Raw genomic sequence first — 54,943 nt, 5'->3', positions numbered from 1 at the left:
TGCCGACCGCCATGGCGCCGACGGCGGGGCGCGAGGCCTCGAAGGTGGCCATCGCCGCGTTCTTCACCCGCTCGCCCGCCTTGGCCCGCTCGCGGGCGCGGGCAAGGCGCTCGTCCAGCTTCTCCTTGCCGCCGAGCAGGCAGGACCCGGGGACGCGCACGTCGTCGAGGACGACCTCGGCCGTGTGCGAGGCGCGGATGCCGTGCTTCTTGAACTTCTGGCCCTGGACGCAGCCCGGGGTGCCCGGCGGGATGATGAAGGAGGCGTGTCCCTTGGAACCCAGTTCCGGATCGACGGAGGCGACGACCACGTGGACGTTGGCGATGCCGCCGTTGGTGGCCCAGGTCTTGGTGCCGTTGATGACCCACTCGTCCTTGGCCTCGTCGTAGACCGCGCGGGTGCGCATCGAGGCCACGTCGGAGCCGGCGTCGGGTTCGGAGGAGCAGAAGGCGGCGACCTTGACGTCGGTGGCGTCGCCGTACATCTGGGGGATCCAGGTGCCGATCTGCTCCTCGGTGCCGTTGGCGAGGACGCCGACGGCGGCCAGGCCGGTGCCGACGATGGAGAGGGCTATGCCCGCGTCGCCCCAGAACAGCTCCTCCATGGCCATGGGGATGCCGAGGCCGGTGGCGTCGAAGTACTGCTGGGCGTAGAAGTCGAGGGAGTAGATGCCGACCTTCGCGGCCTCCTGGATGACCGGCCAGGGAGTCTCCTCACGCTCGTCCCATTCGGCGGCCGCGGGGCGGATCACGTCGGCCGCGAAGCCGTGCAGCCAGTCCCGGACCTCCTTCTGTTCGTCGTTGAGCTCCATGGTGAACTCGGCCATGTCCCCTCCAGCGGCACACATATGGTGTTACTTGCGGTAACCGTACTGTGTTACCCGCCGGTAGGAGAAGTCAAGTCCCCCTGTTCCCCAGACGTTCCCTCGGCAGCCCGTTCGAGGTACGGGGCCCGGTCAGTGTTAGTTTGCGCAAGCGTCACCGAATCAGCACGGGTGGGGAGAGATCATGGACACCACGCAGCGGACCGATCAGCAGCGGTCCGCCGACCGCAGACGGCGCGAGCTGCTGGAGGCCGCCGACCGGGTGGTGCTGCGCGACGGCCCGCACGCCTCGATGAACGCCATCGCAGCCGAGGCCGGCATCACCAAACCGATCCTCTACCGCCACTTCGGCGACAAGGGCGGCCTGTACGCCGCCCTCGCCAAGCGGCACACCGACGCCCTGCTCGACTCGCTGCGGGCCGCGCTCGACGCGCCCGCCGAGCGGCGCCGGCGGGTCGAGGCCACACTGGACACCTACCTCGCGGCCATAGAGGCCCGGCCGCAGGTGTACCGGTTCCTGATGCACCCGGCGGAGGGCGGCCAGGGCGGCGAGGCGGGGTTCGACGTCGGCAAGCACTCCGCTCCGCTGCTGCGCCGCATGGGCGAGGAGCTGGCCCAGGTCATCGAGGAGCGCCTCGACCTCGGGCCGGGCGGCCAGCAACTGGCCCGGGTCTGGGGCCACGGCATCGTCGGCATGATGCACGCGGCCGGCGACTGGTGGCTGGGCGAGCGCCCGTGCTCCCGCGCGGAACTGGTGCGCAGCCTGGCCGACCTCCTGTGGGGCCGCCTCGCGGCGGCCGGCGACAAGGCGGGCGGCCCGGGCTTCTAGGATCCACCAGAAGGGCCCTGGGGTGTGTTTCGAAAGACCCGCCTGCCCCGGCTCACCCCCGCCGCCCCCAAGGCGCCCTGGCCGCCTGCCGGAACACCCTGCGCCGACGCCACCCCGTGAGGTGATCCACGTACAGGCGGCCGTCCAGATGGTCGCACTCGTGCTGCAGGCACCGGGCGAAGAAACCCGTCCCCTCCACGGTGACCGGCTCCCCCGTCACTGTGAGACCCGCCACGACCGCGCGGTCGTGCCGCTCGGTGCCCGCCTCCAGTCCCGGCAGTGACAGACACCCCTCCGGGCCGCGCAATACCACACCGTCGGCCGTCACCAGCCGTGGGTTCACCACATGCCCCAGATGCCGTACGTCCTCGTCGTCCGGGCAGTCGTAGACGAACACCCGCAGCGCCTCGCCCACCTGGTTGGCGGCCAGTCCAACCCCCCGGGCGGCGTACATCGTGGCGAACAAGTCCTCCACGAGTGCGGCCAGTTCGGGGCCGAAGTCGGTGACCTCCCGGCAGGGCGTCCGCAGCGCCTCGTCGCCGAGCAGGGTGAGGGGCCGTACGCGCCCGCGGGCGCCCGGGATCGAGCCGTGTCGCATGGCGGCAAGGGTACGGTCCTCCTGCACGCGCGAACGGCGCGCGGGCGCCGTGACGGTGCCGGGATTCGGGAGCACGATCGGATCTCGATAGGCTGAGGTCCACACCACGTTGCCGGATGGCTCAGGCGCGGCGCGTACGCAAGGAGGATCGAGAACTGATGGCAGGCAACTCGGACCCGCTCACGCCGCGGGCCAAGCTGGCCGTGACCGCGGGCAAGGCGGTCGCGGCGGCATCGCGCGCCGCGGGGCGCGGCAGCGGTTCGGTGATCGGCGGCCGGGTGGCGCTCAAACTCGACCCCGACCTGCTGGCCCGGCTGGCCCAGAACCTGGACGTCGTCCTGGTGTCGGCGACCAACGGCAAGACGACCACCACCCGGCTCATCGCCGAGGCGCTGCGCGCCGCGGGACCGGTGGTCTCCAACGCGCTCGGCGCCAACATGCCCGCGGGCATCACCTCGGCGCTGGCGGGCGGCTCGGACTCGAAGTTCGCGGTGATCGAGGTCGACGAGAAGTACCTCGCGGGCGTGGCCCGGGACACCGACCCCAAGTGCATCGCGCTGCTCAACCTCTCCCGCGACCAGCTGGACCGGGCCGCCGAGACCCGGATGCTCGCGGAGAACTGGCGCGAGGGGCTCGCCGGGTCCAAGGCCGTGGTCGTCGCCAACTGCGACGACCCGCTGGTGGTGTGGGCCGCGTCGTCCTCGCCCAACGTGATCTGGGTGGCGGCCGGCCAGATGTGGAAGGACGACGCCTGGTCGTGCCCGTCCTGCGGCGGTGTGATGCAGCGTCCGGGCGACGACTGGTTCTGCGCCGAGTGCGGTTTCCGCCGGCCCACGCCCAGCTGGGCCCTGTCCGGCGACCACGTCCTCGACCCGCACGGCTCGGCCTGGCCGATCCACCTCCAGCTGCCGGGCCGCGCCAACAAGGCCAACGCCGCCTCGTCCGCGGCCGTCGCCGCCGTCTTCGGTGTGCCGCCGCAGGTCGCCCTGGAGCGCATGTACCAGGTGCAGGCGGTCGCCGGGCGCTACGACGTCGTGCAGTTCCAGGGCCGTGACCTGCGCCTGCTGCTGGCGAAGAACCCGGCCGGCTGGCTGGAGACCTTCTCCCTGATCGACCCGCCGCCCACCCCGGTCATCCTCTCGGTGAACGCGCGCGGCGCCGACGGCACCGACACGTCCTGGCTGTGGGACGTCGACTACACCCGGCTGACGGGCCACCCGCTGCTGGTGATCGGCGACCGCAAGCTGGACCTCGCGGTGCGCCTGGAGGTGGCGGGCCAGCACTTCCAGGTCTGCGAGAACCTCGACCAGGCCGTGCAGCAGGCCCCGCCCGGCCGGATCGAGGTCATCGCCAACTACACCGCGTTCCAGGACCTGCGCCGCCGCGTCGGCAACTGATCACGGAGGACGACCACTTCATGAGCGACAACCAACTGCGGCTGGTGTGGATCTACCCGGACCTGCTGAGCACCTACGGCGACCAGGGCAACGCGCTCGTCGTGGAGCGCCGGGCCCGGCAGCGCGGCCTGGACGTGGCCCGCCTGGACGTGCGCAGCGACCAGCCGATCCCGACCTCGGGCGACATCTACCTGATCGGCGGCGGCGAGGACCGCCCGCAGCGCCTCGCGGCGGAGCGGCTGCGCCGGGACGGCCACCTGTACCAGGCGGTGCAGAACGGCGCGATCGTCTTCTCGGTCTGCGCCGGCTACCAGATCCTCGGCCACGAGTTCGTCAACGACCTCGGCCAGCGCGAGCCGGGCCTCGGCCTGCTCGACGTGGTGTCGGTGCGCGGCGAGGGCGAGCGGTGCGTCGGCGACGTACTCGGTGACGTCGACCCGCGTCTCGGGCTGCCGCCGCTGACCGGTTTCGAGAACCACCAGGGCGTCACCCACCTCGGCCCGGCCGCCCGCCCCCTCGCCCAGGTCCGCGTGGGCCGGGGCAACGGCACGGGGGACGGCACCGAGGGCGCGTACAACGACACCGTCTTCGGCACCTACATGCACGGGCCGGTCCTCGCCCGCAACCCGCAGATCGCGGACCTGCTGCTGAAGCTGGCGCTCGACGTGAACGCGCTGCCGCCCATCGACGACCGCTGGTACGAGGCCCTGCGCACCGAGCGGATCGCGGCGGCCGAGCAGCCCGCCTGAGCGGACCCACGGTCGCGCGCGGCCGTGCGGACGCGCCCGGGGACGCCCCGGGCGCGTCCGCCTGTCACCGGCCGTACGCCGTCCGCGCTCCAGCCCGTCGCAAGCTCCCCGCAAGGCGGTTGCGCCAGGCTCGTCACCGGGCCCGCCTGACGACGCATCCGCTCACCTGTGCACCCGCGTCCACCAGCCGGACGGCCCGTACGGCACCACCCCCTGTCGCCGGTAGGGTGGCCGGGATCGAGCCGGACAGCGCGGTCCGGTCCCGGCCCACGTGGAGAAGGTTATTCGGGCTATGCGCATTGGTGTCCTCACGTCCGGCGGCGACTGTCCCGGCCTGAACGCCGTCATCCGGTCCGTCGTGCACCGCGCCGTCGCCGACCACGGCGACGAGGTCATCGGCTTCCGGGACGGCTGGAAGGGCCTCCTGGAGTGCGACTACCTCAAGCTCGACCTCGACGCCGTGGGCGGCATCCTGGCCCGTGGCGGCACCATCCTCGGCTCCTCCCGGGTCCGGCCCGAGCACCTGCGGGACGGGGTGGAGCGGGCCCGGGGCCACGTCGAGGAGCTGGGGCTCGACGCCATCATCCCGATCGGCGGCGAGGGCACCCTGAAGGCGGCCCGGCTGCTGTCCGACAACGGCCTGCCCATCGTCGGGGTGCCCAAGACCATCGACAACGACATCGCGGTCACCGACGTCACCTTCGGTTTCGACACCGCCGTGACCGTCGCCACCGAGGCCCTGGACCGGCTGAAGACCACCGCCGAGTCCCACCAGCGGGTGCTGATCGTGGAGGTCATGGGCCGCCACACCGGCTGGATCGCACTCCAGTCCGGGATGGCGGCCGGCGCCCACGCCGTGGTCGTCCCCGAACGGCCCTTCGACATCGAGGAGCTGACGAAGAAGGTCGGCGAGCGGTTCGAGGCGGGCAAGCGGTTCGCGATCGTCGTCGCCGCCGAGGGCGCCAAGCCGCTGCCCGGCACGATGGACTTCGACGAGGGCGGCAAGGACATCTACGGCCACGAGCGGTTCGCCGGGATCGCCCGGCAGCTCTCCGTGGAACTGGAGGAGCGCCTGGGCAAGGAGGCCCGGCCGGTCATCCTCGGACACGTCCAGCGCGGCGGCACCCCGACGGCGTACGACCGGGTGCTGGCCACGCGGTTCGGCTGGCACGCCGTGGAGGCCGTGCACCGCGGCGAGTTCGGCCGGATGACGGCGCTGCGCGGCACGGACATCGTGATGGTGTCGCTGGCCGAGGCCGTGGAGACGCTGAAGACGGTGCCCGCCGACCGGTACGCCGAGGCGGAGTGCGTGCTGTAACACGTCCGGCCCGAGCCGCCCCCGGTCGCGAGCGCGGCCGGGGGCGGCTCTAGTCTGGGTGCGGACAGACAGCTGGGGACAGACGGCCACGGACACCCACAGCTGTGGTCGGACAGCGCACACCCCCACGAATCAGGAGCCGGCGGATGGATCACAGCGGGCACGGCATGACCATGGATCTGCCGCCGTTCACGCTGGGACGCGGCCTCGAATGGTCCGCGGACCCGTTCTTCCTCACCGCCTGCCTGCTCGGTCTCGGCCTCTACGGGTGGGGTGTGGTGCGGCTGCGGCGGCGCGGCGACTCCTGGCCGGTGGGCCGCACGATCGCGTACGTCGTCGGGGTGCTGACCGTGGCGCTGGTGATGTGCACCAAGCTGAACGACTACGGCATGGTCATGTTCAGCGTGCACATGGTCCAGCACATGGTCATCAGCATGCTCTCGCCCATCCTGATCCTGCTGGGCGCGCCGATCACGCTGGCACTGCGGGCGCTGCCGGTGGCGGCGGTCCGGGGCCGCAAGGGGCCGCGCGAACTGCTGCTGGCCCTCCTGCACAGCCGCTACGTCCGGGTGATCACGCACCCCGCGTTCACCATCCCGCTGTTCGTCGCCAGCCTGTACGCGCTGTACTTCACGCCGATCTTCGACTTCCTGATGGGGTCCAGGGCGGGGCACATCGCGATGATGGTGCACTTCCTCGCGGTGGGTGTGGCGTTCTTCTGGCCGATCATGGGCATCGACCCGGGACCGCACCGGCCGGGCTACCTGATGCGGATGCTGGAGCTGTTCGCGGGGATGCCGTTCCACGCCTTCTTCGGCATCGCGCTGATGATGGGGTCGACCCCCATGGTGGACACCTTCCGCAACCCGCCCGCCTCGCTCGGCATCGACGCCCTCTCCGACCAGACCGCGGCGGGCGGCATCGCCTGGGCGTTCAGCGAGGTGCCTTCGGTGCTGGTGCTCCTCGCGCTGCTGTTCCAGTGGTACCGCTCCGAGCAGCGGCAGGCCAAGCGCAAGGACCGGGCCGCCGAGCGCGACGGCGACAAGGAACTGGCCGCCTACAACGCCTATCTGGCCTCGCTCGACGCACGCGGCAGCTGACCGCTCCCCCGTCGCGTCCGGCCTTTGCGCGCACCACCGCCTCCCTGGCGGCGGAACCGGGGCACCATGGAGGCAGGACGGACCTGGAGGAGGGTGCCGATGCCCGGCTCGACTGACGGTTCCACGAGAGCGATGGGGGTGCTCACCGTCGGCGCCCTGGTCGCGGTGACGGCGTACACGGTGGCGCTCGGCGGCAACGGCTGGCTGTGGTTCGGCTGGGTCGTGCTGGGCCTGGCCACCCTGGGCATGATCGCCTCCCACGGCACCTGAGCCCGCCCCCCCCCCCGCCGCTCACTCCCCGGTCAGGCTCCCGAGCCGCCCCGAGTGCACGCCCGGCCGGTACTTGGGCAGCCGGACGATGACCTTCATGCCGGCGCCCGGCGCGGTCTCGACGACCAGGCCGTGGTCGTCGCCGTAGACCTGGCGCAGCCGGTCGTCGACGTTGGACAGTCCGATGCCGCCGGAGGGGTTGTCCTCCCCGGCGAGGATGCGGCGCAGCAGGCCGGGGTCCATGCCGGCGCCGTCGTCCTCGATGACGACCACGGCCCCGGCGCCCGCGTCCTGGGCGGTGATGCGGATGCGGCAGGTGCCGGCCTTGCCCTCCAGGCCGTGCTTGACGGCGTTCTCCACGAGCGGTTGCAGGCACAGGAAGGGCAGCGCGACCGGCAGCACCTCGGGGGCGATCTGCAAGGTGACGGCGAGGCGGTCGCCGAAGCGGGCCCGTACCAGCGCGAGGTAGTGCTCGATGGCGTGGAGTTCGTCGGCGAGCGTGGTGAAGTCGCCGTGCCGGCGGAACGAGTAGCGGGTGAAGTCGGCGAACTCCAGCAGCAGCTCGCGGGCGCGCTCGGGGTCGGTGCGGACGAACGAGGCGATCACCGCGAGCGAGTTGAAGACGAAGTGCGGGGAGATCTGGGCACGCAGGGCCTTGATCTCGGCCTCGACGATCCGGGTGCGGGAGCGGTCGAGGTCGGCCAGTTCGAGCTGGACGGACACGAAGCGGGCGACCTCGGCGGCGGCGCGCACCAGGACGGCGGACTCGCGCGGCGCGCAGGCGACGAGGGTTCCGTGCACCCGGTCGTCTACGGTGAGCGGGGCGACGACCGCCCAGCGCACCGGGCAGTCGGGTGTCCGGCAGGTGAGCGGGAAAGCCGCGCCGCGGCCGGTGTCCAGGGCGCCGGTGAGGCGGTCCATGATCTCGTCGCGGTGGTGGGCGCCGGTCCCGTCCCAGGCCAGCACCCGCGTGTCGTCGGTGAGGCAGAGCGCGTCGGTGCCGAGCAGCGAGCGCAGCCGGCGGGCCGCCTTGCGGGCGGTCTCCTCGGTGAGGCCGGCCCGCAGCGGGGGTGCCGCGAGGGATGCGGTGTGCAGGGTCTGGAAGGTGGCGTGCTCGACGGGTGTGCCGAGGTCGCCGAGGTTCCGTGGGCGGGCGGTGCGCCGGCCCAGCCAGAACCCGGCGGCCAGCAGCGGCAGGACGGCGACGCACAGTCCGGCGAGGAAGCCGCTCATGTCTTCGCCTCCGCGTCCGGTTGCTCGGGCAGGTGGAAGCGGGCCAGCACGGCCGCCGTGCCGGCCGGTACCCGGGCCGGGGTGGCCAGGGACACCAGCACCATGGTGAGGAAGCCCAGCGGCACCGACCACAGGGCGGGCCAGGCCAGCAGCGCGTGCAGCGGGCCGGTGTCCGGGAAGCCGGCCATGGTGACGGCGACGGCGACGAGCGCGGCCCCGCCGCCGGCCACCATCCCGGCCGCCGCGCCGGGCGGGGTGAGCCGCCGCCACCAGATGCCGAGGACGAGCAGCGGGCAGAAGGAGGAGGCCGACACGGCGAAGGCGAGGCCGACGGCGTCGGCCACGGGCAGCCCGCCGGCCAGGACGCTCGCGGCCAGCGGCACGGCCATCGCGAGCACCGTGCCGAGCCGGAAGTGCCGTACGCCGCGGGCGGGCAGCGGGCCCCGTGAGGGCAGCACGTCCTGGGTGAGCACCCCGGCCACGGCCATGGTCAGTCCGGAGGCGGTGGACAGGAACGCGGCGAAGGCACCGCCCGCGACCAGCGCGCCGAGCAGGTCGCCGCCGAGGCCGCCGATCATGCGGTCGGGCAGCAGCAGCACGGCGGCGTCCGCGTTGCCGGTGAGTGTCAGCTCGGGGGCGTAGAGGCGGCCCAGGGCGCCGTAGAGCGGGGGCAGCAGGTAGAACGCGCCGATCAGGCCGAGCACGGCCACCGTGGTGCGGCGGGCGGCGACGCCGTGCGGGCTGGTGTAGAAGCGGACGACGACGTGCGGCAGGCCCATGGTGCCGAGGAAGGTGGCGAGGATGAGTCCGTACGTGGCGTACAGCGGGCGTTCCTCGCGGCTCGCGGCGAGCGTGGTGGACAGGGCGCCGGTGCCGGCCCGGTCGGCGGCGGGCACTCGCGTCCCCCGGGCGAAGGTGAGGCGGGTGCCGTGGGCGACGTGGTGGGTTCCGGCGGGCAGGGTCACTCTCTCACCGTGGTGGGGGCGGGCGTCGACGGTGCCGTGGACGGTGACGTCGAGCGGTCGTTCCAGCCGCAGGTCGAGGGTGGCGTCGACGCGGACTGTGCGCCGCTCGCGGAAGGCGGCGGGTTCGTCGAAGGCGTGGCGGGGTGCGCCGTCGCCCTGCCAGGCGAGGAGCAGGAAGAGCGCGGGGACGAGCAGGGCAGTCAGTTTCAGCCAGTACTGGAAGGCCTGGACAAAGGTGATGCTGCGCATGCCGCCCGCGGCGACGGTGGCCACCACGACGGCGGCCACGATGAGCGCGCCGAGGGCGTCGGGCGCCGCGGTGAGGACGGCGAGCGTGAGTCCCGCGCCCTGGAGCTGGGGCAGCAGGTACAGCCAGCCGACGCCGACGACGAAGGCGCCCGCCAGTCGCCGCACGCCCTGGGAGGCGAGCCGGGCCTCGGCGAAGTCGGGCAGCGTGTAGGCGCCGGAGCGGCGCAGTGGGGCGGCGACGAACAGGAGCAGGACGAGGTAGCCGGCGGTGTAGCCGACCGGGTACCACAGCATGTCGGGGCCCTGGACGAGGACGAGCCCGGCGATGCCGAGGAAGGAGGCGGCGGAGAGGTACTCGCCGCTGATGGCGGCGGCGTTCAGGCGGGGGCCGACGGTGCGGGAGGCGACGTAGAAGTCGGAGGTGGTCCGGGACATGCGCAGGCCGAAGGCGCCGACGAGGACGGTGGCCACGACGACGAGGGCGACGGCGGGGACGGTGTAGGCGGAGTTCACGGGGGTGTGGCCTCAGCGGTCCTCGATCAGGCGGACGAAGTCGCGTTCGTTGCGTTCGGCGCGGCGCACGTACCAGCGGGCGAGCAGGACGAGGGGGGCGTAGAGGCAGAAGCCGAGGACCGCCCAGCGCAGGCGGCGGGCGTCGGGGGCCGCGGCGAACACCAGGGGCAGCGGGCCGACGAGCAGGACGAGCACGCCGAGGACGGTGAGCGCGGTGCGCAGTTGGGTGCGCATGAGGGAGCGGACGTAGGTGTGGCCGAGGGTGGTCTGTTCGTCGATCTCGGTGCGCGGACGGTAGTGGCCGGTGGCGCGGCGGGTGCGGCGGGGCGGGCCGGTGACGGTGACGCGGCGTTCGGCGGGGTCCTGCGGCATGGTGGGCGTCCCCCTAGCGCGCGGTGCGGCGCATCAGCAGGTCCCGCAGTTCGCGGGCGTGGCGGCGGCTGACCTGGAGTTCCTCGGTGCCGATGAGGACACTCACCGAGCCCGCGTCCACGCGCAGTTCGCCGATGTGGCGCAGGGCGACGAGGTGGCGGCGGTGGATGCGGACGAAGCCGCGCGAGCGCCAGCGTTCCTCCAGCGCGGACAGCGGCATGCGGACGAGGTGGCTGCCCCTGGCGGTGTGCAGCCGGGCGTAGTCGCCCCGCGCCTCGACGTGGGTGATGTCGTCGACGGCGACGAAGCGGGTCACGCCGCCGAGTTCCACGGGCAGCTGGTCGGGGTCGGGCTCGCCGACGGGGATCCGTACGGCGGTGCGGCGCAGCTCGTCGGCGCGGCGGACGGCCTCGGCGAGGCGTTCGGCGCGGACGGGTTTGAGGACGTAGTCGACGGCCTTGAGGTCGAAGGCCTGCACGGCGAAGTCCTCGTGGGCGGTGACGAACACGATCAGCGGCGGCTCGGCGAACCCGGTGAGCAGCCGGGCCAGGTCGAGGCCGTCGAGGCCGGGCATCTGGATGTCGAGGAAGACGACGTCGATCGCGTCGGGGCCGTCGGGTCCGCACTGCAGGGCCCGGTTGATGCGGCGCAGGGCCTCGGTCGCGTCCCCGGCGCCCTCGACCCCCTCGATCCTGGGGTCGGCGCCGAGCAGGTAGAGCAGTTCCTCCAGGGAGGGGCGTTCGTCGTCGACGGCGAGGGCGCGCAGCATGAACGTGGAGTGTAGGGGCGAACGGCGGGCCTGGACATGTGGCGGGCGCGGGCGTTCGTGCCGGACGGCGTCGGTGGTGGGCGGCGTGGGCGTTCGCGCTGGATACAGTGCGGACATGAACAGCAGGCCCACGCCGTTCGACGAACTGGACCGCAAGATCCTCACCGCGCTGATGGCGAACGCCCGTACGAGTTTCGCGGAGGTCGGGGCGTCCGTCGGGCTGTCCGCGACGGCCGTCAAACGCCGGGTGGACCGGTTGCGCGACACCGGGGTGATCACCGGGTTCACGGCGACGGTGAAGCCCTCGGCGCTGGGCTGGCGCACGGAGGCGTACGTCGAGGTGTACTGCGAGGGCGCGGCGCCGCCCCGGCGGCTGGCGGAGGTGGTGCGCAACCATCCGGAGATCACGGCGGCGATGACGGTGACCGGCGGCGCGGACGCGCTGCTGCACGTGCGGGCGCGGGACGTGGAGCACTTCGAGGAGGTGCTGGAGCGGATCCGGGTCGAGCCGTTCATCCGCAAGACGATCAGTGTGATGGTGCTCTCCCACCTGCTGCCGGACAGCCCGGAGGCGGGGGCCAGCCAGCCCGCCCCACAGGACGCAGCAGACGTGCGCTGAGAGCCGGTAAGACGCAGCATCGCTGCTTCGACACGCAGGTTTCGTTCCTTGTCGGTCGTATCCCTCGCTTTCTACCGTGGTGTCAACCCTGAGTCGACGCCCCCAGGAAGCGGAGGAACCCCTCTGTGCCCGAATCCCGTGTGCCGCGCCGGCGGCGCTTCCTCGTCTGCGAACCCAGACACTTCGCCGTGCAGTACGCGATCAACCCCTGGATGCATCCGGACCGTCCCGTGGACACCGGACTCGCCCGGGCCCAGTGGCAGGCGCTGACCGACGCCTACCGCGCCCACGGTCACACCGTCGAGACGGTGCCGCCCGTCCCCGGCCTCCCGGACATGGTCTTCGCCGCCAACGCGGCGGTCGTCGTCGGCGGCCGTGTCTTCGGCTCCCTCTTCAAGGCGCCCGAACGGCGTCCGGAGTCCCTTCCCTACGACACCTGGTTCAAGTCGGCCGGTTTCGTCGTCCACCGGCCCGAGTCGGTGTGCGAGGGCGAGGGGGACTTCGTGCCGGCCGGCCGCTGGCTGCTCGCCGGCACCGGCTTTCGCACCACGCGTGAGGCCCATCGCGAGGCCCAGGAGTTCCTGGGCGTGCCGGTGATCGGCCTGACCCTGGTGGACCCGTACTTCTACCATCTGGACACGGCGCTGTTCGTCCTCGACGACGACAACATCGCCTACTACCCGCCGGCGTTCTCGCCCGGCAGCCGGGAGGTACTGGCCCGGCTGTACCCGGACGCGGTGCTCGCCACCGAGGAGGACGCGGCGGCCTTCGGGCTCAACTCCGTCTCCGACGGACTGCACGTGTTCCTCTCGCCCGGCGCGACCGCGCTCGCCGACCGGCTCGCGCACCTCGGTTACCTGCCCGTCCCCGTCGACCTGTCGGAGTTCCACAAGGCCGGCGGCGGGATCAAGTGCTGCACCCAGGAGATCCGCTCATGACCGCACCCGTACGCACCCGCACCTCCGACGAACTGATCCGGGCGGAGGAGCCGGTGCTCGCGCACAACTACCACCCGCTGCCCGTGGTCGTCGCCCGGGCCGAGGGCGCCTGGGTGGAGGACGTCGAAGGGCGCCGCTACCTCGACATGCTGGCGGGTTACTCGGCCCTGAACTTCGGCCACCGCCACCCGGCCCTGATCGGGGCGGCCCGCGACCAGCTCGACCGGCTGACCCTCACCTCCCGGGCCTTCCACAACGACCGGCTCGCCGAGTTCGCCGAGCGGCTGGCGGAGCTGACCGGGCAGGACATGGTGCTGCCCATGAACACCGGCGCCGAGGCGGTGGAGAGCGGCATCAAGGTGGCCCGCAAGTGGGCCTACGACGTCAAGGGCGTCCCCGCCGACCGGGCGACGATCGTGGTCGCCGCGGACAACTTCCACGGCCGGACGACGACCGTCGTCGGCTTCTCCACGGACGAGACGGCACGCGCGGGCTTCGGGCCGTTCACACCGGGCTTCCGGATCGTCCCCTACAACGACCTGGCGGCGATGGAGGCGGCGGTCGACGAGACCACGGCCGCCGTGCTGATCGAGCCCATCCAGGGCGAGGCCGGGGTGATCGTGCCCGACGACGGCTACCTCTCCGGGGTGCGCGAGCTGACCCGCCGGGCGGGCTGCCTCTTCGTCGCCGACGAGATCCAGTCGGGCCTGGGCCGCACCGGACGCACGCTCGCCGTGGAGCACGAGGGCGTGGTGCCGGACGTCGTACTGCTCGGCAAGGCGCTGGGCGGCGGCATCGTCCCCGTGTCGGCGGTGGTGGGCAGCCGGGAGGTGCTCGGTGTGCTGCGGCCCGGCGAGCACGGGTCGACGTTCGGCGGCAATCCGCTGGCCGCCGCGGTCGGCACGGCGGTGGTCGAGCTGCTGGAGACGGGCGAGTTCCAGCGCCGGGCCGCCGCGCTGGGCGTGGTCCTGCGCGACGGGCTGACCGACCTGGTCGGCAAGGGCGTGGTGGGCTTCCGCTCGCGGGGCCTGTGGGCGGGCGTCGACGTGGACCCGGCCATCGGCACCGGCCGGGAGATCAGCGAGCGGCTGATGCGGGAGGGGATCCTGGTCAAGGACACCCACGGGTCCACGGTCCGGCTGGCGCCGCCGCTGACGGTCACCGAGGACGAACTGCGCTCCGCGCTGGGCTCCCTGGCGAAGGTGCTGGCCTCCTGACGGGCCTCCTGACAGCCAAAGGGCCGGCCTCCTGACGGCCGTCCTGGCCTGCTCGCGCCGTTGCCTCCTCGCCCCCTCGCCCCCCTCGCCCTCCTGAGCCGGGGCACGGCCGGGGCGGGCGCGGCTGGGGGCGCCCCGGCCGGGGCGCCCCCAGGGGCCGTCGCGACCCTACTCGCCTACTCGTTGGGCGGTGCCGCGCTGATGTCCCCGAGCGCGGAGCCGGGGTCCCGCTCGATGGCCAGGTCACCGATGGACACGATCCCCACCGGGTGGCCGTGGTCGACGACCGGGACGCGGCGCACGGAGTGCTCCCGCATCAGCTCCACCGCGTGGTCGAGTTCCTCGTCGGGGCCCACGGTGAAGAGGTCGCCGCTGCACGCGGAGCCGACGGTCCGCTGCTCCTGGTCGCCGCCGTCCGCCAGCGAGCGCACCACGAGGTCGCGGTCGCTGACCAGGCCGCGCAGCTCCTCGCCCTCGGTGACCAGGACGATGCCGATGTCCTCGTCGCGCATCTTCTGGGCCACCGCCGTGACCGAGGTCTGCGGCTCCACCGTCACCAGTCGGCTGGTCATGATGTCGCGTACGTGCTGGACCATGACGCCTCCCTTCGTCGGATCCTGCGATGCCGTTCACCGCACTGCTCCGGTCGGGTACCCGGCCGGGGCGGCACCGCACCTGCCGCACACGTCTCCCGAGGGCACCGCGCCGGGCCTCGCGCGGGGGCACCTGCCGGGCATGTGCGGTCGTTGGCCCGCCGAGGATGCGGGTACCCGACCGGTGACGGCACTTCTTGAGGAGATGACTCCCATGCTGCTGATCGGCCTGCTCCTCCTCGCGGCCACAGGCGCCTTCACCGGTCTTGCGATCGCCGGCAACCTCGCGGGCGGACCCCACTACACGGTGTCCATACTGGGCAACAACATCGTCACGATGAACACCCTCGCGATCTTCAGCGCCGGACTCGCGCTCGCCCTGCTCTTCTGCCTCGGTCTGTCCCTGCTGGCCGGCGCCGCCACGCACCACCGGCACAACCAGCGCGTCGCGCGGTACGGCGGGACCGACACCGGGCCGGTGAGCGGGACGTCGCGTCCGGACGACCGCCGCTATCCGTGACCCGCGGCCGGGTCAGTGGTGGGCGTGCACCACCGCGTGGCCCTTGCCCCGGCCGATCATCCACCGGTTGACGGGAGTGGTCAGCAGGAAGGCGAGGACGAGGGAGAGGACCAGCGAGACCCAGAACAGGGCGTCGGCCAGACCTGCGTCCATGGCACCGGGCACGCCCACCATCACGGTGTTGTCGATCAGCTCCATGACCAGGATGGAGACGGTGTCGGCGGCCAGCGCGACCTTGACCGCCTGCCGCAGCGGAACGCCCGCGCGCAGAACGCCTCGCATGGTCAGCGCGTACCCGAAGACGAAGGCGAGCGCGACGGAGACGACGACCGTGGCGGCGTTGTGCAGCCCGGCCGCCGTGCCGATGACCATGCCCAGCACCTCGCCGATGGCGCAGCCGGTCAGGCAGTGCAGCGTGGCCTGCGCGGCCATGCGCCAGGAGGTGGGACCGGCCTGTCCGGCCGCGGAGTGGTGGTGTGCGTGGTGGTGCGCGTGCTCGTGGGCCGAGTGGTGTTCCATCGTCGCTCCCCTGTCGATGCGGCTGTGCACGTCACGAACACGATACCCCCCGGGGGTATTCCCCGTTCGCTGTGACGGTCTCCTTTTCCGCATGGGTGGCTCGGTTTTCCCGCGTGGGTGGCCCGGTCTCTCCCATGGGCGGCTCGGTCTCCCCGCTGGGTGGCACGGTCTCTCCCATGGGTGGCTCCGGGACGGCCGCGGGTGCGGCCGGCCGCCCCGGAGGAGTGCAGGCCTACCGGCCGCCGAGCGCCTTCCTCATCTCGCCGATCTCGGCGGACTGCGAGGTGATGACCGACTTCGCCAGTGCGGTGGCCGCGCTGTCGGCGCCCTTGTCCCGCTCCGTGCGCGCCATGGCGACGGCGCCCTCGTGATGGCCGACCATCATCCGCAGGAACGCCCGGTCGAAGGCCTTCCCGGAGAGCTTGCCCAACTCGTCCATGTCGGAGTCCGTCATCATGCCGGGCATCGGAGAAGCGGAGTGGCCGGAGCCCGAGTGGTCCATGCCGGGCATGCCGTCCATGCCCGTGGCGCCGGTGCCCGGGACGGTCGCGCCCCAGGACCTCAGCCAGCCTGCCATCGTCGCGATCTCCGGGTCCTGGGCCTTCCTGATCCTGGCGGCGAGATCCCTGACCTGCTGCGACCCGGCGCGTGACGGCGCGAGGGCGGCCATGGCCACCGCCTGCCGGTGGTGCGGGATCATCTCCTGCGCGAACGTCACGTCCTGCGCGTTGTGGGCGCCGGCCCGGCCCGTCGAGGGAGTGGCGGAGGGGTGGGCGGTGGACCCGCCGCCGTGGCCGGAGCCGGCGGACGGGGAGGAGTCGCTGCCGCCGCAGGCGGTCAGCACCAGGGCGGCGGTCACCGCCGCGGCCAGCGCGGCGCCACGCCGGACAGCGGGACGACCGAGAGGGATGGGGCGGACGGCGGCGGGGAGAAGACGGGTACGGCGAACTGCCATCGGAAATACAGCTCCTTGCAACGCCCGCGCGCGGGCGCGCGGGAACGGCGGATCATGTGCGGGACCGGAACACGCCAGCCCTCAGCGGGATGCCGTGCGGGTGCCTCTAGATCCGCAGGAGCTGCAACTCGGACAGGTCGGGCGGGGCCCGGCCGTCGACGGCACGTGCGCCCGGACCGGCGCGGAGCGCCGCCGGCGGTGCGGCGGCGGGGGCCGGCGTGGGCAGCGGGGCGGGCGGCGTGTACCCCGTGGAGGTGCCGGCCGCCGCGCAGGTCCCGTCCGCGTGCTGCGCGGCCGTACCGCCCGGGCCCCGGTCGGACAGATGCCGGCAGGCGTCCCCGGCGCGGGGCACGGGCACGGACCGCACCGACCGCACGGACGGCATGGACCGCACCGACCCCACGGACGGCATGGACCGCACGGACAGGGAGTGAGCGGACGCGGACGCCGACCTCGCGGGCGCTGCCGTCGCGCCCTGAGGGCCCCTCGCGCCCTGGTGGCTCATCGCGCTCTGGGGGGTCATCGCCCCGTGGTGTCCCGGTGCGGACATCCCGCCGGGCGCCAGTCCGTGCATCGCCAGCACCCCGGCCAGCACGGCCAGGACGAGCAGCATCCGACGGGCACGGCGCTGCGAGGAGCGGGTGCGGGCGCCGGACGTCATGGCCCCATCGTACGGAGGGGCCGGCCGCCCGAGGAGGCGCCCCCCGTCCCGCGGTGGGCCGAGGCGCCCCGGGCGCTCAGTCCTCCTGGTGCCGCCGGCGCCGCAGCAAGTGCCGGACGATCAGCGCGACGACGAGGACACCGACCGCCACCAGCACGTACACCTCGTACCGTTTGACGGTGTCGTACACGGCGTTGATGTGCGTGCCCGCGAAGTAGGACAGGGAGACCCACAGCCCCACCCACAGGGCCGCGCCGAGGGCGTTGAACGCGAGGAAGCGCAGCCAGTGCATGCCCGTGGTGCCCGCGATGATGCCGTTGGCCTGGCGCAGCCCCTCGATGAAGCGGGCCACCGTGACGATCTTGCCGCCGTGCCGGGTGAAGAACCGCTCGGCCGCCTCGAACCTCTTCGGCGTCAGGAAGATGTACTTGCCCCAGCGGTGGACGAAGGCACGTCCTCCGAAACGGCCGATCAGGTAGCCGATGTTGTCACCGATGACGGCGGCGGCGAACGCGATCAGGGCCACCGCCACGACGTTCAGCTCGCCCGCTCCGGCGTAGACGCCGGCCGCGATCAGGATCGTCTCGCCGGGTGCGGGGATGCCGAAGTCCTCCACGAGGACGACGCCACCGACGGCCAGGTAGCCGTAGTGGCTGAGCAGCGGTGCCAGGTGCTCCAGCGGACCGGGAAGCGGAGGAGCCATGCCCTCCACGGTACGACGCCGGGCAGGCGGCCCCCGGCAGGCACCGCGCCGCAGGAGCCGCCGTGCGCCGTCCGGTCAGCGGACAGACGTCCGCAAATGGGCCCGTCCGGCATGCCGAGCAGTGCCGCGATCCGCTCCTCACCGGGCTGCCCGCGAACTCCACGGCGATCGGTCCGTCCGTGTGGGACACCCGACTGACCGCGCGTCAGTAAAGTCGAAGGGCCGGGATGCGTCCCGCCGGACGCGGTCATGGACGGCCGCGGACGCGCGCGGGCCTGTGAGTGAGGGGCGAGCCGTGTTCTACCACCTGCTCAAGTACGTCCTGCTGGGTCCCCTGCTGAGGCTGTTCTTCCGGCCGCGCATCGAGGGGCTGGAGCACGTGCCGGAGACGGGTCCGGCCATCGTGGCGGGCAACCACCTGTCCTTCTCGGACCATTTCCTGATGCCCGCCATCCTCAAGCGGCGCATCACCTTCCTGGCGAAGGCCGAGTACTTCACCGGCCCCGGCCTCAAGGGCCGGCTCACCGCCGCGTTCTTCCGCAGCGCCGGCCAGATCCCGGTCGACCGGTCCGGCAAGGAGGCCGGCCGCGCCGCCGTCCGTGAGGGCCTCGGGGTGCTCGGCAGGGGCGAACTCCTCGGCATCTATCCCGAAGGCACCCGGTCGCACGACGGCCGCCTCTACAAGGGCAAGGTCGGTGTCGCGGTGCTGGCGCTCAAGGCCGGGGTGCCGGTGATCCCCTGCGCGATGATCGGCACGTTCGAGGCGCAGCCCCCGGGCCGGGTCGTCCCGAGGATCCACCCCGTGGTCATCCGTTTCGGCCGTCCCCTGGACTTCTCCCGCTACGCCGGGATGGAGGACGAGAAGGCGATCCTGCGCGCCGTCACCGACGAAATCATGTACGCCGTCCTGTCCCTGTCCGGGCAGGAGTACGTCGATCAGTACGCGGCCGTGGCCAAGGCCGAGCAGGCCGCCGTCGCCGAGAGCGGCCGGGAACGCAGGTTCCCGCGGCCCCGCTGACCCGCTCACCGGCGGGCCGGGGGCCCGGCCGGCGGCGTCGGCGGACGTGACGGAGGGACGGCCGGGCAGATCCGGCCGCCCCTTCGCGCGCGGTGCCCGGTGTTACGGCTTCGGCGTCGCGTGCGGTCCGCAGGTCACGTCCGCCCGGTCCACCTCACCGGTGAGCAGGTAGGCGTCCACCCGCGCGTTGATGCACGGGTTGACCAGACCGGTCACGCCGTGGGAGCCCGCGTCCTTCTCGGTGATCAGGCGGGAGCCCTTGAAGCGCTTGTGCAGCTCGACGGCGCCCGGGTACGGGGTGGCGGCGTCGCGTGTGGACTGCACGATCAGGACCGGCGGCAGACCCTTGCCGGTCTTGACGTCCAGCGGGGTCCGCTGCTTGACCGGCCAGGTGGCGCACGGCAGGTTCATCCATGCGTTGGACCAGGTCAGGAACGGGTACTGGGCGTTGAGCCGGGTGTTGTCCCGGTCCCACTTGTGCCAGCTGGTGGGCCACTTGGCGTCGGCGCACTCGACGGCGGTGTAGACCGCGTTGCTGTTCTCCGTGGCGATGTTGCCCGCGATGTCGCTCATGTCGGGGGCGGCGGCGTTGATCAGCGGCTGGGCGTCACCGGCGAAGTACTTGCTGAACGCCGTCGCCACCGGCACCCAGGAGGAGTCGTAGTACGGGGCGCTCTGGAAGAAGCCGAGCAGCTCGGCCGGGCCGACGACTCCGCCGATCGGGTGCTTCTTCGCGGTGGCGCGCAGCTGGAGCCACTTGGCCTGGACGGCGGCGCGGGTGGTGCCCAGGTGGAAGCTGGCGTCGTTCTTGGCGACCCAGTCCTGCCAGTCCTTCCAGCGGCCCTCGAAGGCGATGTCCTGGTTGAGGTTGGCCTCGTACCAGATGTTCTCCTGGGCCGGGTTGACGACGCTGTCGACGAGCATCCGGCGCACGTGGCCCGGGAACAGTGTGCCGTAGACGGCCCCGAGGTAGGTGCCGTAGGAGACACCCAGGTAGTTGATCTTCTTCTCGCCGAGCGCGGCGCGGATGACGTCCAGGTCGCGGGCGGTGTTCGGCGTCGTCATCTGCTCGAGCATCGCGCGGCCGGTGCGGTCGTAGCAGCCGTCGGCGTACTCGCGGGCCAGCTTGCGCTGGGCGCGCTTGTCGGCCTCGGAGTCGGGCACCGGGTCCGCCTTGGGCGCCTTCACGTACTCCTGCGGGTCCGCGCAGGAGATGGGCGTGGAGTGGCCGACACCGCGCGGGTCGAAGCCGACGAAGTCGTAGGCCTTGGCCACGTTGGCCCAGACGGGGTTCTTGGCGGTGACCCGGGCGGGGAACCGCAGACCGGAGCCGCCCGGTCCGCCCGGGTTGTAGACGAGGGCGCCCTGGCGCTCACCCTTGGTGCCGGTGTTGCCGATGCGGTCGACGGCGAGCTTGATCTGCTTGCCGTACGGGTGCGCGTAGTCGAGCGGCACCGAGACGTAGCCGCACTGGATGGGCTTGGCCAGCCCCCAGTCGGCGGGGCAGTCCTGCCAGTCGATGCCGGCCCCGGCGGCGCGGTCCGCGGCGATCGCCGCGCCCCGGGCCTCACGGTCCTGGCCGTGGCGGCTGTCCGCGCTGGCCGCGGGGGCCGCCACGGCGCCGGCTATCAGGGTCGCCGTCACCAGCGCGCCGGCCGAACCGAGCGCGACAGCCCGGTTCTTCGGTCTCATGACCCTCAAGTGGGACCTCCCCGTACATCGTTGCGAATCGAGTACGGCGGATCCTTCCGGCTGTGAGGTGTCTGAGAACAGGGGTCGTTGACCTTCTTTGCCAATCCGATAACCGGCGTACGGTGTTCCGCTCAGCGGAGCCGGGTCGGCGCGCGCCCTGCGGGGCGCCGTGCGCGCGGGCAGGGCGGGGCGCTGTGCGCGCGGGGAGGGCGCGGGGAGGGGGCGGCGCGCCGGGAGGGCTCGGAGGCTGTTCAGGGCGCGCAGCGGCGCGCGGACCCGCGTGCGGCCTGGCGGTCGAGCGCCCGCCTCAGCTCCTCCAGCTCGGTGTCCGAGAGCGCACCGCCCTGGGCGAACTTCAGGATGTGCTCGGCGACCGTGCGCACCTTCGTGTTGGTGCGCTGCGAGACCTCGCGCAGGACCCGCCAGGCACCGTCCGGCGGGACGCGTCCGACGGCCACCAGCGCCCCGATGGCCTGGTCGATGACGGCGTGCGACGTCAGGGCGCGCTGCAACTGGTCGATCTCCTCGTGCAGCCGCTCGTGCTCCGCCACCAGGTCGGTGACGGACAGCGGCTGGAGCGGGTGCCGCCTGGACATCGCGAAGAACGCCATGGAGATCCCCTGGGTCGTCGAACGGCCGGAGTTCCGCCTCCAGCTTGCTGCATGAGGGCCCCGCGCACGACCGGAGGCGGGCGGCGCCGACCCCCTCGTGCCGCAGTGCCCCGGCACCTGCGGCCGACGAGGGCCGAAACGGCCCAAATGGGGTACCCCCTTTCGGCGTAGGCAAACGTCCTTTTTCCGGGGCCGTTCGGGTTGCACGGCGCGCATGCCCGGATGGCGGAACGGCATCTTCCGCTGCTGGTCCTGCGCTTGCGGGGTGCACGGACAGTCGTTCGAGCGCACGACCGTCCACCCGAACGGGCGAGGGGTGAGTAACAGCACAAAGGACCCGTTCCGTTGGGATTTTCTGACATCCATAGGTGAAGATCCCTGTCTGACGACAAGCCCCCGCCACAACGGCGGGGCGGTCCGGGCGGACGCCGAGTCCTGCCGCCGCCCGGATGATCGGTCGACGGAAGTGGATCGGCAGGAGTGGAGGACCCGAGCACGACGGGTCGCCGGCACGGTCACGCCATGACCGGGCCGAGCAGCCCTTGGGGTGAAGCCGCCTGCGGGCGGCCGGGCTACTTCGCCAGCCCGAATCCGACAGGTCATCCTTCACAGGCGGCTGACGAAGGGTTGCGCATGACTGCGCTCAATCGTGTCCCGTCGCTCATGGCCCGGGCCGGCACGGCCTCGGCCCTGACCCTCGCCGCCGTCGGCGGCTCGATCGTGGTGCCCGGCGTCGCCTCCGACGCCTCGGCCGCCACCATGGCGACGAAGGCGCTGCAGATCGCGGCGTCCAAGAAGGGCTCCCCTTACCAGTGGGGCGCAACGGGCCCGCGCAGGTTCGACTGCTCCGGTCTGACGCTGTACTCCTTCAAGAGGGCGGGCAAGAAGCTGCCCCGCACGGCCGCGCAGCAGTACAACAAGTCGCGGCACATCTCCTCGAGGAGCCGCCGGGCCGGGGACCTGGTGTTCTTCCACTCCGGCTCGTACGTCTACCACGTCGGCATCTACGCCGGCTCGGGCAGGATCTGGCACGCGCCGAAGACCGGGGACGTGGTGAAACTGGAGAGGATCTGGAGCAGGAGCGTCTGGTACGGCCGGGTCAGCTGACCCACCCGGCAAGCGGCGGCGGTCCCGGCGACTGCCGCCACCGCCCCCGGGCAGCGGTCGGGGACACCGACGAAGCCGCCGGCAGGGCCGTACGCCTAGGGCTCCTGCCGTCCCGTCGCCGTGACCGGGTGGGTGCGCACCGGCCACGGGAGGTCCACGCTGACCGTCTTGCCGCCCTCACGGGTGGGCCGCACGGTCACCCTGCCGCCGCACTCCGCGGTGAGCCACCGGATGATCACCATGCCCCGGCCGTTGTCCTGCTGGACAGCGGCCGGCAGTCGTCTGGGGAACCGCGGGTGGCTGTCGGTGACCCCGATGCGCAGTTGTTCGTCGCGGTCGAGGACGAGGTCCACCCTGAAGGTGGGCGACTGGCCGAGGGTGTGCTGTACGGCGTTGGTGGCCAGTTCCGAGACGATGAGCCGCACGGTGTCCGCGGTGTCCGTCTCCGACGGCAGGCCCCACTCCGCCAGCGCGGCGACCGCGTAGCTTCGGGCGACCGCTACCGAGGCGGGATCGCTCGGCAGAGTGACGGATGCTTCCAGGTGGTCTGCCATGGCGACGTCGTCCCTTTCCCGCGGGACCGCGGTTGGACACGGAGCGGATGGTTTCGAGTACGGTCCCGGACTGGTGGTTCGCCGTCAGGTTGCCACCACCGGGCCGGTCCCGGGTGGCGATCCACCGAGATGTGCATATATCTGTCCCTCGAAGCGGTGAACTCTGCGACGGGAGACCATATTTGACGCCCTTCCGGGAAAGTAGTGAGGAGCCGGTTCCATGCAGCACGGTCCCGCGGTGCGCCGCCGCAAGCTCGGAGCCGAACTGCGCAGCCTGCGCACCGGCGCGGGTCTCACCAGCGGCGAGGCGGCCCGGCTCGTGGGCTGGCACCAGTCGAAGGTGAGCCGGATCGAGACCGGCGCCAGCGGGGTGAAACCGGCCGATGTGCGGTTACTGCTGGACGCCTACGCGGTCCGCGACTCCCAGCTGCGGGAACTGCTGCTGGTGCTGGCGGGCTCCGACGACGGCGACGGCCGGCACCACTGGTGGCACGCCTACCGCGGCGTACTGCCCCCGACGTACCGCGACTTCATCAGTCTGGAGTCACAGGCGAGCGCGATGCGCACGCTGGAGACCTCGGTCGTCCCCGGGCTGCTCCAGACACCGGAGTACGCCCGTGCGGTGACACGGGCCGCCGTGGACGGACTCGACGACGACCGGCTGGACGCGCTGGTGGAGGTGCGGCTGGCCCGTCAGGCCGTGCTGCGGTCCGACCGGCCGCTCACGCTGAACGCGGTGCTGGACGAGGCGGTGCTGCGCCGGGAGGTCGGCGGCCCCGAGATCATGGACCGCCAGCTGGAGCGGCTGAGCGAGGCGGCGCGGCTGCCCCAGGTGTCCTTGCAGGTGCTGCCGTTCGCCGCCGGGGCGCACATCGGCGTGACCGGCCCTTTCGTCATCTTCTCATTTTCGAACACTTCTGATCTGGATGTGGTCGTTCTTGACCACTTGACGCGTAGCTTCCATCTCGAACGGAAAGAAGACCTGGAGGCCTACACGGAGGCCTTCGACACCCTTCGGTTCCATGCCCTGTCGATCGAGGACTCGCTGGACTTCATCGCGGGGATGCGCCAGGACAGGTGACGGCGCGCGACCACGGCAAACGTCAAGGAGGCACCATGTCTGCTCTGCCTCGGACCGTACCTTCCACGACCGATCTGCACGCCGTGCGGTGGCTGCGCAGCAGCTACAGCACGGGAGCGAACAACTGCGTCGAGACAGCCAGGCCTGCCGCCGAGCCGTACGCCGGGCTGCTCGCCGTACGCGACTCCAAGGACCCGGACGGACCCGCGCTGCTCTTCTCCCCGGGGAGCTGGGCGGAGTTCACCGCCGCGGCCCGCCGGCTCTGAGCACCCTCACGGCAGCGTCCGGGCGCGTCCCGGGCCTCTCCCCTCCGGCGAATCGCGGCCGTGTCCGCCGGCTCATGGCCGCGTCTCGCCGATCACTCGTACAGCGCGTTCGATCTGCGCCGCGGACAGGTCCGCGCGGGCGGTCAGCCTGAGCCGTGAGATGCCGTCGGGCACGGAAGGAGGACGGAAGCAGCCCACGGCCAGGCCCGCCGCGCGGCAGTCCGCCGCCCAGCGCACGGCGTCCTCGGGGGACGGCGCGCGCACGGAGACGACCGCCGCGTCCGGGCGCACCGCCCGCAGTCCCGCGGCGGTCAGGCGCGTGTGGAACTCGGTCGCGACCGCCCGCGCCCGCGCCGCGCGCTCCGGCTCGCGGCTCAGCAGGCGCAGCGCCGCCAGGGCCGCGCCCGCCGCCGCCGGGGCGAGCCCCGTGTCGAAGATGAACGTCCGTGCCGTGTTGACCAGATGGTCGATCACCCGGGCGGGCCCGAGCACCGCTCCGCCCTGACTGCCCAGTGACTTGGAGAGCGTGACCGTCACGACCACGTCGTCCGCGCCCGCGAGGCCCGCCGCGTGCGGGGCGCCCCGGCCGCCGGTGCCGAGGACGCCGAGGCCGTGCGCGTCGTCGACGAGGAGCCCGGCGCCGTGCTCCCGGCAGACCTGGGCGAACCGGCCGAGCGGTGCCGCGTCGCCGTCGACGGAGAACACCGTGTCGCAGACGAGGACCGCCTGTCCCGCGTGCGTGCCGAGCGCCTTGCGCACGGCGTCCGGGTCCGCGTGGGCGACGACCTGCGTGGTGCCGCGGGCCAGCCGGCAGCCGTCGATGAGCGAGGCGTGGTTGCCCGCGTCCGAGACGATCAGCGAACCGTGCGGGGCGAGCGCGGTGACCGCGGCGAGGTTGGCCGCGTAGCCGGAGGAGAAGACCAGGGCCGCCTCGAAGCCGCAGAAGGCGGCGAGTTCGCGCTCCAGTTCGCAGTGCAGGGCGGTGGTGCCGGTGACCAGCCGGGAGCCGGTGGCGCCGCCGCCCCAGGCACGGGCCGCCGCCGCGGCTCTCTCGGTGACCTCCGGATGGCGGGACAGGCCCAGGTAGTCGTTGCTCGCCAGGTCCAGCAGCGGGGAGTCGGCCGGGCGGGGTCGCAGCGTCCGTACGAGCCCGGCGCGGCGGCGCGCGTCCGCCTGTTCGTCGATCCAGCCGAACGCCATGGGTCCTCCGGGGCTTTTGTAGGCAGTGGACAGACACTAGCCGGACGACACGCCCCGCATGGTGTGGCAATACCCACACGTCGAACCGTCTCTGTTGTGCAAACTCTCCTTGGCCCCGGGCGGCCCCGTAGGACAGGATCGGCTCTCATGGACCTGCTGAACACGCTGGTGGACAAGGGGCTTCGGCGCGAACTGCCGACCCGTCAGGAAGCTCTGGCCGTCCTGGCCACCTCCGACGACGATCTGCTCGATGTGGTGGCCGCGGCCGGGAAGGTGCGCCGCCGCTGGTTCGGCCGACGGGTGAAACTCAACTACCTCGTCAACCTCAAGTCCGGCCTGTGCCCCGAGGACTGCTCCTACTGCTCGCAGCGGCTCGGTTCGAAGGCCGACATCCTCAAGTACACCTGGCTCAAGCCCGACGACGCCTCCAGGGCCGCGGCGGCCGGGCTGGCCGGCGGGGCCAAGCGGGTGTGCCTGGTGGCCAGCGGGCGCGGGCCGACGGACCGGGACGTGGACCGGGTCTCGGAGACCATCAAGGCGATCAAGGGGCAGAACGAGGGCGTCGAGGTGTGCGCCTGTCTCGGGCTGCTCTCCGACGGCCAGGCCGAACGGCTGCGCGCCGCGGGCGCCGACGCGTACAACCACAACCTCAACACCTCCGAGTCGACGTACGGCGACATCACCACCACCCACACCTACGCCGATCGGGTGGACACGGTGAACAAGGCGCACGCGGCGGGGCTGTCCGCGTGCTCGGGGCTCATCGCCGGGATGGGCGAGAGCGACGAGGACCTGGTCGACGTCGTCCACTCGCTGCGCGCGCTGGACCCGGACTCGGTGCCGGTCAACTTCCTCATTCCGGTCGAGGGCACCCCGCTGGCCAAGGAGTGGAACCTCACCCCGCAGCGGTGCCTCAGGATCCTCGCGATGGTGCGGTTCGTCTGCCCCGACATCGAGGTGCGCATCGCCGGCGGCCGCGAGGTGCACCTGCGCACGATGCAGCCCCTCGCCCTGCACCTGGCCAACTCGATCTTCCTCGGCGACTACCTGACCACCGAGGGCCAGGCGGGCCGGGCCGACCTGGAGATGATCGCGGACGCGGGCTTCGAGGTGGAGGGTACCGACCAGGTGACCCTGCCGGAGCACCGGGCGAAGGCCGCGGCCGGCTGCGGTGCGCACGCGGGCGCGGGCAGCGACGGCCACGCGGGCGGCTGCGGGTCTGCCGAGGGCCCCGGCTGTGGTGCGCACGCGGGCGGCGGGTGCGGTTCCCACGAGAGCGGGGACGTCTGCGGTACGGCCGCACCGGCGGCGTCGGCCGCCCCCGCGTCCTGCGCCGAACCCCGCACCGACCTGGTGGCGCTGCGCCACCGCGGCGCCGGGACGGATCTCGCGCCCAATGCCTGACCGGTCCGACCGGCGCGTGTCCGAGCTGCTGGATCTCGACCGGCGGCACGTGTGGCACCCGTACGGCCCGATGCCCGGCCGTCAGGAACCGCTCGTCGTGGAGTCGGCGAGCGGGGTCCGGCTGAAGCTGCGGCTCGCCGACGGAACCGGTGACGAAGTCGTGGACGGGATGTCGTCGTGGTGGGCGGCGATCCACGGCTACGGTCACCCCGTGCTCGACGAGGCCGCCCGCGAGCAGTTGGGGCGGATGAGCCATGTGATGTTCGGCGGGCTCACCCACGAGCCCGCCGTCCGGCTCGCGAAGCTCCTTGTCGACATGTCGCCCGACGGTCTCGAACACGTCTTCCTGGCCGACTCCGGCTCGGTCTCGGTCGAGGTGGCCGTCAAGATGTGCCTGCAGTACTGGCGCTCCCTCGGCCGCCCGCAGAAGCGGCGGCTGCTGACCTGGCGGGGCGGCTACCACGGGGACACCTGGCAGCCGATGTCCGTGTGCGACCCCGAGGGCGGGATGCACGAGCTGTGGTCGGGCGTGCTGCCGCGCCAGGTCTTCGCGGACGCGCCGCCGGCCGGGTACGAGGAGGCGTACGCCGCCCGCCTGGGCGACCTGGTCGAACAGCACGCGGACGAACTGGCCGCCGTGATCGTCGAACCGGTGGTGCAGGGCGCGGGCGGGATGCGGTTCCACTCCCCCGCCTACCTGCGGGTGCTGCGCGAGGCGTGCGACGCGCACGACGTGCTGCTGGTGTTCGACGAGATCGCGACCGGGTTCGGCCGCACCGGCGCGCTGTTCGCGGCGGACCACGCGGCGGTGACCCCGGACGTGATGTGCGTGGGCAAGGCGCTCACCGGGGGGTACCTGACGATGGCCGCGACCCTGTGCACCGCGCGGGTGGCCGACGGGATCTCGCGCGGCGAGGTGCCGGTGCTGGCGCACGGCCCCACGTTCATGGGCAATCCGCTGGCCGCCGCCGTCGCCTGCGCCTCGATCGAACTGCTGCTCGGCCAGGACTGGCTCGGTGAGGTCGAACGGATCGAGACGGGCCTGCGGGACGGCCTGGCACCGGCGGCGGCTCTGCCGGGCGTGCGGGACGTGCGGGTGCTGGGCGCCATCGGGGTCGTGCAGCTCGACCACCCGGTGGACATGGCGGCGGCGACCCGGGCCGCCGTGCGCGAGGGCGTGTGGCTGCGGCCGTTCCGGGACCTGGTGTACACGATGCCGCCGTACGTCACGGACGACGCGGACCTGGCACGGATCGGCCGCGCGGTGTGCGCGGCGGCGCGAGAGGGATGAGATGCCGGTACTGGTGATCACGGGGACGGGCACGGAGGTCGGCAAGACGGTCACGACGGCGGCCGTCGCCGCCGCGGCACTGGCGGCCGGCCGGTCGGTGGCCGTGCTCAAGGCGGCGCAGACGGGCGTGGGCCCGGACGAGCGGGGGGACGCCGACGAGGTCGCGCGGCTCGCCGGTCCGGTGACGGCACGCGAGGTCGCCCGCTACCCGGAGCCGTTGGCGCCGGGTACGGCCGCGCTGCGCGCAGGGCGGCCGCCGGTGCGTCCGGAGGAGGTGGCCGAGGCCGCTGCGAAGCTGGCCACCGAGCACGACCTGGTGCTGGTGGAGGGCGCCGGCGGTCTCCTCGTACGGTTCGACGCGGCGGGCGGCACCCTCGCGGACGCCGCGAAGCTGCTGCGGGCCCCCGTGCTCCTGGTCGCCGCCGCCGGGCTCGGCACGCTGAACACGACCGAGCTGACCGCCCGTGAGCTGCGCGAGTGCGAGCTGGACCTGCTCGGCGTGGTGATCGGCAGCTGGCCCGCCCGCCCCGACCTGGCCGCCCGCTGCAACGTCGCCGACCTTCCGCAGGTGGCCGGCGCTCCGCTGCTCGGCGCCCTGCCCGAGGGCGCGGGGGCGCTCGCGCCGGCCGATTTCCGCACGGGCGCCGGCCGGTGGCTAGCGCCCCGCCTCAACGGGAGCTGGGACGCGGCGGCCTTCACGGTGCGCGAGGCACCGGCACCGTTCGGGTAGGGCAGGCCGACCGCGTCCTTTCACGCGCCTTCCCCTCGACGCGGCGGCCGGCGCGCACGTGTGTGCGTCCGGGCCGCCGTGCGTGCCCGGGTGCCGGGCGGGGGACACTCACCGTAGGCACGTACGGTCCGGGAGGTCGCCATGCCGCCAAGGTCCACCGCGGGCTCCGGCCGGGCCGCGCGGGACTGCGTCCACCATCCACTGTTCGCCCGCTGCTACACCCGCTTCAGTGTGGCCGCGGAGACCAGGCTGGGCATGGCGCGGCTGCGTGAGCGGCTGCTCGCCGGGCTCACCGGGCGGGTGATCGAGATCGGCGCGGGCAACGGGCTGAACTTCGCGCACTGTCCCGGTGGCGTCGCGGAGGTCGTGGCGGTCGAACCGGAGCGCCTGCTGCGGCAGGAGGCCGTCGCGGCGGCGCTGCGCGCCGACGTGCCGGTCGACGTGGTGCCGGGCCGCGCCGAGGCGCTGCCGGTCAAGAGTGAGGCCTTCGACGCGGTGGTGTTCTCGCTGGTGCTGTGCAGTGTGCACGACGTACCGCGGGCCCTGGCCGAGGCGCGGCGGGTGCTGCGGCCGGGCGGCGAGGTGCGGTTCTTCGAGCACGGCGTGGGCGGCGGCCGGGTGATGCGGTTCGCCCAGCGGGCCCTGGACCGCACGGTGTGGCCGCCGTTGAGCGGCGGCTGCCACGTGGCCCGCGATCCGGTCGCCGCGCTGCGGGCGGCCGGGTTCGAGCTGGGTCCCTACCGCCGGGTGATGCTGCCCGAGAGGGGGCCGGCCCTGCCGAGTTCGTACTGCTCGCTGGGCACGGCCTGGCGGCCGGTCGCGGACGGGCGGGACCCGGAGGGCGGGCCCGGCGCGCGGCGCGGAGCCGGCGGGGCACGCGGCCCCGGTGCACCACCCTGATCAGCCGGTCACCCGCTCCACCGGCGTCACACGCTCCACCGGCGCAGCTCGCGCGCGATCTCGTGCACCGAGGCGTCCCCGCTCTTGACCAGTCGCGCCAGGTCACGCACCTGTTCGGGTGAGGTGGAGACCTTCAGTCCGCTGGCGACCAGGTAGGCGTACGCCACCGCGGAGGCGAACAGCGCGTTGGAGCGTTCCAGCGCCGGGACGTGCACGAGCAGTTGGAGCAGTGCGGCGGCCCGCGCCTGCGGGGAGTCGTAGACGGGTACGTCGAAGATCTCGGCGCGGTGGCGTGCCACCGCGGCGACGAGGGCACCCCAGTCGGTGACCTGGGGGTCCCCGGGGGTCATGCGCTCGGCGAGCATCAGCAGCCAGGCGAGGTCGATGCGCAGGTCGCTCAAGGGCTCAGCGGCGCCCTTCGCGATCGTCCTCCGGGACGTGGTCCGCGCTCCGGCTCGCCCTGGCCGAGGGCGCCGCCCCGTCGAACTCCTCGGCGAAGACGGCCTCGTAGCTCTTCATGAAGTCGGCGGCGGCCTCCACGAAGGTGCGGCCGGCCTCTCCGGTGTCCTGGCGGACCAGTTCCTCGATGTAGCGGTTGACGCTCATCCCGCGGGCGAGGGCGCGTTCGCGGGCGGCGCGGGCCGTGCCCTCGTCCACCCGCACGTTCAGCTGGGTCTTCGCCATGGTTCGACGCTAGCGCCGAACCGCTAGCAGCGGCAAGGGGGGCAGGGAGGACATCGCCGGGGCGGGACCGGCTCGGCCCTCCGGGGGATACCGGCCGCGCGGTCGGTCACACTACGCTCGACCGGGGAGAGAAAAGGAATGAGTCAGGACATTCCGGACCGGCACATCACTGAGGAGGCCGCCGTGTCCCCACCCTCCGTGGTGCCGGACCTCGCACCGGCCGCGGGCTCCGCGGCCCGCGCCCGCGGACTGACCAAGGCGTACGGCGGGGGCGAGAGCGCCGTACTCGCCCTGGACTCGGTGGACGTCGACATCGCCCGCGGCCGGTTCACCGCGGTCATGGGCCCCTCCGGCTCCGGCAAGTCCACCCTGATGCACTGCCTGGCGGGGCTGGACACGGTGTCGGCCGGGCAGGTCTGGATCGGCGGCACCGAGATCACCGGGCTGAAGGACCGCGAGCTGACCCGGCTGCGGCGGGACCGGATCGGGTTCGTGTTCCAGTCGTTCAACCTCATCCCCACGCTCGACGCGCTGGAGAACATCACCCTGCCGATGGACATCGCGGGCCGCAGGCCCGACGGGCAGTGGCTCGACCAGGTCATCGACACCCTCGGGCTGAGGGACCGGCTCGGGCACCGGCCCGCGCAGCTCTCCGGCGGCCAGCAGCAGCGGGTGGCCTGCGCGCGGGCGCTCGCCTCCCGGCCCGAACTGATCTTCGCCGACGAGCCGACCGGCAATCTGGACTCGCGGGCGGGCCTGGAGGTGCTCGGCTTCCTGCGGGACGCCGTCGACGGCCTCGGGCAGACGGTCGTCATGGTCACCCACGATCCGGGTGCCGCCGCCCACTCCGACCTGGTGCTCTACCTCGCGGACGGCCGGATCGTGGACGAGCGCGAGCACCCGACGGCAGAGGCGGTGCTGGAGCGCATGCGCCTCCTCGCCGGGGCCGACCACCACACGCCCACCCCGGACCTCACCGCCGTCGAGGAGGCCTGAGCGGCGTGCTCAAGGCGACGCTGCGCAGCTTCCTCGCCCACAAGGGGCGGCTGCTGCTGTCCGCCCTGGCGGTCGTACTGTCCGTGGCCTTCGTCGCGGGCAGCATGATCTTCTCCGACACCGTCTCCCGCACCTTCGACCGGCTCTTCGCCTCGACCGCCGCCGATGTCACCGTGGCGCCCCGGCGGGAACTGAGGTCGCCCCTGCGGACCGGCGCCCTGCTGACCGTGCCGGCCTCGCTGGCCCGGCGGCTGTCCGGCGTGCCGGGGGTCGCGGCGGCCCACGTGGAGGCCTCGGTCGACACCGTGGTGATCCTCGACAGCAGGAACGAACCGGTCGGCCCGACCACCGGCGCCCCCACCATCGTCCGCAACTGGGAGGTCACCGACCACAGCCCGGTGGAACTGACCTCCGGGCACGCCCCGCACGGGGCCGGCGAGGCCCTGCTGGACGCGGACACGGCCGCGCACCAGCACGTGCGGATCGGCGACGTACTGACGGTCCAGGCGCAGCCGGGCACGTTCCGCGTGCGGGTGGTCGGCGTCGCCACCTTCACCACCACCAACCCCGGCGCGGCGCTGCTGTACCTCGACACGCCCACCGCGCAGGTCCGGCTGCTCGGCTCGACGGCCCGTGCGACCAGCGTCACCGTCGACGCCGCCGCGGGGGTCTCGGACCCCGAGCTGAAACGGCGCGTCGTGGCGGCGCTGGACGGCGGGACGTACGACGTGAGGACGGCGGGCGAGCAGGCCGAGTCGGCCGCCGCGAGCCTCGGCCCGTTCCTCGCGATCGTCAAGTTCGTGATGCTGGGCTTCGCCGGGATCGCGGTCCTCGCCGGCGTCTTCCTCATCGTCAACACCTTCGCGATGCTGATCGCCCAGCGCACCCGTGAACTGGGGCTGCTGCGCGTGCTGGGCGCCGACCGGCGGCAGGTGCGACGGTCGGTACTGACCGAGGCCGTACTGCTCGGCGTGGCCGGCTCCACGCTGGGCCTCGCGGCCGGCATCGGCCTCGCGGCCGGTCTCATCCGCCTCCTGGGCGCTTTCGGCATGCACCTGCGCGCGACCGAGATGGCGATCGGGTGGATCACCCCCGTCGCGGCGTACGTCATCGGTGTCGGCGTGACGTTCGTGGCGGCCTGCCTCCCGGCCCGCCGTGCCGCGGCCGTGTCCCCCATGGCGGCCCTCGCGGACGCCGAGGTCGCGGGGGTGGGGCGGCCGCTGAGGGTCCGCGCGGTCGCGGGTGCGGTCCTGGGCACCGCGGGTGCGGTCGCGCTCGGGGGCTGTGCGTCGGCGGGCAGGACCGCGACCGCGGTGACGCTCCTCGGGTTCGGCGTGGTCCTGACGCTGGTCGCGACCGTGATCGCCGGGCCGCTGCTGGTGCGTCCGCTGATCCGGGTGCTGGGCGGGGCGGTCCCCGCGTTCTTCGGCGCCGTGGGCCGGATGAGCCAGCGCAACGCCCTGCGCAATCCGCGCCGGACCGGCGCCACGGCGGCCGCCCTGATGGTGGGTCTGGCCCTGGTCGGCGGGATGTCCGTGGCCGGCGCCTCCATGACCCGTTCCATCGACCACCAGATCGAACGGACGCTCGGCGCCGACTACATCGTGCAGAACCGTGATTTCGTGCCCTTCCCGCAGCGGGTCACGGACACCGTCCGCGGCACGCCCGGCGCGGGTCTGGTGGTCCGGCAGCGGCTGGCGGCGATCGCGGTCCGGCTGCCGGACGGCAAGCGCGTCGAGACGGTCGTCTCGGGCTACGACCGGCGGCTGGACGACGTCGCCCACATGACGTACACGGCCGGGAACAGCGCGGCGGCGCTGGCCGACGGGCACCTGGCCATGGACGTGGGCTTCGCCAGGAGCCACGGCGTGCGGCTCGGCACCGTGCTGCCCGCCGAGTTCCAGGGCGGGCGCCGGGGCGGCCTGGCCGTCGCCGCCCTGACCGACCAGGACACGGCGGAGGGTTTCGGCATCCAGGGCGGGCTCTACACGGGCATCGGCACCCTCGACCGGTACGCCCCCGGCACGCCGGATGCCGCGCTGTACGTCGACGCCGCCGCGGGCACGAGCCCCGGGCTGTTGCGCGCCCGGCTGGAGAAGGCCCTCGTCCCGTTCCCGAACGTGCAGGTGCGCGACCAGGCCGACTACAAGAAGCTGGTGCACGACCAGATCGCGGTGCTGCTCTACCTGGTCTACGCGCTGCTCGCACTGGCCATCGTCATCGCCGTGCTCGGTGTGGTGAACACGCTGGCGCTGTCGGTGGTGGAGCGGACGCGCGAGATCGGGCTGTTGCGGGCCATCGGGCTGGCCCGGCGGCAGCTGCGGCTCATGATCCGCCTGGAGTCGGTGGTGATCGCGGTGTTCGGCGCCGTCCTCGGGCTGGCGCTGGGACTGGTGTGGGGCGTGTGCACCCAGCGGGTGCTGGCCCTGCAGGGCATGAAGTCACTGGCGATCCCCTGGAGCACGATCGTCGCGGTCGTGGTCGGCGCGGCCGTCGTGGGGATCGTAGCGGCCCTGCTGCCGGCCCTGCGCGCGTCCCGGATGAACGTGCTGGCGGCGATCGCGCACGAGTGATGGAATCGCCGGGGTACTCAAGTCACGTTCGCCTGAGGAGAGTTCATGCCGCGTCCGTTCCGTTTCGGAGTCAACCTGCTCGATGCGGCGCCGGCCGGTGAGTGGCGGGCCAAGTGCCGCCGGGCCGAGGAACTGGGCTACGACGTGATCCTCGTCCCCGACCACCTGGGCTGGGTCGCGCCGTTCCCGGCGCTGGTGGCGGCGGCCCAGGCGACCCGGCGGCCCCGGCTCGGCACGTTCGTCCTCAACGCGGGCTTCTCCAACCCGGCGCTGCTCGCCCGCGAGGTGGCGACGACGGACGCGCTGACGGACGGCCGGCTCGAACTGGGCCTCGGCACCGGCTACGTACGCGAGGAGCACGAGCGGGCCGGGCTGCCGTGGGGCTCCCCCGGCGAGCGCGTCGATGAGCTGCGGCACACGGTCGAGGAGCTGGAGCGGCTCCTCGCCTCCCCCGACCACCGGCCGCAGCCGGTGCAGCGGCCCCGGATCCCGCTGCTGATCGGCGCCAACGGCGACCGGATGCTGCGGCTGACCGCCGAGCACGCGGACATCGCCGCGTTCACGGGCGCGCGGCCCGCACCGGGGAGCGCCGGCGGCCTGATCCCGCTCACGGCGGCCGAACTGGACGAGCGGGTGGCGCTGTACCGCAAGTCGGCGGCGGGCCGCGCCGAGCCCGCGGAGCTGAACCTGCTGATCCAGCTCGTCGCCGTCACCGACGACCCGGAGCCGGTGCTGAGGCCGCTGCTGGAACGCCACCCGCGGCTGTCCCTGGAGGAGGCCCTGGCGCTGCCGATCGTGCTGGTGGGGAGCCTGGAGCAGATCGTCGGGCGGGTGCTGGCACAGCGTGAGCGGTTCGGGTTCTCGTACCTGACGGTGCTGGAGCCGTACATGGAGGCCTTCGCACCGGTGCTGGAGGCGCTTCGGGGGCGATGAGCGGCCGGGGCGGCGCCTTGCCCGGCGACGGCGGGGCCGTCGAAGGCGCGCCTGTGCGACGGGACCGGCGTGTCAGCGACGGGAGGGGGGCCGGGCGGCGAAGGTGCGCGTCCGCATGCTGGAATCCGGCTCCGCGTCCGGACGGGCGTGATGTGATCACGCCATGACCGACCCGCGTATCCGCCCCGCGACCCCCGCCGATGTCGACGCCGTGCTGGCCTTCTGGAGGACGGCAGCGGAGGGCACGAGCATCAGTGACGACCGGGACGGCGTGGCGCGCCTGGTCGAGCGCGACCCGCAGGCGCTGCTGCTGGCTCAGGACGCCGGTGAACTCGTCGGCACCGTGATCGCGGGTTTCGACGGCTGGCGCTGCCACCTGTACCGGCTGGCGGTGCATCCCGGCCGGCGGCGCCGGGGCATCGGCTCGGCGCTGCTCGCCGCCGCCGAGGAGCGGTTCGTACGGCTCGGCGGGCGGCGGGGCGACGCAATGGTGCTGACCCGCAACGAGGTCGCGCACCACGCCTGGCGGGCATCGGGTTACGCCCCCGAGGAGCACTGGCGGCGCTGGGTGAAGCCGCTCGCGGACCCGGCGGACTGACCGGGAGCCGGGCGCTCCGGAGGGGATTTTTGCCCGTCCTTTACCATGGAGGGACACCCGGTCCTCCATGAAAGGTTGTGAGCGTCCGTCCATGGGCGAGCCTCCCAGTAGCCGCACGCACCACCGCGCGATCCCCCGCGTCCTGTCCGACCATGGGAAGGGGGTGACCCGATGACCGAAGTGCTCCTCCTGCTCGTGGCGGTCCTGCTGTCGCTGGCCTGCGGCGCCTTCGTCGCGGCCGAGTTCTCGCTCACCACCGTCGACCGCGGCGCCCTGGAGCGTGCGGCCGGGCGCGGTGAGCGCGGCGCCGCCGGTGCCCTCAAGGCCGTACGGAACCTGACGTTCCAGCTGTCCGGCGCGCAACTCGGCATCACCGTCACCAACCTGGTCGTCGGCATGCTCGCGGAGCCCTCGATCGCCAAGCTCCTCGCCGGCCCGCTCCAGTCGCTCGGCTTCTCGCGGTCCATGGCGACCACCGTGGCGCTGATCGTGGGCACCGCCCTGTCCACCGTGTTCCTGATGGTCGTGGGCGAGCTGGTGCCCAAGAACTGGGCGATCTCCTCGCCGCTCGCCGTGGCCCGGCACGTCGCCACCCCGCAGCGCTGGTTCAGCGGCGCGTTCCGCCCGTTCATCACCCACCTCAACAACACGGCGAACCGCGTGGTGCGCCGGCTCGGAGTGGAGCCCGCCGAGGAACTGGCCTCCGCGCGCGGCCCCCAGGAACTGGCGGCACTGGCCCGGCACTCGGCCAAGGAGGGCGCCCTGGAGGCGGACACCGCCGAACTGTTCGTCCGCACCCTCAACCTCGCCGACCTCACCGCGGAGAACGTGATGACGCCGCGCGTCCAGGTCGTCGCCCTGGAGGCCCAGGCCACCTGCGAGGACGTGGCGAACGCCACCCGGGCGACCGGACTGTCCCGCTTCCCCGTCTACCGCGGCAGCCTGGACTCGGTGGTGGGTACGGCCCACGTCAAGGACGTGCTCGCGGTACCCGCCGAGCGCCGCACCCACCTGCGGGTCTTTGAGATCATGCGCGAACCGATGCTCGTCCCCGAGTCGCTGACCGTCGACCGGCTCCTGGACCGGCTCTCCGGAAGGCGGACGATGGCGGTCGTCATCGACGAGTACGGCGGCACCGCAGGGGTGGCGACCCTGGAGGACATCGTCGAGGAGGTCGTCGGCGAGGTGCGCGACGAGCACGACCCGCACGAGACGCCGGACCTGGCCCCGGCCGGGGCCGACGCGGAGGGCCGCGCCCTGTACTCGGCCGACGGCTCCGCCCGGGTGGACCAGCTGGCCCGCGTGGGCTGGCGCGTGCCCGACGGGCCCTACGAGACCCTGGCCGGTCTGGTCGCCGCGGAACTGGGCCGGATACCGCAGACGGGTGACGTGCTGGAGGTCGCCGGCTGGCGGCTGGACGTGGTCGACGCGAGCGGGCGCCGCGCGGCCCGCGTGCTGATGCACGCGCCGCTCGACGACACCGCCCACGACGCGTCCGCGCTGCGCGACAAGCACGCGGGCAAGCACCTGAGTGACGGGAAGAGGGCCGGCCGGTGACCGCCGTACAGATTCTGATCGGTCTCGCGACCCTGGTCGTCAACGCCTTCTTCGTGGGCGCCGAGTTCGCGCTGATCTCGGTGCGCCGCAGCCAGGTCGAGCAGTACGTCGAGGAAGGGGCCCAGGGCGACCGGCGCGCCCGGAGCGTGCTGTGGGGCCTGGAGCACGTGTCCGCGCTGCTCGCGGCGGCACAGCTCGGCATCACCCTGTGCACCCTGGTCCTCGGCGTCGTCGCCGAACCGGCGATCGCGCACCTGCTGGAGCCGGTCTTCCACGCGGTCGGGGTCCCGGCGGGGGCGGGCCACGCAGTGTCCTTCGTGATCGCGCTGGCGCTGGCGACGTACCTGCACATGCTGCTCGGCGAGATGGTGCCGAAGAACGTGGCGCTCGCTGAGCCGGTGCGCAGCGCCCTCCTGCTCGGCCCGCCGCTGGTCGCGCTCTCCCGCGCCCTGCGCCCGGTGATCTTCACGGTGAACACGTTCGCCAACGCCCTGCTCAAGCTGTTGCGGGTGGAGGCCAAGAACGAGGTCTCGGCCACGTTCACGGACACGGAACTGGCCGAGATCGTCAAGGACGCCAGCGAGGCCGGCCTCATCGACGACCGGGCGCAGGAACGGCTGCACGACGCGCTGGAGCTGGGCAGCCGCCCGGTGCGCGACGTGGTGCTGCCGCTGGAGCGGGTGGTCTACGCCCGTCTCGGGGTCACCCCGGAGCAGGTGGAGCGGCTGTCGGCCGAGTCCGGCTTCTCGCGCTTCCCCGTGGTCGACGAGCAGCGCCGGATCATCGGCTACCTGCACGTGAAGGACGCCCTGGACGCCTCGCCGCGCACCGAGCCGTTCCGGCTGCGTGACATGCGCCCCATCGCCCGGGTCAGGGAGAGCACCCCGCTGGACGACGTGCTCACGGCGATGCGAGGCAGCCGGACGCACCTCGCGGCGGTGCTGGGCGCGGACGGACGGCTGGCCGGTCTGGTGACGATGGAGGACGTGCTGCGGGAGCTCTTCGGGCAGCGGGTCTGAGCGAGGGTTCGGCCGACGGGTCTGAGGGAAGAGGCGCGGCTCGGGGCCGGGCCCCCGGAGCGGGACCGACCGCTTGGTATGCGTGCGTGGCGACGGGTTACCATCGCTCACGCCATGCAGACGAACCCTCCTTACTCCAGCCTGGTCGCGGTCGGCGACTCCTTCACCGAGGGCATGTCGGACCTGCTGCCCGACGGCTCCTACCGGGGCTGGGCCGACCTGCTGGCGGCCCGGATGGCGGCCCGCGCCCCCGGCTTCCGGTACGCCAACCTCGCCGTGCGCGGCAAGCTCATCGGGCAGATCGTCGACGAGCAGGTCGAGGTGGCGGCGGCCATGCGGGCCGACGTGGTCACGCTGGTGGGCGGGCTGAACGACACCCTGCGGCCCAAGTGCGACATGGGCCGGGTGCGGGGGCTGCTGACGCAGGCCGTGGAGCGGCTGGCGCCGTCGTGCCGGCAGCTCGTGCTGATGCGCAGTCCGGGCCGCAGCGGCCCCGTCCTGGAGCGGTTCCGGCCCCGCATGGAGGAGTTGTACGCCTGCGTGGACGAGCTGGCCGAGAAGCACGGGGCGGTCGTCGTCGACCTGTACGGCGCGCCCTCGCTGGCCGATCCGCGCCTGTGGGGCGTGGACCGGCTGCATCTGACGGACGAGGGCCACCGCCGGGTCGCGGAGGCGGTGTGGCAGGCGCTCGGGCACGAGGCCGAAGACCCCGAGTGGCGCACGCCGCTGCCCGCGACCCTGCCGCCGGGCTGGCTGACCCGCCGGGTCGCGGACGCGCGGTTCGCCCGGCAGCACCTGCTCCCCTGGATAGGCAGGCGGCTGACCGGCCGCTCCTCCGGTGACGGCCGCCCGGCCAAGCGCCCCGAGCTGCTGCCCTACCCGGACCCGGACCCGACCGACGCCTGACTCCTCCCGCGGCGGGTCCTCGCGGGGCCCACGCCTGGTCCTCGAAGGCGCCCCCGCCCGGGCCCTCGTAGGTTCGGACGAACACCCCTGTGGCGCTGGCCTGCACGATTCGCCAGTAGAATCCGTACACGTGACTTCCGCTCCCGCCAAGCCCCGCATCCCGAACGTCCTCGCCGGACGCTACGCCTCCGCCCAGCTCGCCACGCTGTGGTCGCCCGAGCAGAAGGTGAGGCTGGAGCGGCAGCTCTGGCTCGCCGTGCTGCGCGCCCAGAAGGACCTCGGGATCGAGGTCCCGGACGCGGCCATCGCCGACTACGAGCGGGTGCTGGACCAGGTCGACCTGGCCTCGATCGCCGAGCGCGAAAAGGTCACGCGGCACGACGTGAAGGCACGGATCGAGGAGTTCAACGACCTCGCCGGGCACGAGCACGTGCACAAGGGCATGACCTCCCGCGACCTCACGGAGAACGTGGAGCAGTTGCAGATCCGGCTCTCGCTGGAGCTGGTGCGCGACCGCACGGTGGCCGTGCTGGCCCGCCTGGGCAAGCTGGCCGCGGAGTACGGCGAGCTGGTCATGGCCGGCCGCTCGCACAACGTCGCCGCGCAGGCCACCACCCTGGGCAAGCGGTTCGCCACGGCCGCCGACGAGCTGCTGGTGGCGTACGGGCGCGTGGAGGAGCTGCTCGGCCGCTATCCGCTGCGCGGCATCAAGGGCCCGGTGGGCACCGCTCAGGACATGCTGGACCTGCTGGGCGGCGACGCTGCGAAGCTGGCGGAGCTGGAACGGCGGATCGCCGCCCACCTGGGCTTCGGCCAGGCCTTCACCTCCGTCGGCCAGGTCTACCCGCGCTCCTTGGACTACGAGGTCGTCACCGCCCTGGTGCAGCTCGCGGCGGCCCCGTCGTCGCTGGCGAAGACGATCCGGCTGATGGCCGGGCACGAACTGGTCACCGAGGGCTTCAAGCCGGGCCAGGTCGGCTCCTCGGCGATGCCGCACAAGATGAACACCCGTTCCTGCGAGCGTGTCAACGGGCTCATGGTCATCCTGCGCGGGTACGCCTCGATGACCGGCGAGCTGGCGGGCGACCAGTGGAACGAGGGCGACGTGTCCTGCTCGGTGGTGCGCCGCGTCGCGCTGCCGGACGCGTTCTTCGCGCTGGACGGGCTGCTGGAGACCTTCCTGACGGTGCTCGACGAGTTCGGCGCCTTCCCTGCGGTGATCGCCCGGGAGCTGGACCGCTACCTGCCGTTCCTCGCCACCACCAAGGTGCTGATGGGTGCGGTGCGGGCCGGGGTCGGCCGCGAGGTCGCCCACGAGGCCATCAAGGAGAACGCCGTGGCCACCGCGCTCGCCATGCGCGAGCAGGGCGCCGAACGCAACGACCTGCTCGACAAGCTGGCCGCCGACGAACGCCTCCCGCTCGACCGCGCGGGCCTGGCGGAGCTGATGGCCGACAAGCTGTCCTTCACCGGCGCCGCGGCCGACCAGGTCGGCACCGTCGTCGGCCGCGTCGAGGAGATCGTCAAGCAGCATCCGGAGGCCGCCGCCTACGCCCCGGGGGCGATCCTCTGACCCGCTTCACCCCGGCACAGCTCGAGGCCGCCCGCGACCGTTCCGTACCGGACGTGGTCGCGGACGGCCTGAGCGTGCTTTTCTGCGGCATCAACCCCGGTCTGACGAGCGCCGCGACGGGCCACCACTTCGCCCGCCCCGGCAACCGGTTCTGGCCGGTGCTGCACCGCTCCGGGTTCACCCCGAGGCTGTTGAAACCCGCGGAGCAGGCCGAACTGCTCTCGTACGGGCTCGGCATCACCAACGTGGTGGCCCGGCCCACGGCACGGGCCGACGAACTGACGGCCGAGGAGTACCGCGAGGGCGGACGGCTGCTGGCGCTCAAGGTGGCCCGGCTGCGGCCCCGGTGGCTGGCCGTGGTCGGCGTCACCGCGTACCGGGCGGCCTTCGCCGACCGCCGGGCACAAGTCGGACCGCAGGAGCGGACGATCGGTTCCGCACGGGTGTGGGTGCTGCCCAATCCGAGCGGTCTGAACGCGCACTGGACGGCGGAGACCATGGCCACGGAATACGCCCGGCTGCGGGCGGCGGCGGAGACCGCGTGACGAATCACGCCAGACGCACCGTTCATGGCGGGCGCACCGCTCATGGCGAGGGTGTCGGTCACGGCGGTCACGGCGGTCATGGCGGGTCCGTGTCGGTGACGACCGCGAGGAGCTGGAACGGCAGCTCCTCGTCCCACTGGGAGACGCCGAGGGCTATCCAGCGGCCGGTCCCGGGTGCCCGCCACAACTGGACGTCGGGCACATGGCCGCTGAGCGAGACCCACGGCTCCGCCGTCTCCTCCCCCCGCGTGGCCCGTTCGAAGACGCTGTACAGGCTGACCGCCTGGGGCCGGCCCCACCGCTCGGTCAGCCGCTCCGCCAGCCCGTCCTGGTCGCACACGAACTGATCCGCCGTCTCCTGCCACCGGGTCCCGTCGTCCTCCCAGAAGTCCTCGCTCGTCTCCAACTCGGCCATCAGGAAGCCGGGTCCCGCCGCGCCGACGTCCGTCCTGGCGGGCTCCGCGGGAAACCCCTCGGAGCACAGCCGGTCGATCACAGCGAGAGCCTTCGCGATGTCCATGTGTTCCAGTAAAGCGGCCCCCACTGACAATTGGCGGGGTGTCAGGAGGCCGCCCTGCCGGGGCTACCGTCCGGGCAGTGGGACCGGGGCGACGGCGGCGGTCCGAGCCGACGGGCGGCCGGGCTCCTCCCCCTCGCGGACCGCGGCGGCCGTCCCGGCACTCGCTGCCCCGGGCCGCGCCGAGTACGATCCGCCCAACACGCGCACGAGCAGGGAGGACGGACGTTGGGGCGGCTGACCGGCGGGGATCCCTCGCTGCTGCGAAGGATCAATTCCGCGGTGGTGCTGCACGCGCTGCGTGCCACGGACTGCGCGACGCTGACGGAGATCACCCGGCTGACCGGCCTGTCCCGGCCGACGGTCGAAGGCGTCGTCGAGGACCTCGTGGAAGCGGGGCTCGTCGCCGAGAAGGCCGCGGAGGAGGGCGCCGCCAGGCGGCAGGGACGGCCCGCGCGACGCTACCGGTTCCGGGCCGAGGCGGGGCACCTGCTCGGCCTGGAGATCGGTGCCCACCGCGTCGCGGCGCTCCTGTCCGACCTGGACGGCCGGGTGCTCGGCGCCCAGGCCAAGGAGGTGGGCGAGACGGCCGACGCGGACGAGCGCCTGGAGCGGCTGCGCACGGCGGTCGCGGAACTGCTGCGCCGGGCCGGCGTCCCGCGCAGTTCGCTGCGGGCCGTCGGGGTGGGCACCCCGGGCATCGTCGAGGCGGGCGGCATCGTACGGCTGGGCACGGCACTGCCCGGCTGGACGGGGCTCAACCTGGGCGAACGGCTCAGCCGTTCCTTCAGGTGCCCGGTGCTGGTCGAGAACGACGCCAACGCCGCGGCACTCGCCGAACACTGGAAGGGCGCCGCCACCGCCTCCGACGACGTGGTGTTCGTCCTGGCCGGGCTGAGCCCGGGCGCCGGTTCCCTGATCGGCGGCCGGCTGCACCGGGGGTTCGGCGGAGCCGCGGGCGAGATCGGCGCGCTGCACCTGCTGGGCCGCGACGTCACTCCCGAGACGCTGCTGTCGACCACGGACCAGCCGCTGCACCCCTTGGACGAGCAGGCGGTCACGGCGGTCTTCGCCCTGGCCCGGGAGGGTGACCAGCGGGCCCTCGCGGCCGTGGACCGCTTCATCCAGCGGCTCGTCCACGACGTGGCGGCGCTGGTGCTGGCCCTGGACCCGGAGCTGGTCGTCGTCGGCGGCTGGGCGGCGGGTCTGGACGATGTCCTGGAACCGCTGCGCAGCGCGCTGGCCCGCTACTGCCTGCGGGCGCCCCAGGTCACCCTGTCCCTCCTCGGCGAGGCCGCGGTGGCCACGGGCGCCCTCCGTCTGGCCCTGGACCACGTGGAGGAAGAGCTGTTCGCGGTGGAAAGCACGGTGACGGCCCGCCGCTGAGCCCACCGGCACCGCAGTCGCGGGCGGCACAGCGAGCGAGGGCGCGACGCCGGGTGCGGGCCGGGGGGCAGAGCGCCGGGTGGAGCTGGGAAATTCCACAGCGCGGGCCCTCTGGCCGACGCACCGCGCCCCGGCCTCCCCCGGCCGTCCCCCCGGCCCGGGCCCTCGTCAGTCCGCCGTCACGACGCCTGGCGTTCCGGACCGTGGTGGATCTCCACCCCGCCGGGGTCCCCGAAGGTCAGCCGGCACGTGTCGGCTCGGTAGGTGGCGACGGAGAGTGCGGCGGTGCGTCCGCCGACGACGAAGCGGGTCGTGACGACGAGGACGGGCGCGCCGGGCAGCCGGTCCAGTTCCTTGGCGTCGTCGGCGCGGGCGGAGCCGAGTTCGACGGCCCGCTCCTGGCCCTCCAGGTCGAGGTGCTGCAGCTCGCGCAGCACGGCACGCGCGCGTGCCGGTCCGGAGGGCGCGTCGATCGCGGTCAGGTCGGGCACGGACGAAGCCGGGATGTACAGGAGTTCGGCGGCGACCGGCTGACCGTGGCTCACCCGGGACCGGCGTACCGTGTGCACGGGTGTGTCACGGTCGCTCTCCAGGGCGTCGGCGACGGCCGCCGGCGGGACCGCCTGGACGCAGTCCGCGGGGTGCCAGGCGTCGTCCGCCGCGCCCGGCCAGGCGTGCTGTTCGGTGCCGACGGCCACACCCACGCGCGGGGGTGCCACGGTCGTTCCGACGCCGCGCCGGCGCTGGAGCCTGCCCTCCAGCTCCAGCTGTTCCAGGGCCTGGCGGAGAGTCGCCCGGGCCACACCGAAGCGGGCGGCCAGCTCCCGCTCGTTGGGCAGGATCTCGCCGACCGAGAACTCGGAGTCCAGTGCCTCACTGAGCACGGTCTTCAGGTGCCAGTACTTCGGCTCCGGCACCGATTCGAGCTGCGTGGTCCCCACCCTGTCCTCCGCAATCGCCGTGGTCCGGCCGCGTTTCAGCGCCTTGTTTATTAAAGGTTGTTGTACTTATCTGCGACCATAGGGCCGCCCTCGGCCTTGGTCAAGACCAATCATCGGCCGCTTGCGGAGGAGAGGACCGCCGCACGGCGCAGCGTTCACGCGGCGTTCGCACAAGGTGCCATTCGCGACATGACGGCGAAACCCCCGTCGCACGGACGGGGGCGCGGTCGATCTCCGAGCAGGTGAGGTCACCGGGTTTCCCGGACCACCCCGGTGGCCACCGAGCCGTCCCGGCCGGCCCGTCCGGCAGCGCCCAGGCGGCTGCCGCCCCGTGTCCCGTGGCGCACGGGCTCCGATACACGGACCCCGGGGGCTACCCGTCGGTAGCAATTGCTGACAAGCTGTCTAACCGGCGTCCCAGCGATCCCGACGAGGAGCAACCATGTCCGCCACCGTCTCCTTCCCGGTCCCCTCCGCGCACGGCCCCCGGACCGTGACCCTGTCCTACGCGCGCGTGGGCACCGGTGAGCCGCTGCTCCTGCTGCACGGCATAGGCCACCACCGCCAGGCCTGGGACCCGGTGGTCCACCTCCTCTCGGTGGAGCGGGACGTCATCTCCGTGGACCTGCCCGGCTTCGGCGACTCCCCCGCGCTGCCCGACGGACTGCGGCACGACCTGCCGACGATGAACGGCGCCCTCGGCGCCCTGTGCGAGGCCCTGGAGATCGAACGGCCCCACGTCGCCGGCAACTCCCTGGGCGGCCTGCTGGCCCTCGAACTGGGCCGCGAGAAGCGCGCACGGTCCGTCACGGCACTGTCCCCGGCCGGATTCTGGACCGAGACCGAACGCCGGTACGCGTTCGGCGTCCTCCAGGGCATGCGGGCCGTCGCGCGGCGCACGCCGCTGCCGCTGGTCGAGCGGCTCTCCCGCACGGCGGCCGGCCGCACCGTGCTGACCAGCACCATCTACGCCCGGCCCGGCCGCCGCTCACCCGAGGCGGTGGTCGCCGAGACGCTGGCCCTCGCGCGGGCCACCGCTTTCGAGGAGACCCTCCGGGCGGGCATCGACGTACGCTTCACGGACGACCTCCCGAACATCCCCGTCACCGTCGCCTGGGGCGCCAAGGACCGGCTGCTGATCCCCCGGCAGGGCGTGCGCGCCAAGCAGACCGTCCCGCGGGCCCGGCTGGTGCGGCTGCCCGGCTGCGGACACGTCCCGATGAACGACGATCCGGCGCTCGTCGCGCGCGTGATCCTCGACGGCAGCCGCTGAGCGCCGCCCGGCCCGCCGCACCGCCCCCGATCCCACGGCGACCCCGGCGCCCACCAGGGCGCTGCCGACCGCCTGGGCGGCGCCGTAGGAGCCGGTGCCGACGAGCGGCGCCGAGAAGGCGGCGGCCACCGGGATGAGGCCCGAGAAGAGCGTGGCACGCTCGGCGCCGATCCGCTGCATGCCCATGTACCAGCACACGAAGCCGACGACGGTCACGACCGCCGCCTGCCACAGCAGCGCGGCGGCCTCGCCCGCGTCCGGGCGGCGCAGCCAGGCGCCGCCGTCGAGCAGGACACCCGCGAGCGCCGACTCCGCGGCGGCGGTGCCGCACACCACCGCCGACAGCAGCCGGGGCCCGAGCGGGCGCAGCACGGGCACCGCGAGGACGGCGAAACCGGCCTCGCCCGCGAGCGCGCCCGCCGAGAAGGCGATCCCCGCGCCGTCGGTACGGCCCCAGCCCTGCACCGTCAGGGCCCCGACGGCGACCAGCGACGCCCCGTACAGCACGGCCCGCTGCGGGCGCCGCCCCTCCAGGAGCGGAACGAGGACCGCCACGACCACGGGGGCGCAGCCCACGAAGACGCCGGGCACCGCCGGTTCCGCGGTGCGCTCGGCGGCGATGACCGCGAGGTTGAAACCGACCATGCCCACCGCGGCGAGCAGCGCGAGCCGGGCCCACCGGCGCGGGGCCAGCCCTCGCAGGCGTGCCACCGCACCGCGTCCGGCGAACGGCAGCAACAGCAGGCAGGCCAGGGCGTAGCGCAGGAACTGGCCCCCCGCGTAGGGGTAGCTCCCGAGGACGCTGTTGGCGGTGAAGGATCCTCCGACGAGGAGGCAGGCGAACGCGGCGAGCAGGGCGCCGCGCGAGGTGGTGGCGTTCATGACGGCGACGCTAGGCAGCGCGGCGGACCGGTTTAAGGTCCACTTCCATGACGTCATCGGGGGCCAATCCGCTCGGACCGATCCGCTCCGCCGCCTGGGAACTGCTGCTGCCGGCCGCGTCGGCGCCCGCCCGCGCGCGTGGGCGCACGCTCCAGGCCGCGCTGCGTGAGGCGGTCCGCTCGGGGCGGCTCGCCCCGGGGACGCGGTTGCCCTCCAGTCGCGACCTCGCGGCGGACCTCGGGGTGTCGCGCGGGCTGATCACGGAGGCGTACGAGCAGTTGGCGGCGGAGGGCTACCTGCGCAGCGGGCGCGGCGCGGGCACCTGGGTGGGCGGGGCCGTCCGGGCGGCCCGCACGCGCGCGCGTGACCACGCTCCGCGCTCCCCGGGTACCCGCGCCGACTTCGTGCCCGGTACCCCGGACCTGTCGCTCTTCCCGCGTGCCGCCTGGACGGCCGCGCACCGCTCCGTACTGGCGGACCTCCCCCACCACGCCCTCGGCTACCCCGACCCGCGCGGGCTGCCGCGGCTGCGCACGGCCCTGGCCGGGCTGCTCACGCGCCGCCGGGGCGTCGTCGCCGACCCGGAGCGGATCGTGGTCGTCTCGGGCGTGGCCCAGGCCACCTGCCTGCTCGGCTCCGTCCTGTACGCGCGCGGCACGCGCCTGGTCGGCGTGGAGGACCCCGGCAGCCCGCAGCACAGCGCCCTGTACGCCTCCGTGGGCGTCGGCACCGTCCCGCTGCCCCTGGACGGGGACGGACCGGCCCTCGGTCCGCTGCGCCGCTCGGAGGTACGGGCCGTGGTGACCACGCCGTCCCACCAGTTCCCCACCGGCATGGCCTGTTCCGCCCGGCGCCGTGCCGAACTGCTGGACTGGGCGCGGTCGGTGGACGGCATCGTCTTCGAGGACGACTACGACGGCGACTTCCGCTACGACCGCGCCCCTGTCGGCGCGCTCCAGGGCCTCGACCCCGAGCACGTGGTCTATGCCGGCTCGGTCAGCAAGTCCCTGGCCCCCGGGCTGCGGCTGGGCTGGCTGCTCGTGCCCGACTCCCTGGCCGACGAGGTCGTCGAACGCAAGCGGACCATGGACCTCGGTCATCCCACCGTCGACCAGGCGCTGTTCGCCCACTTCGTCGAGCGGGGCGACTACGACCGTCAGCTGCGCCGCTGCCAGCGCGCCTACCGGGAACGCCGGGACGTGCTCGCCGCCGCCCTCGACGAGCACTTTCCCGGCGTACGGCTGTCGGGGATCGCGGCCGGCCTGCACCTGATCGCCGATCTGCCCGAACGGTACGGTCCCGAGGAGCGGTCCCTCGCGCGCGTGGGCGGCGCCGGTGTCGCGGTCCGCACGCTGGCGGCGTACACGCACGCGCGTGCCCGTGCGGTCACGGCCGGCGTCTCCGCCGCCGCCCCGCCCGCCCCTGCCGGTGGTGGCACGGGCGCCGGGACGACCCCGGGGCGCGGCGACACGGGCGCGGGAGCGGGCGTGCGCCTGGTGCTGGGCTACGCGCATGTGCCGCCGGCCCGGATCCGCGCCGGTGTGCGGTTGATGGCGGAGGCGGTCGGCGCGCGGGGCCCCTCCGCGGGGTGAGGGCCGCCGGGCGTACGGCCGGCTGTTCACCCGGGGTTTGCGCGTTCGCCGCACCGCCCCGGTAGGTGTGGCTGCGAACACTGGCCGGATCTCGTCCCCGGAGGCCCCTCCATGACCCCTCGGTCCCCTCGTCCCTTCCCCGGCCGCCGCGGCGTGCTGCGCGGCTCGCTGGCCGCGTCGGCGGCCCTGACCCTGCCCGGCGCGCTCGGCGCGGCACCGGCGCTGGCCCTGTCCGGCCGTCCCCGGGCGGACTGGGGTGTGCAGGCGGGCGACGTGACCGCCGACTCGGGCCTGGTGTGGGTGCGCGCGGACCGCCCGGCCCGCATGATGGTCGAGACCTCCGCCACCGAGTCGTTCCACAACGCCCGCAGCTGGCACGGCCCGCTGCTCGGTGCCGGCACGGACTTCACGGGGACGGCCCGCCTGCACGGGCTGCCCTCGGGCGAGCAGATCCACTACCGCGTGCTCCTCGCCGACCCGCACGACCCGCGCCGCACCGGTGAACCGGCGTACGGCACCTTCCGCACGGCTCCCGCGCGCCGCCGCCAGGGCGTCCGGTTCGTGTGGTCGGGCGACCTGGCCGGGCAGGGCTGGGGCATCAACGAGTCGATCGGCGGCTACCGCATCTTCGACGCCATGGCCCGGCTGGACCCGGACTTCTTCCTGTGCAGCGGCGACAACATCTACGCCGACGGCCCGATCCAGGCCACGGCCGCGCTCCCCGACGGCAGCCTCTACCGAAGCGTGACCACCGAGGAGAAGGCGCACGTCGCCATCTCCCTGGCCGACTACCGCGGCAATTTCCGCTACAACCTGCTGGACGGAGCGCTGCGCCGGTTCAACGCCCAGGTGCCCGGGATCATCCAGTGGGACGACCACGAGGTGCGCAACAACTGGTACCCCGGCGAGGTCATCGGCGGCGGTACCCCCTACCCGCCCGGCACCCGGCTCGACGACCTGGCGCTGCGGGCCCGGCGGGCCTTCTCCGAGTACTTCCCGGTCTCCACCGTCAGCGGCCGACCGGACGGCCGGATCTACCGCGTCCACCACCACGGGCCGCTGCTCGACGTGTTCGTGCTCGACATGCGCACCTACCGCGACGCCAACTCGCCCGACGACCAGAGGACCGACCCGCAGGGCATCCTCGGCAGCGAGCAACTGCGCTGGCTCAAGCGGGAGCTGGCCCGGTCCCGGGCGGTGTGGAAGGTGATCGCCGCGGACATGCCGCTCGGTCTCGTCGTACCCGACGGGGTGGAGGGCAGGCCGAACTTCGAGGCGGTCGCGCAGGGCGACCCGGGGGCCCCGCTCGGCCGTGAACTGCAGATCGCGGAACTGCTGCGGTTCGTCAAGCACCGGCGGATCACCGGCACGGTGTGGCTGACCGCGGACGTCCACCACACCTCGGCGCAGCACTACGACCCGTCGCGGGCGGCGTTCAAGGACTTCGCGCCGTTCTGGGAGTTCGTCTCCGGGCCCCTCAACGCGGGCGCCTTCCCGGCGAGTGCGCTCGACGGCACGTTCGGCCCGGACCGGGTGTTCGTCAAGGCGCCGGCCGTCGCCAACGTCTCGCCGGCCGAGGGCTACCAGTTCTTCGGCGAGGTCGACATCGACGGCGACAGCGGGGAACTGACGGTCCGGCTGCGGGAGCAGGACGGCAGCGTGCTGTTCACGAAGGTGCTGCAGCCGGGACGGGTCGGGCAGTGACCCCGGTTCCCGTTACGCTCTTCCCGTGCCGCGCACCGGCGTCATCCCCTGGTGCGCGGCCTCGCCGAGCGGTGTGGACCGTCCCGGGTGGCCGCGGCGTGTAGCGGCAGGGGGCCGCCGAACTCCGCATCATGCGAAGGGTGGCCGAACCCGACAGATCCGCGCTTTACCAGTACGTCACGGAGAGTTCGTGGTCACGCAACACGCTTCGTTCACAGTGACGGCATGAGTGGAGAAATGTCTGATGTGACGCGGACGACGAAACACGGGCGACCGGTGCACCACTGGCGACGGGACGTGGTCGAACTCGCCGCACTGTTCACGGCGGTGGCCGTGGCGGACGCGGTGGCGAACCTGGTCGGACACGGTCCGGACGGGCCCGTACTGCTGGTGGTCTCGGCGCTGGCGCTGCTCGCCACGGCGGCGTTCCACACCTGGTGGGCACGGCGCCACGGGCATGCGCCTCCGGCGGAGGATACCGGCGCCCGGCCGTTCGCCACCCTGCGGCGGACGGCCGGGCCGGACCCGGACCTGGCGCCGACGGGCCGTGACGAGGCAGCGGTGGCGAGCGCGCTGTGGCGGGTGCGCACGACGGTGCGGGACGAGCCGGGCTCGCTGGCGGCGATCTGCGCGGCCCTGGCCGGGCGGGGTGTCGACATCCTGAGCCTGCAGACGCATCCGCTGGCTCGGGGCACGGTGGACGAGTTCCTGCTGCGTGCCCCGGCGCACGTCGAGGCGGCCGGGCTGACCGGGGCGGTCGCCGCGGCCGGCGGCCGCGACACGTGGATCGAGCGGGCCGACGCGCACGACCTGGTGGACGCGCCGACCCGGGTCCTCGCGCTGGCCGCCCGCACGGCGCTGGACACGGCGGAACTTCCTTTGGCGCTGCGCCAGTTGCTGGGCAGGTGCACGATCCGTTCGCTGCCGGGCCGGCCGGTGGGCGGCGAAAGCGCGGGCGCGGAGGTGCCGGCGGAGGGGGTGCTGGAGGACACGGTGCTACGGCTTCGGGCGCCCGAGGGCGGAGTGATCACCGTGGAGCGGCCGTACCTGCCCTTCACCCCCACCGAGTTCGCGAGGGCGCGGGCGCTGGTGGAGCTGGACACCCGGCTCGGCCCGCGCGTCCCCCGCGGCGAGGACGTGCTGACGCTGCCCGCGGGCGACGCGATCACCGTGCGCCGAGCCGACACGGGCGACCTGGCGGCGGCCCGGCAGATGCACGAGCGGTGCTCGGCGCGCACGCTCGGACTGCGCTACCACGGTCCGGTCGCGGACGCCGACCGCTACCTGAACCACCTGCTCAGCCCCCGCTTCGGCCGGACCCTCGCCGCACGGACGGCGTCCGGGCGGATCGTCGGCCTCGGTCATCTGCTGTGGGACGGCGACGAGACGGAGGTGGCCCTGCTCGTCGAGGACGAGTGGCAGCGGCGCGGAATCGGCGCCGAACTGCTGGGCCGACTGGTGGCCATGGCCGTCGAGGCGGGCTGCGCGCGCGTGTACGCCGTCACGCAGGCGGCGAACACCGGCATGGTCAGCGCCATGCGGGGCCTCGGTCTGCCGCTGGACTACCAGATCGAGGAGGGCACGTTGGTGATCACCGCCCGTCTGGACATCGCTGCGGTGCCGGACCTGCCCGCGTACGGCGACGCCGGCCGCCGCGAGGAGTACGACGGGCCGGGCGTGCGCGACTGATCCCTCTCGGCGCCCGGGCCCGCGGGGCCGGGGCGGAACGATTCTCCCGCCCCCGGCCCCCGACCCCGACCCCGACCCTGGCTCCCACCCCGCCCGGGTTCGTGTTCGGGTCAGTTCATCGCCTCGTGCAGGCCCTTGACCTGTGGCGGCTCGGTCCGCAGGCCGCCCACGGCCTCTCCCCCGACGCTCGCGTCCAGCGCCGCGTCGAGGTCCGCCCACAGGTCCTCGACGTCCTCCAGGCCCACCGACATCCTCAGCAGCCGGTCGCTCACCCCGGCACCGCGCCGGTCCTCCGCGTCCACGATGCGGTGGCTGATGGAGGCGGGATGCTGGATCAGCGTGTCGACGCTGCCGAGACTGACGGCGGGCGTGATCAGACGGACCGAGCCGATCACGGCGTGCGGGTCACCGTGCACCTCGAAGGCGACCATGGCGCCGCCGATCCGCGGGTAGTGCACGCGGGCGACCCGCGGATCGGCCGCCAGCCGGGCCACCAGATCGGCGGCGGTGGCGGACGCGGCCCGTACCCGCACCGGCAGCGTGGACAGTCCGCGCAGCAGCAGGTAGCCGGCGAGCGGATGCAGGACGCCGCCGGTGGCGAACCGCACCTGCCGCAGCCGCCCGGCGAGTTCCTCGTCGCAGGCGACCACGCCCGCCATCACGTCACCGTGGCCGCCCAGGTACTTGGTGGCGCTGTGCAGCACCAGCCGGGCGCCCCGCGCCGCCGGGCGCTGCAGCACGGGGGTGGCGAAGGTGTTGTCGGCCAGGAGCGGCACGGAGCCGCAGGCGTGGGCGACGGCCCGCAGGTCCACCTCGGCCAGCGTCGGGTTGGCCGGGGACTCGACCATCACCAGCCCGGTGTCGGGACGCAGCGCGTCGGTGATGCCCGCCGGGTCGGTCCAGGTCACCTCGGAGCCGAGCAGTCCTGCGGTCAGCAGATGGTCGCTGCAGCCGTACAGGGGGCGTACCGCCACCACGTGCCGCAGCCCGAGGGCGGAGCGGGGGAGCAGGACCGCGCTGAGCGCGGCCATGCCGCTGGCGAAGGCGACCGCGGTCTCGGTGCCCTCCAGCCGGGCGAGGGCGCTCTCGAAGCGGGAGACGGTCGGGTTGCCGAGCCTTCCGTAGACGGGCGGGCCGTCCAACTCGGTGCCGTCGGCGGCGAAGGCGTCGATGCGGGCGGCCTCCGCCCGGCTGTCGTAGGAGGGGTAGGTGGTGGACAGGTCGATCGGCGGGGCGTGCAGCCCCTGCCGGGCGAGATCCTCCCGGCCGGCGTGCACGGCCTCGGTGGCCAGGGCGCGGGGCGCGGTGCGCCGGTCGTCGTACGCGGGCGTGTTCACGGCATCCAAGGGCGTGTCCATGACGACAGGGTGAACATCAGCCGGGCGGCGGGGCGTGTCTTCCGTGCTACGTTCGGCGCATGGCCGAAACAGTCGTACTGGATCCGGTGGACCTCCATCTGCTGCGGCTGTTGCAGAACGACGCCCGGACGACCTACCGCGACCTCGCCGCACAGATCGGCGTCGCACCCTCGACCTGCCTGGACCGGTGACCCGGCTGCGCCGCTCGGGTGTGATTCTCGGCCATCAGCTGCGGCTCGACCCGGCCAAGCTGGGGCGCGGCCTCCAGGCCCTGCTGTCGGTGCAGGTGAGGCCGCACCGGCGGGAGCTGGTGGGGCCGTTCGTCGAGCGGATCCGGGCGCTGCCGGAGTCGCGGTCCGTGTTCCATCTGACCGGGCCGGACGACTACCTCGTCCATGTCGCGGTGGCGGACATGGCGGATCTGCAACGGCTCGTGCTCGACGAGTTCACGGCCCGGGGCGAGGTGGCCCGGGTGGAGACGCGGCTGATCTTCCAGCAGTGGGACTGCGGTCCCCTGCTGCCACCCGGGAGCGAAACGGCGACACCCTGACCGAAACCGCCACGCCCTGAGCGAAATCGGGCCGAGGGGGACCGGATTCGGCCGCTTCGCCCCGCAAACCGGGCTGACGCGGACCCTGTCCCCGTACGAGGATGTCCACATGTCAGACACCAACAGCCCGCTGCCCCGTCAGGTCGCCGACGCCTACGTCGACGAACTCATCGCCCTCGACCCCATCACCGGCACCTATCTGGGGGTGAAGGAGAGTTCGGGCAAGCTGCCCGACACCTCGCCCGCGGGTCAGGAGGCGCTCGCGGACCTGGCGCGCACCACCCTGGCGCGGCTGGCCGAGGCCGAGCGCCGGCCCGGCGCCGACTCCGAGGCCGAGCGCCGGTGCGCCCGCCTGCTGCGCGAGCGGCTGACCGCCGAGATCGCGGTGCACGAGGCCGAGGAGGGCCTGCGCGCCGTCAGCAACATCCACAGCCCGGTGCACTCGGTGCGCGAGGCGTTCACCATCACCCCCACCAACACCGACGAGGACTGGGCGGCGGTCGCCGAGCGGCTGCGGGCCGTACCGGCCGCGCTGCGCGGCTACCGCGAGTCCCTGGCGGCCGGCCTGGAGCGCAAGCTGTACGCGGGACCGCGGCCGACCGAGACCTTCATCGGCCAGCTCACCGAGTGGTCGGACACGGGCCGGGGACGCGGCTGGTTCGAGGACTTCGCGGCCGACGGCCCCGAGGCCCTGCGGGCTGAACTGGACGAGTCCGCCCGGACGGCGACCGCCGCCGTCGTCGAACTGCGCGACTGGATGCGCGACGTGTACGCCCCGGCGGTCGAGGGCACGCCGAACACGGTCGGCCGCGAGCGCTACGCGCGTTTCTCCCGCTACTACAACGGCACCGACCTGGACCTCGACGAGGCCTACGCGTACGGCTGGTCGGAGTTCCACCGTCTGCTCGGCGAGATGAAGAAGGAGGCCGAGAAGGTCCTGCCCGGGGCCGAGACCCCCTGGGTGGCGCTCGCCCACCTCGACGAGCACGGCACGCACATCGAGGGCGTGGACGAGGTCCGTAACTGGCTGCAGGGCCTGATGGACGAGGCGATCGAAGCCCTCGACGGCACCCACTTCGAACTGGCCGAGCGGGTGCGCCGGGTGGAGTCGTGCATCGCGCCGCCCGGCGGCGCCGCGGCCCCCTACTACACGGCGCCGTCCGCCGACTTCTCCCGGCCGGGCCGCACCTGGCTGCCGACCATGGGAGAGACCCGCTTCCCCGTCTACGACCTGGTGTCGACCTGGTACCACGAGGGCGTCCCCGGCCATCACCTCCAGCTCGCCCAGTGGGCGCACGTGGCGGACGACCTCTCGCGCTACCAGGCGACCGTGGGCATCGTCAGCGCCAACGCCGAGGGCTGGGCCCTGTACGCGGAACGCCTGATGGACGAACTGGGTTTCCTCACCGACCCGGAGCGGCGGCTCGGCTACCTCGACGCGCAGATGATGCGCGCGGTCCGCGTCATCATCGACATCGGCATGCACCTGGAGCTGGAGATCCCGGCGGAGTCCCCGTTCCACCCGGGTGAGCGCTGGACTGCGGAGCTGGCCCTGGAGTTCTTCGGCGCGCACAGCAGCCGCCCGCGGGACTTCGTGGCGAGCGAGCTGATCCGCTACCTGTCGATGCCCGGCCAGGCGATCGGCTACAAGCTGGGCGAGCGCGCCTGGCTGCTGGGCCGCGAGAACGCCAGGAAGCGGCACGGGGAGGCGTTCGACGCGAAGGCCTGGCACATGGCGGCCCTCTCCCAGGGTTCGCTGGGCCTCGACGACCTGCTGGACGAGCTGTCCCAGCTGTGATCCGGGCCTGAGGCCCGGTCGTGGGGGGGGGGGGGGGGGCCGCCCCCGGCCCCCCCCCCCCCCCCCCCCCCCCCCCCCCCCCCCCCCCCCCCCCCCCCCCCCACG

53 protein-coding genes, 2 pseudogenes and 1 riboswitch (1 of these 56 cut by a window edge) are annotated in these 54,943 nt (G+C 73.4%); of the genes and pseudogenes, 34 read left to right on the top strand and 21 right to left on the bottom strand.

Annotated features, from left to right (window positions below; translation table 11 throughout):
* On the bottom strand, positions 1–826 hold the 5' portion of the coding sequence (locus ACFC02_RS01100) for an acyl-CoA dehydrogenase family protein (protein ID WP_376350406.1). 398 nt of this gene lie to the left of the window's left edge; the window shows 826 of its 1,224 coding nt (coding positions 1–826); it begins with the start codon at positions 824–826; its stop codon lies beyond the left edge, outside the window.
* 181 nt (positions 827–1,007) lie between these two features.
* Between ACFC02_RS01100 and ACFC02_RS01095 the strand changes: the two genes are divergently transcribed.
* Entirely contained in the window at positions 1,008–1,652 is a 645-nt protein-coding gene (locus ACFC02_RS01095; protein WP_360970292.1) for a TetR family transcriptional regulator, read from the top strand.
* A 52-nt stretch (positions 1,653–1,704) separates the two neighbouring features.
* Here the strand turns inward: ACFC02_RS01095 and def are convergent, their stop codons facing one another.
* Entirely contained in the window at positions 1,705–2,250 is a 546-nt protein-coding gene (def, locus tag ACFC02_RS01090) for a peptide deformylase (protein WP_376350403.1), read from the bottom strand.
* 158 nt (positions 2,251–2,408) lie between these two features.
* Here def and ACFC02_RS01085 point away from each other — a divergent pair, with 158 nt between their 5' ends.
* The 5 genes from ACFC02_RS01085 to ACFC02_RS01065 all read left to right on the top strand — a co-directional run bounded on the left by ACFC02_RS01085 (position 2,409) and on the right by ACFC02_RS01065 (position 7,084).
* Positions 2,409–3,647 (top strand): MurT ligase domain-containing protein, encoded by a 1,239-nt coding sequence (locus ACFC02_RS01085; protein ID WP_376350400.1) that lies wholly within the window; start codon positions 2,409–2,411, stop codon positions 3,645–3,647.
* A gap of 20 nt (positions 3,648–3,667) precedes the next feature.
* Complete coding sequence (locus tag ACFC02_RS01080; protein ID WP_376350397.1) at positions 3,668–4,396, top strand: type 1 glutamine amidotransferase; 729 nt, start codon at positions 3,668–3,670, stop codon at positions 4,394–4,396.
* Between the two features lie 292 nt (positions 4,397–4,688).
* Positions 4,689–5,714 carry a 6-phosphofructokinase gene (locus ACFC02_RS01075; RefSeq protein ID WP_376350394.1) on the top strand — a complete coding sequence of 342 codons (1,026 nt, stop codon included), beginning with the start codon at positions 4,689–4,691 and terminating at the stop codon, positions 5,712–5,714.
* A gap of 146 nt (positions 5,715–5,860) precedes the next feature.
* Complete coding sequence (locus ACFC02_RS01070; protein WP_376350391.1) at positions 5,861–6,814, top strand: cytochrome c oxidase assembly protein; 954 nt, start codon at positions 5,861–5,863, stop codon at positions 6,812–6,814.
* Between the two features lie 99 nt (positions 6,815–6,913).
* Positions 6,914–7,084 carry a hypothetical protein gene (locus tag ACFC02_RS01065; protein ID WP_360970282.1) on the top strand — a complete coding sequence of 57 codons (171 nt, stop codon included), beginning with the start codon at positions 6,914–6,916 and terminating at the stop codon, positions 7,082–7,084.
* Positions 7,085–7,105: 21 nt separating this feature from the next.
* On the opposite strand, the gene ACFC02_RS01060 is transcribed toward ACFC02_RS01065, so the two are convergent.
* From ACFC02_RS01060 to ACFC02_RS01045, 4 genes are read right to left on the bottom strand one after another with little or no spacing between them, the layout of a single operon-like run.
* Complete coding sequence (locus tag ACFC02_RS01060) at positions 7,106–8,317, bottom strand: sensor histidine kinase (protein ID WP_376350388.1); 1,212 nt, start codon at positions 8,315–8,317, stop codon at positions 7,106–7,108.
* Positions 8,314–10,044: a cation acetate symporter gene (locus ACFC02_RS01055; protein ID WP_376350386.1), complete on the bottom strand. Its 1,731-nt coding sequence runs from the start codon at positions 10,042–10,044 to the stop codon at positions 8,314–8,316. The genes ACFC02_RS01060 and ACFC02_RS01055 overlap by 4 nt, the downstream gene beginning before the upstream one ends.
* A 12-nt stretch (positions 10,045–10,056) precedes the next feature.
* A complete protein-coding gene (locus tag ACFC02_RS01050; RefSeq protein WP_360970276.1) occupies positions 10,057–10,416 on the bottom strand; it encodes a hypothetical protein in 360 nt (119 codons plus the stop codon).
* 13 nt (positions 10,417–10,429) lie between these two features.
* Positions 10,430–11,185: a LytR/AlgR family response regulator transcription factor gene (locus ACFC02_RS01045; RefSeq protein WP_376350382.1), complete on the bottom strand. Its 756-nt coding sequence runs from the start codon at positions 11,183–11,185 to the stop codon at positions 10,430–10,432.
* A gap of 115 nt (positions 11,186–11,300) precedes the next feature.
* On the opposite strand from ACFC02_RS01045, the gene ACFC02_RS01040 reads away from it, so the two are divergent.
* The 3 genes from ACFC02_RS01040 to rocD all read left to right on the top strand — a co-directional run bounded on the left by ACFC02_RS01040 (position 11,301) and on the right by rocD (position 13,959).
* Positions 11,301–11,804, top strand: a complete 504-nt coding sequence (locus ACFC02_RS01040) for an Lrp/AsnC family transcriptional regulator (protein ID WP_376350379.1) — start codon at positions 11,301–11,303, stop codon at positions 11,802–11,804.
* Between the two features lie 125 nt (positions 11,805–11,929).
* Positions 11,930–12,742: a dimethylargininase gene (gene ddaH, locus ACFC02_RS01035; protein ID WP_376350377.1), complete on the top strand. Its 813-nt coding sequence runs from the start codon at positions 11,930–11,932 to the stop codon at positions 12,740–12,742.
* Positions 12,739–13,959 carry an ornithine--oxo-acid transaminase gene (gene rocD, locus ACFC02_RS01030; protein WP_376350374.1) on the top strand — a complete coding sequence of 407 codons (1,221 nt, stop codon included), beginning with the start codon at positions 12,739–12,741 and terminating at the stop codon, positions 13,957–13,959. The genes ddaH and rocD overlap by 4 nt, the downstream gene beginning before the upstream one ends.
* Before the next feature lie 176 nt (positions 13,960–14,135).
* Here rocD and ACFC02_RS01025 read toward each other — a convergent pair whose 3' ends face one another.
* Positions 14,136–14,555 carry a CBS domain-containing protein gene (locus ACFC02_RS01025; RefSeq protein WP_376350371.1) on the bottom strand — a complete coding sequence of 140 codons (420 nt, stop codon included), beginning with the start codon at positions 14,553–14,555 and terminating at the stop codon, positions 14,136–14,138.
* Positions 14,556–14,766: 211 nt separating this feature from the next.
* On the opposite strand from ACFC02_RS01025, the gene ACFC02_RS01020 reads away from it, so the two are divergent.
* Positions 14,767–15,072: a hypothetical protein gene (locus ACFC02_RS01020; RefSeq protein WP_376350368.1), complete on the top strand. Its 306-nt coding sequence runs from the start codon at positions 14,767–14,769 to the stop codon at positions 15,070–15,072.
* A 12-nt stretch (positions 15,073–15,084) separates the two neighbouring features.
* On the opposite strand, the gene ACFC02_RS01015 is transcribed toward ACFC02_RS01020, so the two are convergent.
* From ACFC02_RS01015 to ACFC02_RS01000, 4 genes are all read right to left on the bottom strand, one after another.
* The gene (locus ACFC02_RS01015; RefSeq protein WP_376350365.1) at positions 15,085–15,591 is read right to left on the bottom strand and encodes a DUF4396 domain-containing protein; all 507 of its coding nucleotides are present in this window, start codon (positions 15,589–15,591) and stop codon (positions 15,085–15,087) included.
* Between the two features lie 232 nt (positions 15,592–15,823).
* The gene (locus ACFC02_RS01010; protein ID WP_376350363.1) at positions 15,824–16,546 is read right to left on the bottom strand and encodes a DUF305 domain-containing protein; all 723 of its coding nucleotides are present in this window, start codon (positions 16,544–16,546) and stop codon (positions 15,824–15,826) included.
* A 106-nt stretch (positions 16,547–16,652) separates the two neighbouring features.
* Entirely contained in the window at positions 16,653–17,207 is a 555-nt protein-coding gene (locus ACFC02_RS01005) for a DUF6153 family protein (RefSeq protein ID WP_376350360.1), read from the bottom strand.
* Between the two features lie 76 nt (positions 17,208–17,283).
* Positions 17,284–17,910: a DedA family protein gene (locus ACFC02_RS01000; protein ID WP_376350357.1), complete on the bottom strand. Its 627-nt coding sequence runs from the start codon at positions 17,908–17,910 to the stop codon at positions 17,284–17,286.
* Positions 17,911–18,205: 295 nt separating this feature from the next.
* On the opposite strand from ACFC02_RS01000, the gene ACFC02_RS00995 reads away from it, so the two are divergent.
* Positions 18,206–18,928 (top strand): lysophospholipid acyltransferase family protein, encoded by a 723-nt coding sequence (locus ACFC02_RS00995; protein WP_360970257.1) that lies wholly within the window; start codon positions 18,206–18,208, stop codon positions 18,926–18,928.
* Between the two features lie 102 nt (positions 18,929–19,030).
* Here ACFC02_RS00995 and ACFC02_RS00990 read toward each other — a convergent pair whose 3' ends face one another.
* Both ACFC02_RS00990 and ACFC02_RS00985 read right to left on the bottom strand, forming a co-directional pair.
* Positions 19,031–20,620, bottom strand: coding sequence for an alpha/beta hydrolase (locus ACFC02_RS00990; protein WP_376350353.1), 1,590 nt, complete (start codon positions 20,618–20,620; stop codon positions 19,031–19,033).
* Positions 20,621–20,871: 251 nt separating this feature from the next.
* Positions 20,872–21,231: an ANTAR domain-containing protein gene (locus tag ACFC02_RS00985; protein WP_360970254.1), complete on the bottom strand. Its 360-nt coding sequence runs from the start codon at positions 21,229–21,231 to the stop codon at positions 20,872–20,874.
* 448 nt (positions 21,232–21,679) lie between these two features.
* Positions 21,680–21,861: riboswitch (cyclic di-AMP (ydaO/yuaA leader) on the top strand.
* A gap of 3 nt (positions 21,862–21,864) precedes the next feature.
* Here ACFC02_RS00985 and ACFC02_RS00980 point away from each other — a divergent pair.
* Positions 21,865–22,338: a C40 family peptidase gene (locus ACFC02_RS00980; RefSeq protein ID WP_376350350.1), complete on the top strand. Its 474-nt coding sequence runs from the start codon at positions 21,865–21,867 to the stop codon at positions 22,336–22,338.
* Positions 22,339–22,433: 95 nt separating this feature from the next.
* On the opposite strand, the gene ACFC02_RS00975 is transcribed toward ACFC02_RS00980, so the two are convergent.
* A complete protein-coding gene (locus ACFC02_RS00975; protein WP_376350348.1) occupies positions 22,434–22,892 on the bottom strand; it encodes an ATP-binding protein in 459 nt (152 codons plus the stop codon).
* Between the two features lie 220 nt (positions 22,893–23,112).
* Here ACFC02_RS00975 and ACFC02_RS00970 point away from each other — a divergent pair, with 220 nt between their 5' ends.
* Entirely contained in the window at positions 23,113–23,973 is an 861-nt protein-coding gene (locus ACFC02_RS00970; protein WP_376350345.1) for a helix-turn-helix domain-containing protein, read from the top strand.
* 35 nt (positions 23,974–24,008) lie between these two features.
* Positions 24,009–24,239, top strand: a complete 231-nt coding sequence (locus ACFC02_RS00965) for a DUF397 domain-containing protein (RefSeq protein WP_376350343.1) — start codon at positions 24,009–24,011, stop codon at positions 24,237–24,239.
* 72 nt (positions 24,240–24,311) lie between these two features.
* On the opposite strand, the gene ACFC02_RS00960 is transcribed toward ACFC02_RS00965, so the two are convergent.
* Positions 24,312–25,439, bottom strand: a complete 1,128-nt coding sequence (locus ACFC02_RS00960; RefSeq protein WP_376350340.1) for an 8-amino-7-oxononanoate synthase — start codon at positions 25,437–25,439, stop codon at positions 24,312–24,314.
* Positions 25,440–25,586: 147 nt separating this feature from the next.
* On the opposite strand from ACFC02_RS00960, the gene bioB reads away from it, so the two are divergent.
* The 4 genes from bioB to ACFC02_RS00940 all read left to right on the top strand — a co-directional run bounded on the left by bioB (position 25,587) and on the right by ACFC02_RS00940 (position 29,764).
* On the top strand, positions 25,587–26,843 hold the full coding sequence (bioB, locus tag ACFC02_RS00955; protein ID WP_376350337.1) for a biotin synthase BioB: 1,257 nt from the start codon (positions 25,587–25,589) through the stop codon (positions 26,841–26,843).
* Positions 26,836–28,134, top strand: a complete 1,299-nt coding sequence (locus ACFC02_RS00950) for an adenosylmethionine--8-amino-7-oxononanoate transaminase (RefSeq protein WP_376350334.1) — start codon at positions 26,836–26,838, stop codon at positions 28,132–28,134. The genes bioB and ACFC02_RS00950 overlap by 8 nt, the downstream gene beginning before the upstream one ends.
* Before the next feature lies 1 nt (position 28,135).
* On the top strand, positions 28,136–28,864 hold the full coding sequence (gene bioD, locus ACFC02_RS00945) for a dethiobiotin synthase (RefSeq protein ID WP_376350331.1): 729 nt from the start codon (positions 28,136–28,138) through the stop codon (positions 28,862–28,864).
* Positions 28,865–29,005: 141 nt separating this feature from the next.
* On the top strand, positions 29,006–29,764 hold the full coding sequence (locus ACFC02_RS00940) for a class I SAM-dependent methyltransferase (RefSeq protein ID WP_376350328.1): 759 nt from the start codon (positions 29,006–29,008) through the stop codon (positions 29,762–29,764).
* Between the two features lie 26 nt (positions 29,765–29,790).
* Here ACFC02_RS00940 and ACFC02_RS00935 read toward each other — a convergent pair whose 3' ends face one another.
* Both ACFC02_RS00935 and ACFC02_RS00930 read right to left on the bottom strand, forming a co-directional pair.
* A complete protein-coding gene (locus ACFC02_RS00935) occupies positions 29,791–30,165 on the bottom strand; it encodes a fic family toxin-antitoxin system, toxin component (RefSeq protein ID WP_376350325.1) in 375 nt (124 codons plus the stop codon).
* A 4-nt stretch (positions 30,166–30,169) separates the two neighbouring features.
* Positions 30,170–30,448, bottom strand: a complete 279-nt coding sequence (locus ACFC02_RS00930) for a toxin-antitoxin system HicB family antitoxin (RefSeq protein ID WP_360970234.1) — start codon at positions 30,446–30,448, stop codon at positions 30,170–30,172.
* 138 nt (positions 30,449–30,586) lie between these two features.
* Between ACFC02_RS00930 and ACFC02_RS00925 the strand changes: the two genes are divergently transcribed.
* The 9 genes from ACFC02_RS00925 (at position 30,587) to mug (ending at position 41,148) form a co-directional block, all read left to right on the top strand.
* Positions 30,587–31,444, top strand: coding sequence for an ABC transporter ATP-binding protein (locus tag ACFC02_RS00925; RefSeq protein ID WP_376350322.1), 858 nt, complete (start codon positions 30,587–30,589; stop codon positions 31,442–31,444).
* A 5-nt stretch (positions 31,445–31,449) separates the two neighbouring features.
* Positions 31,450–34,017, top strand: coding sequence for an ABC transporter permease (locus tag ACFC02_RS00920; protein ID WP_376350319.1), 2,568 nt, complete (start codon positions 31,450–31,452; stop codon positions 34,015–34,017).
* Positions 34,018–34,062: 45 nt separating this feature from the next.
* Positions 34,063–34,950 carry an LLM class F420-dependent oxidoreductase gene (locus ACFC02_RS00915; protein WP_376350316.1) on the top strand — a complete coding sequence of 296 codons (888 nt, stop codon included), beginning with the start codon at positions 34,063–34,065 and terminating at the stop codon, positions 34,948–34,950.
* 163 nt (positions 34,951–35,113) lie between these two features.
* Positions 35,114–35,548 carry a GNAT family N-acetyltransferase gene (locus ACFC02_RS00910; RefSeq protein WP_376350314.1) on the top strand — a complete coding sequence of 145 codons (435 nt, stop codon included), beginning with the start codon at positions 35,114–35,116 and terminating at the stop codon, positions 35,546–35,548.
* Positions 35,549–35,719: 171 nt separating this feature from the next.
* The gene (locus tag ACFC02_RS00905) at positions 35,720–37,105 is read left to right on the top strand and encodes a hemolysin family protein (protein WP_376350312.1); all 1,386 of its coding nucleotides are present in this window, start codon (positions 35,720–35,722) and stop codon (positions 37,103–37,105) included.
* Positions 37,102–38,124: a hemolysin family protein gene (locus ACFC02_RS00900; RefSeq protein ID WP_376350309.1), complete on the top strand. Its 1,023-nt coding sequence runs from the start codon at positions 37,102–37,104 to the stop codon at positions 38,122–38,124. The genes ACFC02_RS00905 and ACFC02_RS00900 overlap by 4 nt, the downstream gene beginning before the upstream one ends.
* A 114-nt stretch (positions 38,125–38,238) precedes the next feature.
* Entirely contained in the window at positions 38,239–39,030 is a 792-nt protein-coding gene (locus ACFC02_RS00895; protein ID WP_376350306.1) for an SGNH/GDSL hydrolase family protein, read from the top strand.
* Positions 39,031–39,160: 130 nt separating this feature from the next.
* The gene (gene purB / locus ACFC02_RS00890; RefSeq protein WP_376350303.1) at positions 39,161–40,603 is read left to right on the top strand and encodes an adenylosuccinate lyase; all 1,443 of its coding nucleotides are present in this window, start codon (positions 39,161–39,163) and stop codon (positions 40,601–40,603) included.
* On the top strand, positions 40,600–41,148 hold the full coding sequence (gene mug, locus ACFC02_RS00885) for a G/U mismatch-specific DNA glycosylase (protein ID WP_376350611.1): 549 nt from the start codon (positions 40,600–40,602) through the stop codon (positions 41,146–41,148). The genes purB and mug overlap by 4 nt, the downstream gene beginning before the upstream one ends.
* A 76-nt stretch (positions 41,149–41,224) precedes the next feature.
* Here the strand turns inward: mug and ACFC02_RS00880 are convergent, their stop codons facing one another.
* Complete coding sequence (locus ACFC02_RS00880) at positions 41,225–41,668, bottom strand: hypothetical protein (RefSeq protein WP_376350301.1); 444 nt, start codon at positions 41,666–41,668, stop codon at positions 41,225–41,227.
* Positions 41,669–41,893: 225 nt separating this feature from the next.
* On the opposite strand from ACFC02_RS00880, the gene ACFC02_RS00875 reads away from it, so the two are divergent.
* The gene (locus tag ACFC02_RS00875) at positions 41,894–43,051 is read left to right on the top strand and encodes an ROK family transcriptional regulator (RefSeq protein WP_360970214.1); all 1,158 of its coding nucleotides are present in this window, start codon (positions 41,894–41,896) and stop codon (positions 43,049–43,051) included.
* Positions 43,052–43,230: 179 nt separating this feature from the next.
* On the opposite strand, the gene ACFC02_RS00870 is transcribed toward ACFC02_RS00875, so the two are convergent.
* Positions 43,231–43,992: a GntR family transcriptional regulator gene (locus ACFC02_RS00870; protein ID WP_376350297.1), complete on the bottom strand. Its 762-nt coding sequence runs from the start codon at positions 43,990–43,992 to the stop codon at positions 43,231–43,233.
* 442 nt (positions 43,993–44,434) lie between these two features.
* On the opposite strand from ACFC02_RS00870, the gene ACFC02_RS00865 reads away from it, so the two are divergent.
* Entirely contained in the window at positions 44,435–45,265 is an 831-nt protein-coding gene (locus ACFC02_RS00865; RefSeq protein WP_376350294.1) for an alpha/beta fold hydrolase, read from the top strand.
* A 93-nt stretch (positions 45,266–45,358) separates the two neighbouring features.
* Here the strand turns inward: ACFC02_RS00865 and ACFC02_RS00860 are convergent.
* Positions 45,359–46,147, bottom strand: a pseudogene (locus ACFC02_RS00860) (DMT family transporter); the annotation flags it as partial.
* A 47-nt stretch (positions 46,148–46,194) separates the two neighbouring features.
* Between ACFC02_RS00860 and ACFC02_RS00855 the strand changes: the two are divergent.
* From ACFC02_RS00855 to ACFC02_RS00845, 3 genes are all read left to right on the top strand, one after another.
* Positions 46,195–47,739 carry a PLP-dependent aminotransferase family protein gene (locus ACFC02_RS00855; protein WP_376350292.1) on the top strand — a complete coding sequence of 515 codons (1,545 nt, stop codon included), beginning with the start codon at positions 46,195–46,197 and terminating at the stop codon, positions 47,737–47,739.
* A gap of 111 nt (positions 47,740–47,850) precedes the next feature.
* Positions 47,851–49,443: an alkaline phosphatase D family protein gene (locus tag ACFC02_RS00850; RefSeq protein ID WP_376350289.1), complete on the top strand. Its 1,593-nt coding sequence runs from the start codon at positions 47,851–47,853 to the stop codon at positions 49,441–49,443.
* 237 nt (positions 49,444–49,680) lie between these two features.
* Entirely contained in the window at positions 49,681–51,132 is a 1,452-nt protein-coding gene (locus ACFC02_RS00845) for a GNAT family N-acetyltransferase (protein WP_376350286.1), read from the top strand.
* 110 nt (positions 51,133–51,242) lie between these two features.
* Here ACFC02_RS00845 and ACFC02_RS00840 read toward each other — a convergent pair whose 3' ends face one another.
* Complete coding sequence (locus ACFC02_RS00840) at positions 51,243–52,490, bottom strand: trans-sulfuration enzyme family protein (protein ID WP_376350284.1); 1,248 nt, start codon at positions 52,488–52,490, stop codon at positions 51,243–51,245.
* Positions 52,491–52,549: 59 nt separating this feature from the next.
* On the opposite strand from ACFC02_RS00840, the pseudogene ACFC02_RS00835 reads away from it, so the two are divergent.
* Together ACFC02_RS00835 and ACFC02_RS00830 are read left to right on the top strand one after the other, a co-directional pair.
* Positions 52,550–53,040: pseudogene (locus tag ACFC02_RS00835) on the top strand (Lrp/AsnC family transcriptional regulator).
* Positions 53,041–53,149: 109 nt separating this feature from the next.
* Positions 53,150–54,838: a DUF885 domain-containing protein gene (locus tag ACFC02_RS00830; RefSeq protein WP_376350281.1), complete on the top strand. Its 1,689-nt coding sequence runs from the start codon at positions 53,150–53,152 to the stop codon at positions 54,836–54,838.
* Positions 54,839–54,943 lie beyond the last annotated feature (105 nt).

Source organism: Streptomyces sp. NPDC056160, from assembly GCF_042268205.1.
Taxonomy (GTDB): Bacteria; Actinomycetota; Actinomycetes; order Streptomycetales; family Streptomycetaceae; genus Streptomyces.
The sequence above is the reverse complement of the archived record's forward strand: the minus strand, read 5'-3'. Positions and strand labels throughout refer to the sequence as shown.

Bases quoted from the DNA above. Each gene is read 5' to 3' on its own strand.
- ACFC02_RS01095 (WP_360970292.1), top strand. From the start codon at position 1,008: ATGGACACCACGCAGCGGACCGATCAGCAGCGGTCCGCCGACCGCAGA.
- def (WP_376350403.1), bottom strand. From the start codon at position 2,250: ATGCGACACGGCTCGATCCCGGGCGCCCGCGGGCGCGTACGGCCCCTC.
- ACFC02_RS01085 (WP_376350400.1), top strand. From the start codon at position 2,409: ATGGCAGGCAACTCGGACCCGCTCACGCCGCGGGCCAAGCTGGCCGTG.
- ACFC02_RS01080 (WP_376350397.1), top strand. From the start codon at position 3,668: ATGAGCGACAACCAACTGCGGCTGGTGTGGATCTACCCGGACCTGCTG.
- ACFC02_RS01075 (WP_376350394.1), top strand. From the start codon at position 4,689: ATGCGCATTGGTGTCCTCACGTCCGGCGGCGACTGTCCCGGCCTGAAC.
- ACFC02_RS01070 (WP_376350391.1), top strand. From the start codon at position 5,861: ATGGATCACAGCGGGCACGGCATGACCATGGATCTGCCGCCGTTCACG.
- ACFC02_RS01065 (WP_360970282.1), top strand. From the start codon at position 6,914: ATGCCCGGCTCGACTGACGGTTCCACGAGAGCGATGGGGGTGCTCACC.
- ACFC02_RS01060 (WP_376350388.1), bottom strand. From the start codon at position 8,317: ATGAGCGGCTTCCTCGCCGGACTGTGCGTCGCCGTCCTGCCGCTGCTG.
- ACFC02_RS01050 (WP_360970276.1), bottom strand. From the start codon at position 10,416: ATGCCGCAGGACCCCGCCGAACGCCGCGTCACCGTCACCGGCCCGCCC.
- ACFC02_RS01045 (WP_376350382.1), bottom strand. From the start codon at position 11,185: ATGCTGCGCGCCCTCGCCGTCGACGACGAACGCCCCTCCCTGGAGGAA.
- ACFC02_RS01040 (WP_376350379.1), top strand. From the start codon at position 11,301: ATGAACAGCAGGCCCACGCCGTTCGACGAACTGGACCGCAAGATCCTC.
- rocD (WP_376350374.1), top strand. From the start codon at position 12,739: ATGACCGCACCCGTACGCACCCGCACCTCCGACGAACTGATCCGGGCG.
- ACFC02_RS01025 (WP_376350371.1), bottom strand. From the start codon at position 14,555: ATGGTCCAGCACGTACGCGACATCATGACCAGCCGACTGGTGACGGTG.
- ACFC02_RS01020 (WP_376350368.1), top strand. From the start codon at position 14,767: ATGCTGCTGATCGGCCTGCTCCTCCTCGCGGCCACAGGCGCCTTCACC.
- ACFC02_RS01015 (WP_376350365.1), bottom strand. From the start codon at position 15,591: ATGGAACACCACTCGGCCCACGAGCACGCGCACCACCACGCACACCAC.
- ACFC02_RS01010 (WP_376350363.1), bottom strand. From the start codon at position 16,546: ATGGCAGTTCGCCGTACCCGTCTTCTCCCCGCCGCCGTCCGCCCCATC.
- ACFC02_RS01005 (WP_376350360.1), bottom strand. From the start codon at position 17,207: ATGACGTCCGGCGCCCGCACCCGCTCCTCGCAGCGCCGTGCCCGTCGG.
- ACFC02_RS01000 (WP_376350357.1), bottom strand. From the start codon at position 17,910: ATGGCTCCTCCGCTTCCCGGTCCGCTGGAGCACCTGGCACCGCTGCTC.
- ACFC02_RS00990 (WP_376350353.1), bottom strand. From the start codon at position 20,620: ATGAGACCGAAGAACCGGGCTGTCGCGCTCGGTTCGGCCGGCGCGCTG.
- ACFC02_RS00985 (WP_360970254.1), bottom strand. From the start codon at position 21,231: ATGGCGTTCTTCGCGATGTCCAGGCGGCACCCGCTCCAGCCGCTGTCC.
- ACFC02_RS00980 (WP_376350350.1), top strand. From the start codon at position 21,865: ATGACTGCGCTCAATCGTGTCCCGTCGCTCATGGCCCGGGCCGGCACG.
- ACFC02_RS00975 (WP_376350348.1), bottom strand. From the start codon at position 22,892: ATGGCAGACCACCTGGAAGCATCCGTCACTCTGCCGAGCGATCCCGCC.
- ACFC02_RS00970 (WP_376350345.1), top strand. From the start codon at position 23,113: ATGCAGCACGGTCCCGCGGTGCGCCGCCGCAAGCTCGGAGCCGAACTG.
- ACFC02_RS00965 (WP_376350343.1), top strand. From the start codon at position 24,009: ATGTCTGCTCTGCCTCGGACCGTACCTTCCACGACCGATCTGCACGCC.
- ACFC02_RS00960 (WP_376350340.1), bottom strand. From the start codon at position 25,439: ATGGCGTTCGGCTGGATCGACGAACAGGCGGACGCGCGCCGCCGCGCC.
- bioB (WP_376350337.1), top strand. From the start codon at position 25,587: ATGGACCTGCTGAACACGCTGGTGGACAAGGGGCTTCGGCGCGAACTG.
- ACFC02_RS00950 (WP_376350334.1), top strand. From the start codon at position 26,836: ATGCCTGACCGGTCCGACCGGCGCGTGTCCGAGCTGCTGGATCTCGAC.
- bioD (WP_376350331.1), top strand. From the start codon at position 28,136: ATGCCGGTACTGGTGATCACGGGGACGGGCACGGAGGTCGGCAAGACG.
- ACFC02_RS00940 (WP_376350328.1), top strand. From the start codon at position 29,006: ATGCCGCCAAGGTCCACCGCGGGCTCCGGCCGGGCCGCGCGGGACTGC.
- ACFC02_RS00930 (WP_360970234.1), bottom strand. From the start codon at position 30,448: ATGGCGAAGACCCAGCTGAACGTGCGGGTGGACGAGGGCACGGCCCGC.
- ACFC02_RS00925 (WP_376350322.1), top strand. From the start codon at position 30,587: ATGAGTCAGGACATTCCGGACCGGCACATCACTGAGGAGGCCGCCGTG.
- ACFC02_RS00915 (WP_376350316.1), top strand. From the start codon at position 34,063: ATGCCGCGTCCGTTCCGTTTCGGAGTCAACCTGCTCGATGCGGCGCCG.
- ACFC02_RS00910 (WP_376350314.1), top strand. From the start codon at position 35,114: ATGACCGACCCGCGTATCCGCCCCGCGACCCCCGCCGATGTCGACGCC.
- ACFC02_RS00905 (WP_376350312.1), top strand. From the start codon at position 35,720: ATGACCGAAGTGCTCCTCCTGCTCGTGGCGGTCCTGCTGTCGCTGGCC.
- ACFC02_RS00895 (WP_376350306.1), top strand. From the start codon at position 38,239: ATGCAGACGAACCCTCCTTACTCCAGCCTGGTCGCGGTCGGCGACTCC.
- ACFC02_RS00880 (WP_376350301.1), bottom strand. From the start codon at position 41,668: ATGGACATCGCGAAGGCTCTCGCTGTGATCGACCGGCTGTGCTCCGAG.
- ACFC02_RS00865 (WP_376350294.1), top strand. From the start codon at position 44,435: ATGTCCGCCACCGTCTCCTTCCCGGTCCCCTCCGCGCACGGCCCCCGG.
- ACFC02_RS00855 (WP_376350292.1), top strand. From the start codon at position 46,195: ATGACGTCATCGGGGGCCAATCCGCTCGGACCGATCCGCTCCGCCGCC.
- ACFC02_RS00850 (WP_376350289.1), top strand. From the start codon at position 47,851: ATGACCCCTCGGTCCCCTCGTCCCTTCCCCGGCCGCCGCGGCGTGCTG.
- ACFC02_RS00845 (WP_376350286.1), top strand. From the start codon at position 49,681: ATGTCTGATGTGACGCGGACGACGAAACACGGGCGACCGGTGCACCAC.
- ACFC02_RS00840 (WP_376350284.1), bottom strand. From the start codon at position 52,490: ATGGACACGCCCTTGGATGCCGTGAACACGCCCGCGTACGACGACCGG.
- ACFC02_RS00830 (WP_376350281.1), top strand. From the start codon at position 53,150: ATGTCAGACACCAACAGCCCGCTGCCCCGTCAGGTCGCCGACGCCTAC.